Source organism: Bacteroides parvus (genome assembly GCF_017309675.2).
Lineage (GTDB): Bacteria > Bacteroidota > Bacteroidia > Bacteroidales > Bacteroidaceae > Bacteroides > Bacteroides uniformis.
This window is the reverse complement of record NZ_CP084680.1, coordinates 4,094,679-4,152,349: the sequence shown is the minus strand read 5'-3', so window position 1 is coordinate 4,152,349 and position 57,671 is coordinate 4,094,679. Positions and strand designations below refer to the sequence as shown.

At 46.2% G+C, this 57,671-nt stretch carries 34 protein-coding genes (1 of these 34 only partly in view); 22 read left to right on the top strand and 12 right to left on the bottom strand.

What is annotated here, in order from left to right; translation table 11 throughout:
* From JXR92_RS17020 to JXR92_RS17000, 5 genes are all read right to left on the bottom strand, one after another.
* Positions 1–1,215, bottom strand: the start of a protein-coding gene (locus JXR92_RS17020) for an efflux RND transporter permease subunit (protein ID WP_138345789.1). It extends 1,908 nt beyond the left edge of the window; the window shows 1,215 of its 3,123 coding nt (coding positions 1–1,215); it begins with the start codon at positions 1,213–1,215; its stop codon lies off the left edge, out of view.
* A 168-nt stretch (positions 1,216–1,383) separates the two neighbouring features.
* Entirely contained in the window at positions 1,384–2,604 is a 1,221-nt protein-coding gene (locus tag JXR92_RS17015; RefSeq protein WP_138345791.1) for an efflux RND transporter periplasmic adaptor subunit, read from the bottom strand.
* 119 nt (positions 2,605–2,723) lie between these two features.
* Entirely contained in the window at positions 2,724–3,134 is a 411-nt protein-coding gene (locus JXR92_RS17010) for a DUF6769 family protein (protein WP_005827068.1), read from the bottom strand.
* Positions 3,135–3,196: 62 nt separating this feature from the next.
* Positions 3,197–4,573, bottom strand: a complete 1,377-nt coding sequence (locus JXR92_RS17005) for an FAD-dependent oxidoreductase (protein WP_138345793.1) — start codon at positions 4,571–4,573, stop codon at positions 3,197–3,199.
* A gap of 83 nt (positions 4,574–4,656) precedes the next feature.
* A complete protein-coding gene (locus JXR92_RS17000) occupies positions 4,657–6,291 on the bottom strand; it encodes an ABC-F family ATP-binding cassette domain-containing protein (protein WP_005827062.1) in 1,635 nt (544 codons plus the stop codon).
* Positions 6,292–6,377: 86 nt separating this feature from the next.
* Between JXR92_RS17000 and JXR92_RS16995 the strand changes: the two genes are divergently transcribed.
* The gene (locus JXR92_RS16995) at positions 6,378–6,779 is read left to right on the top strand and encodes a response regulator (RefSeq protein WP_005827060.1); all 402 of its coding nucleotides are present in this window, start codon (positions 6,378–6,380) and stop codon (positions 6,777–6,779) included.
* A gap of 68 nt (positions 6,780–6,847) precedes the next feature.
* Here JXR92_RS16995 and JXR92_RS16990 read toward each other — a convergent pair whose 3' ends face one another.
* Positions 6,848–7,678 carry an outer membrane protein assembly factor BamD gene (locus tag JXR92_RS16990; protein ID WP_138345795.1) on the bottom strand — a complete coding sequence of 277 codons (831 nt, stop codon included), beginning with the start codon at positions 7,676–7,678 and terminating at the stop codon, positions 6,848–6,850.
* Positions 7,679–7,807: 129 nt separating this feature from the next.
* Between JXR92_RS16990 and JXR92_RS16985 the strand changes: the two genes are divergently transcribed.
* A complete protein-coding gene (locus tag JXR92_RS16985) occupies positions 7,808–9,238 on the top strand; it encodes a CCA tRNA nucleotidyltransferase (RefSeq protein WP_008664002.1) in 1,431 nt (476 codons plus the stop codon).
* 8 nt (positions 9,239–9,246) lie between these two features.
* Here JXR92_RS16985 and JXR92_RS16980 read toward each other — a convergent pair whose 3' ends face one another.
* The gene (locus tag JXR92_RS16980) at positions 9,247–11,499 is read right to left on the bottom strand and encodes an inorganic phosphate transporter (RefSeq protein ID WP_138345797.1); all 2,253 of its coding nucleotides are present in this window, start codon (positions 11,497–11,499) and stop codon (positions 9,247–9,249) included.
* A 376-nt stretch (positions 11,500–11,875) separates the two neighbouring features.
* Between JXR92_RS16980 and JXR92_RS16970 the strand changes: the two genes are divergently transcribed.
* The 7 genes from JXR92_RS16970 (at position 11,876) to JXR92_RS16940 (ending at position 26,494) form a co-directional block, all read left to right on the top strand.
* On the top strand, positions 11,876–13,561 hold the full coding sequence (locus JXR92_RS16970) for a DUF6377 domain-containing protein (RefSeq protein ID WP_022401141.1): 1,686 nt from the start codon (positions 11,876–11,878) through the stop codon (positions 13,559–13,561).
* Positions 13,562–13,857: 296 nt separating this feature from the next.
* Entirely contained in the window at positions 13,858–16,893 is a 3,036-nt protein-coding gene (locus tag JXR92_RS16965) for a SusC/RagA family TonB-linked outer membrane protein (protein WP_117600054.1), read from the top strand.
* 42 nt (positions 16,894–16,935) lie between these two features.
* The gene (locus JXR92_RS16960) at positions 16,936–18,735 is read left to right on the top strand and encodes a RagB/SusD family nutrient uptake outer membrane protein (RefSeq protein WP_138345799.1); all 1,800 of its coding nucleotides are present in this window, start codon (positions 16,936–16,938) and stop codon (positions 18,733–18,735) included.
* Positions 18,736–18,852: 117 nt separating this feature from the next.
* Entirely contained in the window at positions 18,853–20,247 is a 1,395-nt protein-coding gene (gene dcuC, locus JXR92_RS16955; protein ID WP_022401143.1) for a C4-dicarboxylate transporter DcuC, read from the top strand.
* 15 nt (positions 20,248–20,262) lie between these two features.
* The gene (iadA, locus tag JXR92_RS16950; protein ID WP_009037984.1) at positions 20,263–21,408 is read left to right on the top strand and encodes a beta-aspartyl-peptidase; all 1,146 of its coding nucleotides are present in this window, start codon (positions 20,263–20,265) and stop codon (positions 21,406–21,408) included.
* Positions 21,405–24,437 (top strand): M14 family zinc carboxypeptidase, encoded by a 3,033-nt coding sequence (locus JXR92_RS16945; RefSeq protein WP_138345801.1) that lies wholly within the window; start codon positions 21,405–21,407, stop codon positions 24,435–24,437. The genes iadA and JXR92_RS16945 overlap by 4 nt, the downstream gene beginning before the upstream one ends.
* Before the next feature lie 29 nt (positions 24,438–24,466).
* Positions 24,467–26,494: a glycoside hydrolase family 97 protein gene (locus tag JXR92_RS16940; RefSeq protein WP_117600056.1), complete on the top strand. Its 2,028-nt coding sequence runs from the start codon at positions 24,467–24,469 to the stop codon at positions 26,492–26,494.
* A gap of 27 nt (positions 26,495–26,521) precedes the next feature.
* On the opposite strand, the gene JXR92_RS16935 is transcribed toward JXR92_RS16940, so the two are convergent.
* Positions 26,522–28,582 carry an RNA degradosome polyphosphate kinase gene (locus JXR92_RS16935; RefSeq protein WP_057281636.1) on the bottom strand — a complete coding sequence of 687 codons (2,061 nt, stop codon included), beginning with the start codon at positions 28,580–28,582 and terminating at the stop codon, positions 26,522–26,524.
* Between the two features lie 91 nt (positions 28,583–28,673).
* On the opposite strand from JXR92_RS16935, the gene JXR92_RS16930 reads away from it, so the two are divergent.
* The 3 genes from JXR92_RS16930 to rfbB all read left to right on the top strand — a co-directional run bounded on the left by JXR92_RS16930 (position 28,674) and on the right by rfbB (position 31,635).
* On the top strand, positions 28,674–29,168 hold the full coding sequence (locus tag JXR92_RS16930; RefSeq protein WP_005827049.1) for a metallophosphoesterase family protein: 495 nt from the start codon (positions 28,674–28,676) through the stop codon (positions 29,166–29,168).
* 364 nt (positions 29,169–29,532) lie between these two features.
* Positions 29,533–30,405, top strand: a complete 873-nt coding sequence (rfbA, locus tag JXR92_RS16925) for a glucose-1-phosphate thymidylyltransferase RfbA (RefSeq protein WP_044467335.1) — start codon at positions 29,533–29,535, stop codon at positions 30,403–30,405.
* A gap of 87 nt (positions 30,406–30,492) precedes the next feature.
* Positions 30,493–31,635 carry a dTDP-glucose 4,6-dehydratase gene (gene rfbB, locus JXR92_RS16920; RefSeq protein WP_138345803.1) on the top strand — a complete coding sequence of 381 codons (1,143 nt, stop codon included), beginning with the start codon at positions 30,493–30,495 and terminating at the stop codon, positions 31,633–31,635.
* A gap of 46 nt (positions 31,636–31,681) precedes the next feature.
* Here rfbB and menA read toward each other — a convergent pair whose 3' ends face one another.
* Entirely contained in the window at positions 31,682–32,593 is a 912-nt protein-coding gene (gene menA, locus JXR92_RS16915; protein WP_005827044.1) for a 1,4-dihydroxy-2-naphthoate octaprenyltransferase, read from the bottom strand.
* Between the two features lie 70 nt (positions 32,594–32,663).
* On the opposite strand from menA, the gene JXR92_RS16910 reads away from it, so the two are divergent.
* Positions 32,664–33,731 (top strand): metallophosphoesterase, encoded by a 1,068-nt coding sequence (locus JXR92_RS16910; protein ID WP_171030446.1) that lies wholly within the window; start codon positions 32,664–32,666, stop codon positions 33,729–33,731.
* Between the two features lies 1 nt (position 33,732).
* Here JXR92_RS16910 and JXR92_RS16905 read toward each other — a convergent pair whose 3' ends face one another.
* Entirely contained in the window at positions 33,733–36,702 is a 2,970-nt protein-coding gene (locus JXR92_RS16905) for a PEP/pyruvate-binding domain-containing protein (protein ID WP_138345807.1), read from the bottom strand.
* 125 nt (positions 36,703–36,827) lie between these two features.
* On the opposite strand from JXR92_RS16905, the gene JXR92_RS16900 reads away from it, so the two are divergent.
* The 7 genes from JXR92_RS16900 (at position 36,828) to JXR92_RS16870 (ending at position 50,593) form a co-directional block, all read left to right on the top strand.
* Positions 36,828–40,760, top strand: coding sequence for a hybrid sensor histidine kinase/response regulator transcription factor (locus JXR92_RS16900; protein WP_138345810.1), 3,933 nt, complete (start codon positions 36,828–36,830; stop codon positions 40,758–40,760).
* A 130-nt stretch (positions 40,761–40,890) separates the two neighbouring features.
* Entirely contained in the window at positions 40,891–41,832 is a 942-nt protein-coding gene (locus JXR92_RS16895) for an ROK family protein (RefSeq protein ID WP_138345812.1), read from the top strand.
* A gap of 22 nt (positions 41,833–41,854) precedes the next feature.
* On the top strand, positions 41,855–42,586 hold the full coding sequence (locus JXR92_RS16890) for a 6-phosphogluconolactonase (RefSeq protein ID WP_057097540.1): 732 nt from the start codon (positions 41,855–41,857) through the stop codon (positions 42,584–42,586).
* A gap of 53 nt (positions 42,587–42,639) precedes the next feature.
* A complete protein-coding gene (locus JXR92_RS16885) occupies positions 42,640–43,905 on the top strand; it encodes an MFS transporter (RefSeq protein WP_016272970.1) in 1,266 nt (421 codons plus the stop codon).
* A gap of 15 nt (positions 43,906–43,920) precedes the next feature.
* The gene (locus JXR92_RS16880) at positions 43,921–45,645 is read left to right on the top strand and encodes a glycosyl hydrolase family 18 protein (RefSeq protein WP_138345814.1); all 1,725 of its coding nucleotides are present in this window, start codon (positions 43,921–43,923) and stop codon (positions 45,643–45,645) included.
* A gap of 253 nt (positions 45,646–45,898) precedes the next feature.
* The gene (locus tag JXR92_RS16875; RefSeq protein WP_138345816.1) at positions 45,899–49,009 is read left to right on the top strand and encodes a SusC/RagA family TonB-linked outer membrane protein; all 3,111 of its coding nucleotides are present in this window, start codon (positions 45,899–45,901) and stop codon (positions 49,007–49,009) included.
* Positions 49,010–49,030: 21 nt separating this feature from the next.
* On the top strand, positions 49,031–50,593 hold the full coding sequence (locus JXR92_RS16870) for a RagB/SusD family nutrient uptake outer membrane protein (RefSeq protein ID WP_098031944.1): 1,563 nt from the start codon (positions 49,031–49,033) through the stop codon (positions 50,591–50,593).
* A gap of 584 nt (positions 50,594–51,177) precedes the next feature.
* On the opposite strand, the gene JXR92_RS16865 is transcribed toward JXR92_RS16870, so the two are convergent.
* On the bottom strand, positions 51,178–51,981 hold the full coding sequence (locus JXR92_RS16865; RefSeq protein WP_005827023.1) for a ThuA domain-containing protein: 804 nt from the start codon (positions 51,979–51,981) through the stop codon (positions 51,178–51,180).
* A 35-nt stretch (positions 51,982–52,016) separates the two neighbouring features.
* Positions 52,017–54,482: a glycoside hydrolase family 9 protein gene (locus JXR92_RS16860; RefSeq protein ID WP_138345818.1), complete on the bottom strand. Its 2,466-nt coding sequence runs from the start codon at positions 54,480–54,482 to the stop codon at positions 52,017–52,019.
* Between the two features lie 421 nt (positions 54,483–54,903).
* On the opposite strand from JXR92_RS16860, the gene gdhA reads away from it, so the two are divergent.
* Entirely contained in the window at positions 54,904–56,241 is a 1,338-nt protein-coding gene (gene gdhA / locus JXR92_RS16855; protein ID WP_057097530.1) for an NADP-specific glutamate dehydrogenase, read from the top strand.
* A 138-nt stretch (positions 56,242–56,379) separates the two neighbouring features.
* Positions 56,380–57,543, top strand: a complete 1,164-nt coding sequence (locus JXR92_RS16850; RefSeq protein ID WP_138345820.1) for a M24 family metallopeptidase — start codon at positions 56,380–56,382, stop codon at positions 57,541–57,543.
* Positions 57,544–57,671 lie beyond the last annotated feature (128 nt).

Below are 57,671 nucleotides of genomic sequence, written 5' to 3'. Positions count from 1 at the left end.
CACCAGCGAACCGATGGCGATAGCCATACCTCCCAGACTCATGGTGTTTATCGTAAAGCCCATATAGTGCAGGGCAAGGATGGAGGCAATCAGTGACAACGGCAGTGTCACCAGCGAGATGACTGTGGTACGTACGTTGGCAAGGAACAGGAAAAGCACGATGACAACGAAAATACCTCCCTCCAACAACGACTTCTGAACGTTTCCGATGGAACTTTCGATGAAACGGCTTTGACGGAAGATGTCTGTGGAAACCTTTACGTCCGCCGGTAGATTCTTCTGCAGGTCTTGCAGGGAAGCTTCCAGTTTGTCTGTAAGCTCCAGCGTGCTTGTGGCGGGTTGCTTGGTGACTGTCAGCAGTACGGCATGCTTACCGCGTTCCGAGGCGGTACCCAGTTTAGGAAGTTTGGCTCCGATTTGAACGTCGGCAATATCTTCCAGCAGGATAGGGGCGCCGGAGACTCCGTTGCTCCGCACCACGGCCTTGGCTATCTGGTCTACCTTGTCGGTAGAAAGTACGCCGCGTACGATATATTCATTGCCATATTCATAGAGCACTCCACCATTGGCATTCAGGTTCATTTCGCGGGTGATGTTCATCACTTCGCTCAATGTCACGCCGTAATGGCGCATCCGTTCCGGGTCCAGCTGCACTTGATATTCCTTGATGTCGCCGCCCAGTACGGCAACTTGTGCCACACCGCCCGTAGAGAGCAGGCGGGGACGTATGGTCCAGTCGGCAATGGTACGCAAATCCAGCATAGAGGTCGAATCTGCTGTCAGACCTACAATCAGCATCTCGCCCAAAATGGACGATTGTGGGCCCAGTGTCGGCTTGCCTACGTTGGCCGGTAAGGATTCGCTGACGACTGCCAGTTTCTCACTGACAATTTGCCGGGCAAGATAGATATCTGTATCCCAGTCGAATTCTACCCAGACTACAGAAAAACCGTTCGTTGAGGAAGAGCGTACACGGCGCACACCCGTTGCACCGTTTACAGCCGTTTCTACGGGAAAAGTGACCAGCTGTTCCACTTCCTCTGCTGCCATACCGTTTGCTTCGGTCATGATGACCACGGTCGGCGCATTGAGGTCAGGGAACACATCCACTTCCGTATGCATGGCGGTATAAGTACCGCCAATTAGCAACAGCACCGATGCTACCAGCACCAAGATGCGGTTCTGAAGAGAAAAACCAATTATTTTGTTTAACATCTTTCTATTTACTATTTACAATGTACAATTGGGCTGCGCAATGTCAGCCGCACTTGCTGTTTTATCTAATATTTCTTGTTTATCTGACTTTACACTCCCCATTCGTCACGTAACCCTTATACAGCATAGCGAAATGGTACTTTGTAAATTGTCAAATTGTACATGAGATTAGTGTTCATGGCTATGTGCCGGAATAGCATTCGTTGCCGATGCCAGCTTCACTTGATAGGCTCCTTGGGTTACGACGCGATCGCCTGCTTTTATGCCGGAAAGGATTTGTACACTTTCGCCATTGTCGGCACCCAGGGTGACAAGCTGTTTTTTGTAGCCCTCTTCATCCAGTTGCAGGTAGACAAAGAAGCTACCTTGTTCCTCGGTCAGCGCACTGTGAGGAAGGGACAACACGTTCTCCATTGGTGAGGATAATAGGAATACTTCTACAAACGAGCCGGGAATAACGTCTCCCTTATTGTCGAATTCAAAAGTTACGGGTACATAATATCCGTTTTCACCCGAAGCCTTTCCATAAGAAAGCATGCGCCCGCCCAGTTCTTTCAATGTATATACCTTATTATTATAAGGAGTACGGAAGTTGGCGGAACCGATGCTGTTCAGGTAAGGATAGTACTTTTCGGATACGTCCGCACGCAGGAAAAGCTTGCGGTTCTGGGTGACACTTACCAACGGCTGGCCGACACTGACGTAGTCCCCTTCTTTCACCAACAGATTCTTCACATAACCGCTGATGGGAGAAACAACCGCCTGGCCGCTTGCCGAATGGTTCTTTGCGACTGCCTCGTAACTGATACGGGCATTTTCATAAATCTGTTCGGCTTGCGCGAATTCCTTTTCAGATACGATTTTGTTGCCTACGAGTGCTTTCATACGCTCATATTCCTTTTTGGAAACTTCGTAGGCTATCCGGGCTTTCTGCACCGGGTCTCCGTCGGCCATGTTTTTGGATGACAATACCACCAAAGGAGTACCTTTGCTGACACTCATTCCTTCGATAACTTTTCCCTTGAAGGAAACCACGCCTGCTACTGTAGCTACGGCTACGCTCTCGTCTCCCTGGGCTGCCATCACCTGGCCGCTGGTCTTGATGACTTGATGGAAACTACCCGGTTCAACAGTGCTGACCGCTACGCCGGCAGCTTGTGCCTTTGCCGGTGGCAGGATGATTTCATCACTTCCTCCGGCGTGGTTTTCCTGCTCTTCGTGCTCATGGTTGTGTCCCTCATGTTCGTGGTCATGTCCCTCGTGGTCATGTCCGTCATGATTGTGCTCTTCTGTTTCGTGATTATGTCCTTCGTGGCTGTCTCCGGACTTGCTGTTGCAGGAGCCTAAAAGGAATAATCCCAAGACTCCCATGAAAATAACTTTTTTCATGATGATATTTGTTCTTACTTTTTGATTTTGAATACAAAGTTAGGGCATAGGGTGTGCAACCAAATTGCATTGTTCCTTATGCCGGATAGAAATCTGTCCCGGTGATGTTCCGGTAACAGTTAAGCAAGAAGAGACGGAGGGGCACGAAGTCCCGTAGCACATATGATAAATGTGCTATGAAGAGATTCCAGATAGATACACTCCTGCCTGCTTATGTCAAACTCGGGTAGGATGAGTAACTTGGAAAAAGGTTCAATGAGTAGGGTAACTGCCCACAAGGCATCCGGATGTGAACACACATCATTGGAAGAGCTGGGCGTCTGTTGTACAAAGTGGGTTGTCATGCATCCCGTGTCGCAACAGCAGTGCTCGTTGCCCGGGCTATGACGGTGTCCGCAGCAATCGGCGGTGATATCATTCTTCATGCATATCATTCCGTCGGCATGATGATGGTGGGGAATGACGGGTATCACCAGCATTATCAAGCTGATGAAAAAAAGAATATAGGTTATGTACTGTTTCTTTTTCATTCCTCTATCTTTGGACGGATGCAAAGATAGAGGTTAAGGACTTAATTACCAAATAGAAAATGCTAAAAAGGTTTGAATAACATATTCAATCCCTCATTCATGCTGGGGTGGGTGAAAATGAAGTCCCGCAGGAAATGGTAACGCTGTCCCGTTTTCATGATTGATGCTACGGTATTGATTACTTCCGGTGCATCGGCACAAAGTAGGGTACAACCCAGAATCCGTCCGGTATGGATGTCTACAATGGCTTTGAGCATACCGTCTATGCTGTGTAGCGTACGGGCACGTGGAATCATGGCAGCAGGGATACGTGCCACATGTATGGAATAACCGTTCTTCATCGCTTCCTCTTCCGTCAGTCCTATATGTGCCAGCGGTGGGTCGGTGAAAATGGCAAAGGGGATTGGATACCGGTCTTTTGTACTCCTTTTTTTGTTTTCAAAGAGTTGATTACGGATGATACGGAAATCATCGATGGACAAGTAGTCGAACTGTTCGTCTCCTTTTACGTCCCCCAGGGCCCATACGTGTGGGGCTGTAGTCCGTAATTGGTTGTCGACAACGATGGCTCCCCGCTTGTCTGTTTGTATACCCGCTTTTTCCAGATTCAGCTCTGCAGTCATAGGCTTGCGGCCGATGGCTACCAGCAAGGCATCTCCTTTCAGGTAGTAGGGAGTGCCGTTTGCACTGTCCGTATAGGTCAGAGTTATTCCTTCGGCTGTGTCGTACACGGATTGGACACGGGCGTTCAACCGGACATTGATACGCTTTCGGTTCAATGCTTCCAGCATGGAGGCGGCAATGTCGCGGTCCACTTTAGGCAGAAAGCGGTTTCCCGCTTCCAGCAGTGTGACATGGCTTCCAAAGCCTGCATACATAGTGGCAAACTCCAATCCGACAGCACCGCCGCCGATGACGAGCAGGTGTGCGGGCAGTTTGTTCGATTGCAGCAAGGTCTCACTGGTATATACGTACTTGCTCTCCTTGAGTCCGTCGATGGCAGGCAGGATAGGGGTGGACCCGGTGTTGATGAATATCTCTTTTCCCTCAAGAATCGTTTCGTCCTTGCCGGAGACTATACGGATTGTATTTTCGGACAAGAAAGAAGCAGTTCCGTCATAGAGGGTTATATTAGGCTTGTTTTTTACATTTTCATAATTTTTCTCACGCAGGAAGGATACAAGCTTGTCTTTCCGCGCCACGGCAAGTGCATACAGTTTGGACTGGTTCTTATAATCGTCATAGTATCTCCTTTCCGCATATTCCGATTCGTGAATCAGAGTTTTGGTAGGGATACATCCTACGTTTACACATGTTCCTCCGTACATCTGAGGGGAACGTTCCACGATGGCTACTTTCCAATTCCGTTCGACCAGTTCGGCGGCCAATAACTTGCCGCCCTTGCCGAATCCTATTATGATGGCATCATATTGTTTCATTTTAATATCTCTTAGTTAAGTGTTTAGTAAAATGAAAACAATATGTATCGGCCATTTGTTCGGACGCCGGGTTTAGCAGATGCTTATCGTTCCAGTTCGCGGAGGGAGTCCATTTTCTTCTTTTCAAGGAATTCGTAGATGCCGCTCAAGTGCTCTTTCACTTGTTTGTTGCCGAATTCATATACCTTGCTTACCAGTCCGTCCAGGAAGTCACGGTCGTGGCTGACGAGGATAAGGGTACCGTCAAAATCCAGTAACGCTTGCTTCAGGATATCTTTGGTTTTCATGTCCAGATGGTTGGTCGGTTCGTCCAGTATCAGCAGATTCACCGGTTCGAGCAAAAGCTTTATCATGGCGAGGCGTGTGCGCTCTCCACCGGAAAGCACCTTGACCTTCTTCATGGACTCTTCGGGGCCACCGAACATGAAGGCACCCAGCAGGTCGCGTATCTTGTTGCGGATTTCCCCTTTTGCCACATCGTCGATGGTCTGGAATACGGTCAGGTTCTCATCCAACAATGAGGCCTGGTTTTGTGCGAAATATCCAATCTGCACGTTGTGTCCTATCGTGAGGGTGCCTTCATGTTCTATTTCCTTCATGATGCACTTCACTAACGTTGACTTTCCTTCACCGTTCTTACCAACGAAAGCAACCTTGTCTCCCCGTTCTATGGTGAGGTTGGCATTCTTGAAGACCACATGGTCACCGTAACTTTTCCCTACTCCCTCCATGATGACGGGATAATTGCCTGAGCGGGGAGAAGGAGGGAATTTGAGGCGTAACGCTGAAGTGTCTTCTTCATCCACTTCCAGCAGTTCCAGCTTCTCCAGCATTTTTACGCGGCTTTGCACTTGCAGGGTTTTGGAGTAGGTGCCTTTGAACCGTTCGATGAATTCCTTGGTTTCGGCAATGAACTTCTGCTGGTCGTCGTAGGCTTTCTGTTGCTGTTCGCGGCGTTCCTTGCGGAGTTCCAGGTATTTGGAGTAGTTTACTTTGTAATCGTATATCCGTCCCATGGTCACTTCAATGGTACGGGTGGTGATGTTGTCTACGAATTTACGGTCGTGGCTGATGACGATGACAGCCTTTCCATTGCTGATAAGGAAATCTTCCAGCCATTGTATGGATTCTATGTCCAGATGGTTGGTAGGCTCGTCTAGCAACAGCACGTCAGGCTTTTGCAGCAACAGCTTGGCAAGCTCGATGCGCATGCGCCATCCGCCGCTGAAGTCACTGGTCTGGCGGTTGAAGTCTTCGCGTACAAACCCCAGTCCGAGCAGTGCTTTTTCCACATCCTCCTCGTAATTGGTGGAGTCGATGGCATAGAACTTTTCGCTTAAGGCGGAGACATTCTCGATAAGTTCCATGTAGCTGTCGCTTTCGTAATCGGTACGCGTTTCCAGTTCCTTGTTGAGGCGCTCTATTTCAGCTTCCATTTCATGCAGGTGGGCAAAGGCTTGCGCCGCTTCCTGGAATACGGTACGTCCGTCTTCCGTCATAAGGTGCTGTGGAAGGTAAGCTATGACACTGTCTTTGGGGGCTGAGATTTTTCCACGGGTAGGTTGTCTTACACCTGCCAGGATTTTCAATAATGTACTTTTCCCCGCTCCATTTTTACCCATCAGGGCGATACGGTCTTTTTCGTTGATAACGAAAGATATGTCACTGAATAAAGTAGTTCCGCCGAATTCTACGGCCAGTCCGTCTATAGAAATCATTATATATTTTTTTAATGAGTTGCAAAGATAGTGCAAATCTATTATTTTTTATATCTTTGCCCCTATATAAACAAAACGCATAGGTCATGGAAATAGAAAAAGTGTCAGGAGATTACCGTCCGCTTATTCTGGTTGCGGAAGATGATGATAGTAACTTTAAACTGATAAAGGCTATTATCGGCAAGAAATGCGAGATACTATGGGCAAAGAATGGTGAGGATATTGTAAATTTGTTCGAAGAGAATCGCGACAAAGCGGAAGCTATTCTGATGGATATAAAAATGCCTATTATGAACGGGCTGGATGCTACGGTGATTATTCGCAAGAAGGATAAGGAACTTCCCATCATCATGCAGACCGCTTACGCCTTTACTGCCGACCGTGAAAAAGCCTTGGAATGCGGAGCCTCAGAAGTGCTGGTAAAACCCATCACTCTGTCTGCTTTGCGTACATGTCTGAGCCGTTATTTACCTAAATTAGTTTGGTAAGGCTTTACTGATAATAAAAAGGGAACCGGATGACTAAGTAATGAATATATCATCCGGTTTCCTTCTTTTTATTCTTGTGCATTGTCTTTTCTCTCTTCCATCTTCTTTTTTACAAATTCGATTTTGAGATTGGCTTCCTCCATATTCTTCTTTATTTCCGTCATGGATGACAGCAGTTGTGCCAGCTCGTAGACGCTGACAAGGGCCTGGCGGTCGGCGGCAGTCATGGTGATGGAATAGGGACGTTCCCCTCGATAGTTGACTTTGATATTCTTGTCCTTGTTCAGATAAAGGAACCCCATGACGTTTCCGTCTTCTCCCAGTTTGAAGTCTGCCTTTTCAATCTTTTCACCGAGGTCAGTGGTTTCGTAGCTGTCTTTGGCGGCGGGTGTTTCGGTAAAACTGCCGTCGGGAGCAGTGACTTTGACGGCCACATGGTGGATATTATGGGCTCCGCAATAAATGGAAGTCATACTCATGACTCCGTTTTCGTCTACTTGGAAGCGGAGGAAAGAACGGTGCAGATTTTTTTCTATCACTTGGGAGGGATGCAGGTAATTGCCAATATTCTGGTATTCGGCATCTTTTTCAAAGGTGTATTTCCCTTTGATTGCGTCGAATTCCTTTTGCTTGGCTTGAAGCATACTGTCCAAGTAGACCAGGCTCTTTTCCTGCTCTTTCAGTTCCACTTCCTGCATCAGGCCGATGCCTGCACGGCGAGTTTCAAACGCTTTGGGATAGAGCACTTTGATACTGTCAATTAGAATCTTCGCTTCATTGTAGTTGCCGAGTTCAAACGCTTCGCGGGCAGCTTGTAGTTTTTCACCGGCTTTCTTCTCCACATCTTCGCAAGAGAAGAGTGTACAGCATAGGCATGCAAGGAGTATTACTTTTTTCATATTTGTTGTTCTTGGAGTTAGAGTCCACAAAAATAGAAATAATATCTTTATCTTTGCAGCATTTTAATGTGCAAATGTGCTAATAGACCATTAACACATTTGCGTATTCATTACATTAGCGCATTATTTATGATAGATTTGACGGCAGAAGAACTGAAGCAATATTTTAGTGATGATATATTCAAGCGGATATCCGAAACGGCTGATGAATTGGGATTGGAATGTTACGTAGTCGGTGGATATGTACGTGATATTTTCCTGCAACGTCCTTCCAAGGATATTGATGTGGTGGTGGTAGGCAGTGGCATTGCCATGGCCGAGGCGCTGGGTAAGCGTCTGGGGCGTGGGGCGCATGTTTCCGTCTTCAAGAATTTCGGTACGGCACAATTGAAGTACTATGGTACGGAAGTTGAGTTTGTGGGTGCAAGAAAAGAATCGTATACACACGATTCCCGCAAGCCTATTGTAGAGGACGGTACATTGGAGGATGACCAGAACCGCCGTGATTTTACCATCAATGCACTGGCTGTTTGCCTGAACCGGGTGCGTTATGGCGAGTTGGTCGACCCCTTTGGCGGTATTGGAGACTTGAAGGAAAAGACCATCCGGACTCCCCTCGACCCTGATATAACTTTCAGTGATGACCCTTTGCGCATGATGCGCTGTGTCCGTTTTGCCACCCAGCTGGGATTCTATATTGACGATGAGACATTCGATTCTCTGGAGCGTAATCGCGAACGCATCTCCATCATCTCCAAAGAACGCATTGCAGACGAACTGAACAAAATCATCTTGTCACCTATTCCGTCTAAGGGATTCATTGAGCTGGACCGCTGTGGTCTGCTGGAACTGATATTCCCGGAACTTGTCAGGCTGCAAGGCGTGGAGACGCGTAATGGACGCGCCCATAAGGACAATTTCTACCATACGCTCGAAGTACTCGACAACATCAGCAAGAAGACCGACAACCTTTGGCTACGCTGGGCAGCTCTTCTGCATGATATAGCCAAGCCTGCCACCAAGCGTTGGGAACCCCGTGCGGGCTGGACGTTCCATAACCATAATTTCATTGGCGAGAAGATGATACCCGATATTTTCCGCAAGATGAAGCTCCCTATGAATGAGAAGATGAAATATGTGCAGAAAATGGTGAGCCTGCACATGCGTCCCATTGTGATAGCGGATGATGTAGTGACCGACTCGGCAGTGCGTCGCCTCTTGTTTGAGGCAGGTGATGATATAGACGACCTGATGACACTGTGCGAAGCCGACATTACTTCCAAGAATATGGAGCGTAAGAAACGTTTCCTTAATAATTTTCAGTTGGTACGCCAGAAGCTGAAGGATTTGGAGGAACGCGACCGTATCCGTAATTTCCAGCCTCCGGTCAGTGGTGAAGAAATCATGAAGACTTTCGGCCTTTCTCCTTGCCAGCAGGTAGGTGCCTTGAAGAGTGCCATTAAGGATGCCATTTTGGACGGCATCATTCCCAATGAATACGAAGCCGCCCGTGCATTTATGTTGCAACGGGCGGAGAAGATGGGGCTTAAGGAGTTATAACTTATAACTCATAACTCTTCTTTTTCTGCCTGGAACTTGCGGCTTACTTTCATCAGGTTGATGGTGTAGGTCACTATGTTTTGGGCTTCTTGTATCATAGTCAGGTATACCATGCTGACTTTGATGCTGCCGCTCTGACTTTGGATGCGTTGCAGCTCTTCTCGTTTCAGGTGAGACAACTGGCCGTTGAGGTCGTTGGCTTTGCGAATCTCTGTTTCCAGTTCATCATAATTGTTCGTTTCCAGCTTGTGGCGGCATACTTGCAACAGATAGCAGATGTCTTCGGCTACGTCTGTAAATTCTCCTTTCTGAATGGCATCCAGCGGATTGAAGTTATTGTCTATGTGCTCCAAGCAAGGTTCGCAAAGACGGCCTACGCTGTACACCAGTTCGCTGGCAAAGTCGTTGCCTTGATAGTAATAGAGTCCTTTTTCCAGTACGGTATTGTTGTCGAGGCGGCACATGGCAAGTGTTCCGGTACGCTTCATCTGCTTGATGAGTTGTTTTTCGAATTTTACTGAGCCCATGGCACGACGCAGTCCGCGTAGATTCTCGTGTAGGAAGGAAGTGACGGTACGTTCAAAATTCTCTTCTGTGAATTCCATAATCTTCAGCAGTTCTTCACGGGTATGCTTGCGGAGTAATTCGATGACTTCGCTGTTGTCCGTGCTCTTCATCAACTGTTTTAGGGTCTCGTTGCCTTTTTCTTTCTCTTTGCGCTTCTTGTACATCACTTGGCTACGAATCAGCATGAAGACTGCCAGACCAATCAGTGCCAGGATGGCAACCGTACCGCCGAAATGGATAATTAATGCCACGAAAAAACAGATGGTGAACGCTGCTCCGGCAGTGATGAACCAACCGCCGATAACGCTGAGCACACCCGTAATGCGGAATACCGCCGAATCACGTCCCCAGGCACGGTCGGCAAGCGATGTACCCATGGCTACCATAAAGGTGACATAAGTGGTGGAAAGGGGGAGTTTCAAGGAAGTTCCCAAGGCGATGAGCAGACCAGCCAATACGAGATTGACGGAAGCGCGAACCAAGTCAAAAGCGGCGCCGTCGGCTATGATGGCTTCATCCTTCTGGAAGCGTGTATTCATCCACCGCTTGCTGCTTTCGGGCATTGTTTTGGATATTCCGTTAGCCAGGGTCATGCTGAAGCGTACCAGCGTGCGGGCTATCGGGGTACTTCCGAAGTTCTCTTCACCGTCATCCTGACGGGCAAGGTCCACGGAAGTTTTGATGACGTTGTGGGCTTTCTTGGATGTGCAGAGTGCATAGACCATGATAGCGCCTGCACCGATAAGGAAATACCACGGGGTTTTGGCTGCACCGAGGAGTGAGGACATCAGGAATCCGTCGGGGCCGGCGGCCGTACCATTGGCTGTATAGTCAATAAATGAGGAATATCCTGCGAGGGGAACACCGATAAAGTTCACCAAGTCATTGCCGGCAAAGGCGAGGGCGAGGGCGAAAGTACCCATCAGAACCACTACTTTGAAGACGTTTATCTTGCACCAATGCAGTATCTGCATCAGTATGGTGAAGAATACAAAGAAACCGGTTATCAGCAATGCGGTATTGTCGTGTATCCATTGCTTATTTTCAGGAGTCATGAATGAACTGTCTTTCAGCCCCTTTATCAGCATGAAGTAGATGATGCTGGTGGCAGCTATACCACCGAACAGCGCGATGCTGTATTTCATGTTCTTCTTGTAGTTGAAGGTGAACACGATACGTGCCAGCCACTGTACCAGCATACCGAAGAAGAAGGCAATGGCTACGGATACAAAAATGGCCATGATGACAGACAGCGCCTTGTCTGTATTGATGAGGTCGCCCAGTCCCAATGTATCGCTGTTATAGACCTTGATGAGCGCCAGTGCGAACGTACCTCCCAGCAGCTCGAACACCATGGATACAGTGGTGGAGGTAGGCATTCCCATAGTGTTGAAGACATCTAATAGCACGACGTCCGTCAACATGACGGCAAGCAGAATGCACATGATTTCGGCAAAGTAGAAGTGCTCCGGTTGATAGATGCCGTGTCGTGCAATGTCCATCATGCCATTGCTGAGTGCCGCACCGATGAAGACGCCAATGCCTGCAATGAACAGTATGGTTTTGAAAGATGCTGCCTTTGCTCCGACAGCCGACTGAAGAAAATTGACCGCATCATTACTGACACCTACCACGAGGTCGAAAATCGCGAGTACGAACAGAAAGATGACGATACCCAGATAAATTGTTTCCATAGACATGTATTTTATTTCCGGCTGCAAAGGAAAGAGTTTGGTGTTGCAGGGAAATGTCATACATGTTACAGAAATGTTACAAATGTTTTGGAATAGAATGGTATTGTGTTAAGAGCGATTGCTCTTATTCTCCTAATAATCATTAATGTTAAGCATTTAAGAGTAACAATATAAGTATAATAGAAGAGTGGATGCTTTTGTGTTTCGTATTTGGTTATTTCTATGTTAAGCAGCCAAATTACTAGTTAATTGTTTGCAGATGTCGAGAATTCTTGCGAATATTGCATACAAGTTGTGTGTAGAATTGATTGTAATTAGAACTTTGATATTAAAAATCAAAGATGTATGTAACTTTTTTAATTCATTTATTAAATAAATGAATTCTACCAACGAATATAGAAATATGAAAAACCATTTTTGTTTAAACCTATTCTTCTTACTATATTTGTTTTTTTGTGCTGGATGCAAGCAGCATATCTCAGATAGTGCTGCTAAGGCAAATGAGGCATTGTTTACTCAATTAGATAGTCTGATAGATAATTCTGATAAACTTATTTTGCAGAAAGAGGAGCGAATAGAGGCGTTGAAGCATTCACTAAGACAATCTAAGGCATTTGAGAAACAGTATGAACTTAATCAGGCTATTTATCAAGAATATCGTGTGTATGATGCAGATTCGGCTATGAAGTATACTACACAAAGCCTTGATTTAGCACGACAATATCATGATAAGAATCGTGAGATTGAATCTTTATTAGGTATTGGTTTTGTTTATACGGCTAATGGCTTGCTTAGTCAAGCCTCTGAAGTAATGCATTCACTCTGTTCTTCCAGTATGCCTCGCTACTTACGTTCGCGTTATTATGGTCAGATGCGTACTCTCTGCTCGCGGTTGCAACTCTATTCATTAGGTGATGATGCATTACATGAGCATTATGGTCAACTTTATGCGTTATATTCAGATTCAGTATTGCAGACGGCCACTCCTGACGAACCACGCTACCTTTATAGCCGTGTGTGGAAATATCAAGATGTTCCCGGTGCACAACGTATTGCCATTAGGGATGAGTTGGAAAAGGAAAAACAACGTCTTCTACCTAATAGTCGTAATTATTCTATTTTAGCTTATAACTTGGCTCTACTTTATGAAAAAGAGCACAACCATACCAAGTGGCTGGAAAATATGATTCTCTCAGGTATTGCTGATGTATATGCTGTGAATCGTGATATTGGTTCGTTATATGCATTGGCTTCCTATTTATATGAACAAGGTCAGTTGGACCGAGCCTATCGTTATAGTACTTATTGTTCTGATATCGGTATAACTTTTAAGAGCCGTGTACGACTGCTTCATCAGCAGAAGTTGCAGAGAAGGATACATCAAAGCTACATTGAACGTGATCATATGCAACAGAAGCAGCTAAAGCTATTCCTTTTATTTATTAGTTTTCTCACTATTGTATTGCTGATAGCTCTTTTCTTTTTGAGAAGGCAAACAAGAAGACGTAGGAAAGCTTTGGTTGAGCTACATGTGGCCAATGGTAGATTGAAGAGTCTTAATAGTGAACTGCAAAAGCTCAATTTGGTTCTACGTGACACAAATTATATTAAGGAGGAGTATATTGGTCAGGTATTCAAACTTTGTTCATCCTATATTTGCCGTATGGAGGAGTATCGTAAAAAGTTAAACCGTAAATTAAAGGCTGGGCAACTTGAAGATTTAAAGAAGATGATTAGTTCTACTTCTACCATGAGCGATGAAATGAAGGATTTTTATGAGAAATTTGATTCCATTATTCTACATTTATACCCTGATTTTGTAGAGCACTTCAATAGTTTGCTACGTCCCGAAGAACATATTGAAGTGAAGTCTGGGCGGCTTAATACAGAACTTCGTATTCATGCTTTGATACGAATGGGGGTAACGGATAGTGAGAAGATTGCAGAATTTTTGCACTGTTCACTGCAAACCGTATATAATAATCGTTCTATAACTTTAAATAAATCTTCGCTCAGTAAGGAGGAATTTCTTCGAGCTGTGAAAGAGGTTTGTAAAAAGTAATTTGAAGACTGAGCGTTTCTCTCATTTTTTACCCACATGTATATAGATAATTGCCATTCAATAGCTTAATACTATCGAATGGCAATTATCTATATACATGTTTTTGATTACCGATTTAATTTAAATCACTACTGAAAATCTATTGAGTCTGTCTGTAATTGAAAGATAATCAGCAATATATAACTTTGTGAATTTACCAAATCCTCTACCAGTGAATATAATCGGTTGTTACATTGTCTAATTTTGCTCTCGAGATTTTTTACACACAAGTTCCTATTAACTTAAAAATGTAATTTATGAAAACCAGACAAAAATCGAGAGACGCAAGTGGTATTTTGCTTGTCTGTCTTATGTGGATGCTGTCACTTTCAAGCTCACTTCATGCACAGACATGGAATATTAACGGAAATGTGACAGATGAACAAGGAGAACCGATAATCGGTGCCAATGTAGTGATACAAGGTACGGGTACGGGCACCATTACCGATGTAGAAGGAAACTTTAAACTCGCTTCAGTGACTAAGGGGGCGGTAATGGAGATAAGTTTCATTGGGTATATATCCAAGACATTGCAGGTGAAAGACGCATCATCGTTAAAGATTGTACTGAAAGAAGATAACCAGGCACTGGATGAGGTGGTAGTAGTAGGTTATGGTGTACAGCGCAAAAGTGATCTTACAGGTTCGGTTGCTTCAGTTAACTCGGATGTACTTGAAAGTCGCCCACAAGCTAATTTGATTCAATCTTTGCAAGGAGCAGTTCCAGGATTGAATATTAGTGTGACGGGTAGTAATGCTGAAGGTTCGTCCACTACTACACGTATTCGTGGTAACAACTCCATTACGGCCGATAATAAACCTCTTGTTATTCTTGATGGAATACCTTTTGATGGTCCATGGTCGGAAATCAATCCCAATGATGTAGAGAGTATAGAAGTATTGAAGGATGCCTCTTCAGCAGCCATTTATGGTGCTCGCGGTTCTAACGGTGTAATCCTTATTACTTCTAAGCGCGGTAAGAAAGACAGATTGACGGTATCATACGATACTTATGTTACTATTGACCAGCCTATCAATTTACCTCGTATGATGAATGGCAAAGAATTCTATAAGTATAAATCTGAAGCTTTCAAGGCTACCAATACTACTCCTCCTACAGAAGAGAATCCTGAACCTTGGTTAGATAACTTTACTCCTACTGAATTAGCTATGTATGCTGCCGGTCAGAGTACTGATTGGATGAAGTTGGCAACACAGACCGGTATAAAACAACAGCATAACCTTTCTTTCCGTGGTGGAGCTAACAAAACCAGCTATTTCATTTCATTGAACTATACGGATGTGAAAGGAACTGCGGTAGGCAATGAGTTCAAGCGTTATAATATACGTTTCAATCTTGATCAGGAGTTTAATAGTTGGTTGAAATTTTCTACTACTACACAGTTAGGTCGCTACGATCGTAGTGGTAGCAGTGCTTCTTTTTGGCGGGCTATAAAACAAGTTCCGTTGGGACGTGCTTATAACGAGGATGGTTCACTTACACTTTCTGCTACTGAGGACTCCTCTTCAGCTTTCAGCATTAATCCGTTGGGATCTCTTAATAATAAGACAAAAGATATCCGTGCAAAGGTTATCACTAATAATGTGCTTGAGGTAAAGTTTCCCTTTATTAAAGGGCTGAGCTATAAATTGAATACAGGCTTCACTTACCAAAACAGCTCCTATAAGAATTATCAAGGTTTGGATACCTACGAAGGAGCTAGTGCTAATGGCGTATTGAATACTGATGACTGGCATTCAGAAGAATGGATTTTGGAGAATATTATTTCTTATCAACGTGAATTTGGCAAACATCGTATATTTTTCACAGGATTATATTCTGCTCAAAGCAAGGAATATGAACAGAATACAATGGAAGGTAAGAATTTTCCCAATGATGTGATGTATTATTACCAGATTTCTAAAGCTGCCACAATGTCTGGTAATTCCAATTATTATAAAGAAAATCATATTTCACAAATGGGGCGTTTGAATTATACTTATGATGATCGTTACTTGTTAACTCTTACTGCTCGTCGTGATGGTTACTCCGCTTTTGGTGAAAGTTCTAAATTCGGCGTTTTTCCTTCAGCCGCTATTGGATGGAATATTTCCAATGAATCTTTTTTTAAAGACAAGCCTATAAGTGAAACCATTAGCAATCTGAAATATCGCTTGTCATGGGGTAAAAATGGCAATGAGGCTATCAGTGCTTATAGTACACTACCTAATCTTTCAACTTACAATTATCTGAATGATGATCATACTGCACAGTTTGGTTTCTATCCGTCGAAGTTAGCTTCGCCCGGTTTAGGTTGGGAAACTACTACATCTATTAATACTGGCTTTGATATTGCACTTTGGAATGGACGTATTCAGAGTTCATTTGATATTTATTGGTCTAAAACCAAAGATTTGCTGCTTTCCCGTTCTATTCCTACCATTAATGGTACTGGCTCTATTACTGAGAATCGTGGACAGACCCGTAATCGTGGTTTTGAATTCCAGATAACTTCTAATAACATTACACATAAGAGTTTTCGCTGGAGCACCTCTTTCAACCTCTCACACTATCGTTCGGAGATTGTAGATGTTGGTTTGTATGATGCTAATGGAAAGCCGGTTGATGATGTGGCTTCCAAGTGGTTTATTGGTGAACCTATCAATGTGAACTATGATTATAAAATTATCGGTGTATGGCAGATTGCTGATCCGTCTAACCCGACAGGGCAGCAAGATCCTAACTATCGTAATTCGTATCCTGGATATGTGAAATACCTTGATGTAGATGGTAACGATATTACAACGGCTGATAAGACTATTATAGGGTCGGCTATTCCTAAAGTAAATATGAGTTTGATGAACACTTTTGAGTACAAAAACTTCACTCTGAGTGTGTTCTTAACGGCTCAGTTAGGACAAACCCATCTGAATGCCTTGTATGATACAAGCCATAATTCATATCGCCAGAACCGTTTTTTGGTGGATTTTTGGACTCCAGAGAATCCTACGAATAGCTATCCGAAAAATAGTTTGAATAGTGATGTGAATCCAGAGGGAGCCAGTTTCTATGAAAAGACAGATTTCTTACGTATTTCCGACGTTACATTGGGTTATAATTTCCCACAACAATGGTTGCGTCGTACTTTCATCAAACGGCTCAATCTTTACATGAACATTAAGAATTTGGCTACAATAACTGGCTGGACAGGTATGGATCCGGAATTTCTCAATGATCAATTGGCTGCTCCTCCAGTACGTTCGTTCACTTTTGGACTAAAGTTAGATATTTGATGAGAGTAATATATCATAAAAAGCTAAAATGAAATTGCACATATGAAAAAAATAACATATTTCAATGTCTTAGTGTTTACAGTATTATTGCTCACTATGGGCGGCTGTAATGAGGATAAGTTTCTTAAGGAAGATCCTCGTGATGCACTTTATCCTGAAAATTTACTTGTAGATTACAATGGATTTAAATCGATGATAACGCCTCTTTATGGTCTTATGCGTGCAGAGTATCGCCGTGCTGATGCAATGGGAGGAAGTATTGCGCTCTGTCTGCATTCTGCCTGGGGTGGAGGGGTAGATAATTCATGGGCCAATAATAGTCATGCGGAAATGAAGTTCCTCTACAATCCCAAAGAGATAACTTACACTGATCTTGCTATTTGGAATAATATTTTCCAGTGGGGATATCGTATCATCAACACTGCCAATATGGTTATCTCAAGAGCTGACAATGATGGCATTAACTGGGGAAGTGGTGCTGATGCTGAAAATCGTAAAAATGAGGTGTTGGCCGAAGCTCGCTTCTTCCGTGCTTGGGCTTACCGTCACCTTACCTATTCATTTGGTTCAGTGCCCCTTTCAACACAAGAAATTACAGGATTGAATTATCGTGATGATTGGGACCGTGCTTCCTTGAGTAGTATTCGCGAAGTGATGGCAGAAGATTTCCAGTTTGCAGTCGATAACCTTCCTTTGCGTACTTCTAATAATAGTAAAGTCTCTGGTGCTGTAGCACGTCACTATTTGGGTGAACTTTATTTGGCAGAAGGTAATGCTGAAAAAGCAGTTTCAGTACTGAAACCATTAGTGGAAAGTGGAGAATATTCCCTTATAAATCAACGCTTTGGTAGTAATGCTTCCAATGATGGATGTCCTTTTATTGACGTATTTTATACTCCTATGTATGCTGATGGAAATACGGAGGTGCTACTGGCTTTCATTAACACAGAAGAGGAGAATAGTGCCTATGGTACTGCAAATGTCTATATGACTACAACTTATAAGAACTATTATGCTAATGATGGCGATTGTAAAAAGACAAACCAGCATAATCCGGACTATATCAATAACGGTGGTGAAGGTTCATTTGCACAAGTCTTTTGGCAAGCTAATGGTGGTAAGGGAGCCGGACGTGTAGTTCCTTCCAGAGGAGCACTTCGTTTGTACAATTATAAAGGAATGGGAGAACAAGATGACCGTGTATCTGCCAATGCTATCGTATGGAGTATTAATGATGTAGATGCTGCCGGCAATGTAACCAAGGTATTTGATTTAGGTGGTACTGCACTTATTGATACTACGGTTAATGCAGCCATGCTAACTTCTACTTCCATTAAAAAATATGATTGGCCTACTACTCGTAAATGGGATTATACTCCACCTATTTTGGCTAATGCAGCTAATGATGGACACTATGCGGACATTGTTTATTTACGTTTGGCAGATACATATTTACTTTATGCAGAGGCTCTTTACAAGAGTAATCAAGTAGGTGAGGCCATTAAATGGATAAATAAAGTACGTAATCGTTCCAATGCTGTAAGTATTACTGAAGATGATCTTAGAATCGGTGGTATGGATTTCATTCTTGATGAACGCAGCCGTGAACTGCTTACGGAGGAAGAACGTCGTCATACATTGGTACGTGTTTGCCAAGAAAATGGTGGTGACGAACGTGATACCAATAACTATTTCAAACGTCGCATGCGTGAACTCAATGAGATAGCTGGTATTGCAGGACGTGGTATGGATGAATATGAAACTCCTGTCCTTTTCCCGCTGCCGCAATCATTCATTGATGCCAATACTGGTAATCCTTTGGAAAATAATCCGGGGTATTGATAGATAATAGTCAGATATAAATACCGCATATAAAACGGCTTTGTATATATCGGTGTTTATATCTGATTTAGATTCATATATTCAAAAGAAAACAAAAACTTAATATCTTGATACATCATGTCCGAATTGGCTTTCATTTTTAGTCTTCTTATGGTAGGGATTACAGCGGTAGGTCTTTATCGTAAGCTCAATCCTCAAGGTCTTTTGATGCTTTCCGGTTTATTAATGCTTACAGCTGCTTTTTTCATGCAAGTGCATTCGGTAGTACCTAGTGAAGCTACGGGAATGGTGGTGTTTGATTTGGTAAGGATGATAGAGGAAGTTTTTCTTTCTAATTTGGCGCGTGCAGGGTTTATGATAATGACAATTGGCGGTTATGTAGCTTTCATGAATAACATAAAGGCTACTAATGCATTGGTCTATATTTCCATGAAGCCATTAGGTCTTTTTCGACGTTATCCTTATTTGGCGGCTACTATAGTTATTCCTATTGGACAATTACTTTTTATTACTACTCCTTCAGCTGCCGGATTAGGATTGTTGCTTGTGGCTTCGGTTTATCCTGTTTTAATTAGTTTGGGAGTAAGCCAACTTACAGCATTGTCAGTCATTGCCGCTGCTACTCTATTTGATCAGGGACCGGGGTCGGCAAATACTGCTATGGCTGCCGAATTGATAGGACAATCCAATGTGGAATATTTCATCACTCATCAACTTCCTTTAGTAATTCCTACTTCCTTGGTTGTAATGGTACTCTTCTATTTCAATAACCGTTATTTTGATAAAAAAGATGCAAAGAAACAGCAGGATGGCATATTGCAGGTGTCAAATGTGACTGCAACCTCATTAGTAGAAAAACCGGATGTTCCATTGGCTTTTGCGCTACTCCCGGTATTACCTTTGGCTCTTCTCATTTTCTTTTCACCTTTTGTGGGACTGTTTCAGCCTACTGTAACATTGGGTACCACTACTGCTATGCTTTTTTCTCTGTTCTTATCATTGGTATTTGTGTTGTTTCATACTCGTAGTGTGCGTACTACTTTTAACGTTTTTGCAAGTTTTTGGAAAGGCATGGGAAATGTGTTTACTTCAGTTGTAACATTGATTGTAGCTTCAGAAGTTTTCTCTAAAGGACTGATTGGTTTGGGATTTATTGATTCATTGGTGGGTTATTCCTCTCATATCGGACTTTCGGGATTAGCTATTGCCGCAATCTTTACTCTCATTATTTTTGGAGCTGCCATGCTGATGGGAAGTGGCAATGCAGCCTTTTTTTCATTTGGTCCTTTATTGCCGGGTATAGCCACTCAGCTTGGTTTGCCGGTTTTTTCATTGATACTTCCTTTGCAGTTGGCGGCAAGCATGGGACGTGCCGCATCTCCTATTGCCGGAGTCATTGTTGCCATTGCCGGGGTAGCCGGTGTGTCATCAGTGGAGTTGGCAAGGCGTAATACATTTCCTTTAATAGGAGGAATTGTTTTCTTGATACTTTATCATCTTATCACTTTCTAAAATTAATCGACAGCTATGTTTACATTGATAAAGAATGCAAATTTATATGCTCCTGCCTATCTTGGTAAAACAGACATTTTGCTATGCGGAGAAAAGATTGCGCATATTTCAAAGACAATTGAACTGAATGAATCATTTTGCCATACTATTGACGTGCAAGGTAAAATTGTTACTCCGGGATTTATAGATCAGCATGTACATATTACTGGTGGAGGAGGGCAACAAGGTTATGCCTCATTAGTCCCCGAGGTGACTATGAGCGAACTGGTGGCATGTGGTACTACTACTGTATTGGGTATGCTTGGTACTGATGGATTTGCCAAAGAACTTACTACGCTTTATGCCAAGGCCAAAGCTATTGACGATGACGGATTGTCGGCTTATATGCTGACAAGTTATTACGGATTGCCTACCAAAACATTGATGAATAGTGTGGCTGACGATCTTATCTTCATAGATAAAGTTATTGGCTGTAAGCTGGCGATGAGTGATGACCGTAGTCCGTTTCCGACAGAGCAAGAGATATTACGTATTATACATCAGGTACGTTTAGGGGGATTTACATCTGGTAAAGGAGGAATTCTCCACATTCATTTGGGAGCACTTCCGGAAGGTATTGAGCCCTTACTCAATATTGCTCGTCACTATCCTACACTGATATCTTATCTGTCTCCTACTCATCTGATACGTACTGAAGCTCTTTTTATGCAGGCTGTAGAATTTGGTAAATTAGGTGGAATGATTGATTTTTCGACTGGTGGCTCAAAGTTTGATACTCCCCATCGTTGTGTGATACGTGCATTGCGAGCTGGTGTCCCCCTTGATCGCATTACTTTTTCTAGTGATGGCCATGGTGGCGTACGCAGAGTGAATCCTGAAACTGGAGAAATAACTTATCGTCCTGCTCCTTTGAATTTAAATTTCAAGGAGGTAGTTGCATTAGTCAATGAGGAGGGGGTACCATTGGAACAGGCGATTACATTGATAACATCCAATCCGGCTCGTAATCTGAAATTACGAGCTAAAGGTATTGTGGCACAAGGAGCAGATGCAGACTTGTGTTTTTTGGCGGAAGATTTGCAGCTTACAGATGTCATTGCCCGTGGTAAATTTGTAATGCAAGATGGTACAATAGTAAAGAAGGGAAGGTACGAATTATGAAGAAGCTGATTATATTTTGTATTGGATTCCTCTGTATTTGTTTATCTGCAATAGCGAAACAGACTTTGGAAAGGCCAAGAGGTGAACATTTCTTCACTTATAGTCAATACCCTCCTTTTGCCGATCGCCCGGTAGATGTACATTATTATATACCTTCCCAGGGGGATATTAAACAAATGCCTATTGTATTTGTCTTTGAAGGAGGAGACCGCGGCTATCGTTATCTTTTGGACGGTTGGAAAGAAGAAGCGGAGAGAAAGGGTTTTATGCTTTTTATACCTCACTTTGATTTGAAATCTTATCCTTTGGCAGACTATCAGGAGGTGGGGGTGATGAATGCTGCCCATACAGTAGCTAATGCTCCCGAAAAAATTACACCAGTGTTGGTTGATAAACTATTTGAATATGTGCGTCAATTTACGGGAAGCATGCGCAAAGGATATATGATTTATGGTCATTCTGCTGGTGGGCAATTCGTACAGCGTTTCATGCTTTTTCACGATAGTCCTTATGTGGAAAAAGCTATTATAAGTTCTCCCGGTTGGTATACTTTTCCTGATTTGGCCCAGACATATCCTTATGGTACGGCTGGTATCCCCTATATTTCATCTGAACAGATAAAAAAATACTTGTCAAAACCTATCATACTACAGCTGGCTTTGGGAGATACGATACGTGAGTCTTTTCTACGCAAGACTCCTGAAGCTGAACGACAAGGACGAAACCGTATGGAGCGTGGGCGTAGTTTCTGGCTTTATATTCACCAGTTGGCTGCATCCCGTGGTTGGGAATGCCATTGGCGCAAGATAGAAGAGTGCGGCATCGGGCATGAGGCTGTCCCTATGGGGAAACAAGCTGTGCCATTATTGACGACAGATTCTTTACGGGTACTTTTTATAGGTAACAGCTATACTTTTTTTAATCGTTTGCCATGGCAAGTCCAATCGTTAGCATCCTCATGTGGAAAAAAAATATCAGTGCGCCAGGTTGCTAACCCTGGTTGGTACTTGAGACAGCATGCAGCCAATACGCAAACATTAGAGGCGATTCGTGAAGGAGGATGGGATTATATGGTGATGCAGGAACAGAGCAAGGCACCTACTCGTGAAAAGGAATGGGTAAAGAAGAATGTATTCCATCCTGCGGCGCAGTTAGATAGTTTACTCCGTCTTTATGCCCCAAAAGGAAAAAGTGTCTGTTATATGACATGGGGGCGTAATAATGATACTTATGAAGGAATGCAGCAGCAACTTACGGAAAACTATTTGGAAATGGCTGATGTCCTTGATGCTTATTGTGCTCCTGTGGGTGAGGCATGGAGACGTGTACGTAGAGAGTGTCCAAGTTTGCAGTTGTATAATTCTGATGGCAGCCACCCTAGTCCTGCAGGCAGTTATCTGGCGGCTTGTGTCTTTTATGCAATTTTTTTTGGTGAGCCTTTTAGCAGCGATTATTATGCAGGTCTACCGTCTGAAACGGCTCTTTATTTACAGAGGATAGCACAAGAAGTGGTATTAGCTAATCTTGTGTTATGGAATAGAAATCAGTCGAAGCAACCTGCCGGAGTAACTGCAAGTTTCTATCCTGACCCCAAATTTGACCGTGAGACACCTACTCTAAGTAAACCTTACGGTAGCGGATTGGCATCGGTTGATGAGATAAAGGACTATTTACAACAATTGGTTGTACGTTCTCCGGGTTTGGCATATATGGAGAATATTGGTGTTACCAAACAAGGACGTACCATTCCGGTACTTTATTTGGGTACTCCCGACAAGAAGAAGGTAAGGGTATGGATTCAAGCGGCACTGCATGGTAACGAGCCGGCAGGTGCTGAGGCTGTATGCATGCTTGTCCGTTACTTACTTTGTGAAAAAGAAGGACGTGAATTGCTGAATCATATAGCTGTGGCTTTGGTTCCTATAGCCAATGTTGATGGTTATGCCATTCAGCAACGTCGTTCAGCCGATGGTTACGATTTGAATCGCGATCAGAGCAAATTAGAGGATACTGTCACTTTGCTGTTGAAGCAGTCCTATCAGCAATGGAATCCGGACGTAGCTCTTGATATTCATGAATATACACCTTTACGTCGTGAGTTTAACTTATTACGTGGAGTGCCGACAGCAAATGCTGCTGATGTACTTTTTTTACCTACAGGACATCTTAATGCGCCTTTAGCTTTACGTACGCTGTCTGAAGAACTTTTTCGTCGTGAGGCAGAGGTCGTTTTAAATAGTGCCGGTTATGCTTCCGGTTTCTACTTTACTCCTCGTGTGGCAGATGGTTCCCTTGTTCTTGTAAAAGGTGCCAAAAGTCCGCAGTCCAGTTCTACTTTTCAAGCATTGACGGGGGCTGTATCGCTTTTTGTCGAAATAAGAGGTATTGGATTGGGACCGGAGTGTTTTGCACGTCGTAGTGAGTGCGGTTTCTTGGTGGCACGGCAAACGTTGGTTACTGCTGCGCAACATCGTGCTTCAATTAAACGTAAGATAGAACAAGCCAGGAAGCGCACCTTGAAAGCTACTGAACCGATATATGTTACTTTCACTTCGGATACTGTACGTCATGTAGTCTCTTTTATCGATTATAAGGCCAATGAACTGTTTAAGACTGAACTGCCAACCCTTGATGCCATGCAGGCAACACCTCAATTGATGCGTACTCGCCCTAAGGCTTATCTGCTCGATGCTCCCTGTACAGAAGCAGTATGTAAGCTTCGAGCGTTGGGTGTACACATTGAGCAAGTTACCCGTGTACAAAAAGCAAAAGTTGAGCGTTACAAAGTAACCCGTCTGTATCGTGCAGAGAAGGAATGGGAGGGGATTCATCCGGTAAATGTAGAAACGGATGTCTATGAAGATAATGTAGAACTTCCAATAGGTAGTTGGTTGGTACCTTTGGCACAACCTTTAGGAAATTTGGTTGCCACGTTGCTTGAACCGGAGTCTGTCTGTGGTTTCGTAAACTTCTGTGTTATTCCGGCTGAGGAAGGAAAGGGACTGTTTATCAGTAGACTTATAAAATAAGAATTGGATATATAAAATTAAATTCGGTAATGACTATGAAACTAAAAAAAACGCTACAGATTATACTTGCTTTATGTTTAGGCCTATGGATGATTTCATGCCAGCAGGAACATATCAAGTTGACCTCTCCAAATGGAAAACTTTCTTTAGAGTTTACACTTGATGAAGAAGGTGCTCCCCGATATTGTTTAAGACATGCGGGGAAGAATATTTTACTTCCTTCACGTCTGGGATTGGTTTTGAAGGATGCGCCAGATCTTTTGACTGGTTTCGTTCTAAAAGAGGTTAAGCATGATTCGCATAATGATGTGTGGCAACCAGTATGGGGGGAAGAGGCTGAAATTGTAAATCATTATAATGAATTGAGGGTATGCCTCAAGGAAGAAACATCGTTGGAGCGGGAACTGAATATTATTTTTCGTCTTTTTGATGATGGGATGGGATTCCGGTATGAGTTCCCGCGCCAGCAACAGCTACAAGAGTTTCTTATTGATGACGAAGTGACTGAATTCGTTTTTCCTGCAGATTATGATGCTTGGAGTATTCCAGTGAAAGGAGTTCGTTTTTACGAGGCCTTATTTGAGAAAAAAACTCTTAGTAAGATGGGATGGGTAAGCACTCCGGTGACGATTGAGACAACAGATAGCCTTTATTTGGCTATTCATGAAGCAAATCTTACAGATTATGCTGCCATGAACTTGAAGCCGGTTGAACAAGTTGAAGATAATAAAACGGTTACATTACGTGCGGCTCTTACACCTTGGAGTACAGGTGAGAAAGTACGTGTTACCGATACCCGTGTATCTCCTTGGCGTACAATGATAGTGGCTGAATCTGCCGGTGATTTGCTTCTTTCCCGTCTCATGTTAAATCTTAATGAACCTTGTCGTATAACCGATACTTCCTGGATACAACCTATGCGCTATATTGGAATTTGGTGGACTTATCACATGAAGCATAACACCTGGCATGCCGGTCCCCATCATGGGGCCACAACAGAGAATACAATGCGTCACATCGATTTTGCTGCTGCCAATAACCTGGGAGGTGTACTGGTGGAAGGGTGGAATGAAGACTGGGCTACTTGGAAGTTTAGTTTCACAAAACCTTATACCGATTTTGATATACAACGTATTACTGATTATGGGCGTAGCAAAGGAGTAGCTTTGATAGGACATCATGAAACTGGCGGTAATGTTTCCAATTATGAAAATCAGATGGAAGATGGTTTCAAGTTCTATGAGAAATATGGTGTGCATCAAGTAAAAACGGGTTATGTGGGCGATTTGCTTGATGGGAAAGAATATCATAGCAGTCAGTTTGGTGTACTTCATTATCGCAAGGTAATAGAGGCTGCTGCCCGTCACCGTATCTGTATTGATAATCATGAACCGGTGATTCCTACAGGTTTGCAGCGTACTTTTCCTAATCTGATGACACAAGAGGGAGTACGTGGACAAGAATGGGACGCTTGGGATGTAGATGGTGGAAATCCTCCCTCTCATACCGTAATATTGCCTTTCACTCGTGGGTTGGCAGGCCCGATGGACTTTACACCGGTGACGTTTCGGTTTGTTAACGATGTAATGCCACAGACACGTGTACATACCACACTGGCCAAACAATTGGCGCTGTTTGTGGTGCTCTATTCACCGTTACAAATGGCTTCGGATGAAATAGAGAATTACGAGGCTAATCCGGAACCTTTTAATTTTATAGTATCTTGTCCTACAGATTGGAGCAGAACAGTGGTGCCGGAAGCATGCATTGGCAGTTATGTTACTATTGCCCGTTGTGATAAAGGAGAGGGATACTGGTATATAGGTAGTATCACGGGAGATGAGGAACGAACGGCTAATATCAGTCTGTCTTTTCTCGATACAGATAAAAGATATCTGGCTACTATTTATCGTGATGCTCCTGAGGCCGATTATGAGACATGTCCTGCTGCTATACTTATAGAAGAGCGCGAAGTGACTTATAGTGATACCCTCACCATTCGGCAAGCACGTAGTGGAGGAACTGCCGTACGTCTGTGTCCTATAAAAGACAGTTGAGCCGGAGGTATATTGGGGCAGAGTTGTTTATATTTTCTCTCTCAAGTATTCGTAAAAGCTATATTGCGACCGTACCTTCTCCTTTTGCGGTCGCGACGACTTCCAGCGGTTTCGCAACCGGTCGTCCACAAAGCAGGCTTTCCGTTTGTCCGACAGTTGTATGGATAGCATATCGATGAGCTCTTGCTTCAAGTCCGGGTCCAGAATGGGGGTGACGGCTTCGATACGGCGGTACAAGTTACGCCGCATCCAGTCCGGCGAGCCGAGGAAGAGCTTGGGTGCGCCGCCGTTGCCGAAGTACCACACACGGGCATGTTCCAGAAAGGTATCCACGATGCGTGTCACGCGGATGTTGTGGCTGTACTCCTGCCCGGGGATGAGGCAGCAGATGCCGCGGACAATGAGGTCTATCTCTACACCGGCTTGCGAGGCTTCGTAGAGGCGGTCTATCATGGCGGGGTCTTGCAGGGCATTCATTTTTAGGATAATCCGTCCTTGCTTGCCTTGCCGGGTCAGTTCTATTTCGTGATTGATGAGGCGGTTCAGTTCAGGAATCAGGTTGAAGCGGGCCACAAGCAGGCGGTGGAACACTGGATTTTCCTTTCCCTGCAGAGTACGGAACAAGTTGTGCAGGTCGTTTACAATCACCGGGTTGCAGGTGAATAGTCCGCTGTCCGCATAGAGGGTGGCGGTCTTTTCGTTGAAGTTGCCGGTGCTGATGTAGGCGTAGCTTGTCAGTTTGCGCCCTTCCTTGTCGCGGCGTAGCACGAGGGCTACTTTGGCATGTACCTTTAGTCCTGGTATGCTGAAAATGATGTTGATGCCGGCGGCTTTCATCATCTCGGCGGTGGCGAGGTTGTTTTCTTCGTCGAAGCGGGCTTTCAGTTCCACAAAGACGGTGACTTTCTTTCCGTTCTGTGCGGCGGCTATTAGGGTGTTGATGACGGTGGAGTTCTCTGCCACGCGATACTGGGTCACCATGATTTCACGCACGGTGGGTTCGTGGACGGCTTCATATAGAAAATGGATGAAGTGGTCGAAGGAGTGGTAGGGATAATGCAGCAGCAGGTCCTTCTTCTCCACATAGCGGAAGATGGATTCGCGTTCGTCCAGGCAGGTCAGCTTCATGGGCTGGGGTTTCTTGATGGGACGTACGCTTTGGTTGGGATTAGGCAGATGCCGCAAATCCTCCATGTTGAGGTGCTTGTCTCCCGGCACCAGCTCCCGGCGGTCTATGCGGTAGGCATCTACCAGAAAGTCGAGGAAGTCCTGGGGCATGGCGCGGTCGTATACAAAACGGCACACGGCGCCTATCTTGCGTTTCTTTACCTTCTTCTTCACCTGCTCGATGATTTCGGAGGTATTGGCGGCATCGTCTATCAGAATATCCGCATCGCGTGAAATCTTGATGCAATAACTGCTGTCCACTTCATAACCGGGGAAGATGGTATCCAGATTGGCCTTGATGATGTCTTCAATGAACATCAGATAATAGTCTTTCCCCACCTTGGGCAGCTGGATGAAGCGCGGCACTTTGCTGTACGGCAGTTTCATCACGAAATACTGGATGCGGTTTGGAGAACTGGCGGGAGCTCCTTTCAGATGAAGCCGTACGGCTAGATAGAGACGGTTGTCGCGCAGGAATGAAATCACCTTGTCCTTGCTTACGGGCACCGGGGCCAGATAGGGGAATATCTCTTCGCGGAAGAAGCTGCGCACAAAGTCGCGGTGAAACGGTTCTACGTTGCGGCTTTGATAAAATATGATGTGATGTTTCCGCAGGGCGGGCAGTATCTTCTGTTCGTAGATGCGGATACGTTCCTCCAGTTGGCGATTGACTTCTTGGTTGATTTCATCTACCAGTTCGGCGGCAGACTGCATAGTCTCTTCATCGCTTTGCGAGGCTCCGGTGGCTATGGCCTTATGGTCGGCTACGCGTATCTTGTAGAATTCTTCCAGATTGGAAGAGTATATAGAAATAAAGTTGATGCGTTCGTATAGCGGCAATGTCTCGTCTTCCGCTTCCAGCAGTACGCGGTAGTTGAAGGAAAGCCAGCTGATGTCACGTTTGAAATATCTGTTGTCCATGGTGTTAAGGTGTTAATGTGGCATATTAGCACATTACCACATTGTATTCTTCCCAAATATAATTACCTTTGTCTTAATAAACAAAGGAAAGATGACAAAAGTTGGTTTATTATCGGATACGCATGGCTACTGGGATGAAAAGTACCTGCAATATTTTGAGGGCTGTGACGAAATATGGCATGCCGGTGACATCGGTTCGCTGGAAGTGGCACAGAAGCTGGCGGCTTTCCGTCCCTTCCGTGCCGTGTATGGCAATATTGACGGGCAGGAGATACGGCAGCTCTATCCGCAGATTCTCCGTTTCACGGTGGATGGGGCGGAGGTGCTGATGAAGCATATCGGCGGTTATCCCGGCAACTACGACCCTTCCATCAAGGGCAGCATTCTGGTGCGTCCCCCAAAGCTGTTCATCAGCGGGCACTCGCATATACTGAAGGTGAAGTATGACAAGACGTTGGATGTACTCCACATCAATCCGGGCGCTGCGGGCATTCAAGGTTTCCATAAGGTGCGTACGATGGTACGCTTTGCGGTTGATGGGGGAACGTTTAAAGATTTGGAGGTGATAGAACTTGCTGACCGATGATGTAGTTTGTTTATTTTCAATGGATTGTATTTACCGATTGTTTACGCTATAGTGTAAAAGCCGTTACATGCTAATGTAAAGGTCGTTACGCTATTGGGTAAAGGCCGTTACACTATTTGGTAAAGGTCGTTACACGCTGAGGTAAAGACCGTTTCATCAAGGGGTGACGGCCGTTGCGCACTGAAGTAAGCAAAACAATGTACCGGAGTAAGCAAAGCAATGAAGTAAAAAGATGAAACCAAGCCTTCACTTAATCGAATTTTTCCATTATCTTTGTGCCCGAATAGCAAGTAGAGCCGTGGGGCATCGTCCTCCTTCTTATTTTATTCTCCATTTTGAAGTATCACCGAAAAAGAACTGAAATATGAAAGGAATTATTCTTGCAGGTGGCAGTGCCACTCGTCTCTATCCGTTGTCCAAGGCTATCTCCAAGCAGATAATGCCCGTCTACGACAAGCCGATGATATACTACCCGCTCTCTACACTGATGTTGGCGGGAATTCGCGAAGTGCTTATTATCTCTACTCCACGTGACTTACCCATGTTCCGCGAACTGCTGGGAACCGGCGAAGAACTCGGCATGTCCTTTTCCTATAAGATACAAGAGAATCCCAACGGATTGGCACAAGCCTTTGTGCTGGGTGCAGAGTTCTTGGACGGCGGACCGGGCTGCCTCATCCTGGGCGACAACATGTTCTACGGTCAAGGCTTCTCCGCCATGCTGAAGCGTGCCGCTTCCATAGACAAGGGTGCCTGCATCTTCGGTTATTACGTCAAGGACCCCCGTGCCTACGGTGTAGTGGAGTTTGATGCCAACGGCAAAGCCGTCTCGCTGGAAGAAAAGCCTGCCAACCCTAAAAGCAACTATGCCGTCCCCGGACTGTACTTCTACGACTCCACCGTGACAGAGAAAGCTGCCTCCTTGAAGCCCTCTGCCCGCGGCGAATACGAAATTACCGACCTCAACCGTCTCTATCTGGACGAGGGCACGCTGAAAGTGGAGCTTTTCGGTCGCGGTTTTGCCTGGCTCGACACCGGCAACTGCGACAGCCTGCTGGAAGCCAGCAATTTTGTCGCCACCATCCAGAACCGTCAAGGCTTCCGCGTGAGCTGTATCGAAGAGATTGCCTGGCGCAAGGGCTGGATAGATGTAGACCGCCTGTATCGCTTGGGTGAACAGCTTGGCAAGACCGAATATGGCAAATACCTGATGGAACTGGCTGAATCGAAGCGATGAACTCTTTGTTCCCCAAAAAGAGAAGGAGAATAGTTCTCCTATAAAGGCCCGCTGACTTTAATTTTTAATTTATAATTTTTAATTCTCATGAAGACTTATCTCGTAACCGGTGCCGCCGGTTTTATCGGCGCCAACTATATTAAATACATCCTGGCAAAACATAATGATATTAAAGTGGTGATACTGGATGCCTTGACCTACGCAGGCAATCTGGGCACCATTGCCAATGACATTGACGATGAACGTTGCTTTTTTGTAAAAGGTGACATCTGCGACCGCGTGCTTGCCGACGAACTGTTTGCCAAGTATAAATTCGATTACGTAGTGAATTTTGCTGCCGAGAGCCACGTAGACCGTAGCATAGAGAATCCCCAGCTTTTCCTGATGACCAACATCCTGGGTACACAAAACCTGCTCGATGCCGCCCGCCGTACCTGGGTCACGGGTAAGGACGAGTCCGGTTATCCCACTTGGCGCAAAGGCGTTCGTTACCATCAAGTGTCTACCGACGAAGTTTACGGCTCACTTGGTGCCGAAGGCTACTTCACGGAGCAAACCCCGCTCTGCCCGCACAGCCCTTACAGCGCCAGCAAGACGAGTGCCGATATGGTAGTGATGGCCTATCACGATACCTATAAGATGCCCGTCACTATCACCCGCTGTTCCAACAACTACGGTCCTTATCACTTCCCCGAAAAGCTGATTCCGCTTATCATCAAGAATATTCTCGAAGGCAAGAACCTCCCCGTCTATGGCGACGGCAGCAACGTGCGTGACTGGCTCTACGTGGAAGACCACTGCAAAGCTATCGACCTGGTTGTCCGCGAGGGTGTGGAAGGCGAAGTCTACAACGTAGGCGGTCACAACGAAAAGACCAATCTTGAAATCGTGAAGCTGACTATTGCCACCGTCCGCCGCTTGATGGAGGAAGAACCCCGTTACCGTGCAGTGCTGAAGAAACAAGTAAAAGCCGCCGACGGCACGATTGACATCAGCTGGATAAACGAAGACCTTATCACCTTCGTCAAAGACCGCCTAGGTCACGACCAGCGTTATGCCATCGACCCCACAAAGATTACCAATGCCCTGGGCTGGTATCCGGAGACGAAGTTCGAGGTCGGCATCGTCAAGACCATTGAATGGTACCTGAACAACCAGCCGTGGGTGGAAGAAGTGACCAGCGGTGATTATCAGAAGTATTACGAACAGATGTATGGAGGTAGAGGTTAAGGTTTAGGGATTAGGGTCTAACCGCTAATCCTTAACCTCTAACCTCTCAATTCAGCGCTACCGCTAACAGTAATCCTAAGAACAGCATATTGCGCGACGTCTCGCCCAGTATGCTGTTCAGCTTTTTACCGCTACCTATCTGTATCATTTTACGCCACGTCAGTGCGTGCATATAGAGATAGACGCAGGGAGCCCAGATAAATTCCAGTGGAGTCAGCTTGCCCGTGTAGACAAACCAGAAGCAGAGCAGCACGGCGGCGATGCCCAGTGCCAGATACATATTCTCACCGAACTTCTTGCCGTAGCGTACCACCAGCGTACACTTGCCGCTCACGGCATCCTGCTCGCGGTCGCGATAGTTGTTCACCATCAGCAAGGTGTCTATGGCGAGGCCACTGACGAGCGACAGCACCACCACATCCATATTCAGCGTATAGGCCTGCACGTAGTAGGTGCCGCATACGGGCACGAAGCCGAAGAACACCAGCACCAGTACGTCGCCCCAGCCCCGATAGGAGAGCAGCGTGGTATAGAGGAAAGCAAACAGTATGCACACCACGCCCAGCACCACCAGTTCCCAGCCTCCGTGGGGCAGCTGCCCCCAGACGGTGAACAGCACTGCCAGCCCTGCCAGGCACGACAGTGTCAGTGCGATGCCGATGCCGGTTTTCATGGCTGCCGGCGTAATCCAACCTTCGGCGCAGGCGCGCTGCGGCCCCAGCCGGTCTTCCCGACGGTCGGTCCCTTTCTGGAAGTCGAAGAGGTCGTTGATAAAGTTGGCGGCAATCTGCATGCCGCAGGCAAAGAGGGCGCACAGCAGGGCGGGTGCGGTCTTGAACTGTCCGTCGCTGAAGGCAAGGGCACTGCCCAGCAATACCGGGATGATGGCTCCCGTCAACGTCTTGGGGCGGGCGGCGAGAAACCATGCGTAGGGTGAATTCTGTTTAATCTCGTTCATCGTAGTTCCAATTTAGTTCGGCATCTGCCAGCAAAAATACTGAAAATCCCTATATTTGCACCCACTTATGATGAAGAAGTTAGTCTACATATCCATTCTTTCTCTGCTGCTCTTGTCTTCCTGCCGTTCCAAGCGGGTGATTACCGTGTCGTTGCCGCAGCCAATCATGCAGGCAGACAGCGCGCAGCTTGGCGATACTATCGGGTTGCCTGCCCGCCTTTCGCCGATGTTCACCTTTGACCAGTCTGATTTGCGTAATGTCCGCCGCCAGCCGGCGAAGGGCAGGGTAAAGAAACAGCAGATAAAGAAAACGGCACCGGTACAAAAGGTAATTGTGCAGCGAGGTACAAGAATCACATCGAAAACCACCCACGTAGGCTCGGCCTATAAGGGCGTCAGCCGCATTAAGACGTACGACTTCACGCATCGCGACGTGCCTGCCGCCTTCGAGGGCTTCCGCATCGCCTTTGTCTCCGACCTGCACTACAAAAGCCTGCTGAAGGAGGAGGGATTGAAGGACCTGGTCCGCTTGCTCATAGACCAGAAAGCCGACGTGCTACTGATTGGCGGCGACTTTCACGAAGGCTGCCAGTACGTGCCGCCCGTCATGGCTGCCCTGGCGCAAGTGAAGACGCCGTTGGGTACCTATGCCGTGCTTGGCAACAATGACTACGAGGCTTGCTATGACGACATCGTGCGTGAAATGAGGCATTATGGCATGCATCTGCTGGAGCATAAGGTGGACACCCTGCGGCGTGGCGGCGGGCGGATTCTTGTGGCGGGCGTGCGCAATCCTTTCGACTTGGGCAAGAACGGCATATCGCCCACACTCGGCCTTTCGCCCGACGATTTCGTAATCCTGCTGACGCATACGCCGGACTATGCCGAGGACGTCCCGGTGACAAACTCCGACCTCATCCTGGCCGGACACACGCATGGCGGGCAGGTGACGCTGTTCGGGCTTTATGCACCGATAGTCCCCTCGCACTACGGGCAGCGGTTCCTCTCCGGGCTGAAGTACAACTCAAAAAATATCCCGATGATTGTCACCAACGGCATCGGCACTTCGCAGAAGGCCATCCGCATGTTTGCCCCCGCAGAGGTGGTGATGATTGTGCTGCACCGGCTGACAGACTGATTTATTCTTCGGGCATCAGCACCACTCCCAGTTTCTTCTTGCCATCCATCTTTACCACCATTGGCTGGCGGAAATGTACATGCCGCAGGTACTTCGTCTCGTGTACGGCAGGCTGTGCATTCAGGAATTCCTGGTTGTATACGCCGTCATTCATAAAGGCGTTGATGGTAAAGTATCCCACTCCAAAGGAGGTCAGGTTCTGGAAGAAGTGGGTTCCCTGGCTGGGGTCTACCCGGTAGTTGGTCAGTCCGGCTTCCACTATCACGCGGGCAGCGCTGATGTGCGGCCACTTCACGGGGATGCCGAGCCAGGTGTCACTGCTACCCCAGCGTCCGGGACCTACAAGGACATAGTTGCGGCCTTCGTCCAGGAACTGCTGGTTCAGCTTCTCTATCTCCCAGGCAATCTCCTGGTTGTGGGAGGCACTATAGTCGTCTGTCTTCACATAGATAATGTCATGTATCTCGTTCATGATGCCATGTCCCAATGAGTTGTTGGAACGGAGCAGTACCTGGTCGTCCGGAATGGCGGTAAGGTCTTCATCCAGCATCTCCTTGGTGTCGACTATCGGGCGGATTTGCAGCAGGTAGAAGGTGCCGGTTTTGTCCTTCTCACGGCTCATGGTGGCGGCAAACTCTATCTCTACGGGACGGCGCATCTCCTGCTCTCCGTATTTCAAAGCCAGTTGCAGGATGCGTGGCAGGGGGAATACGTCGTGTTGCAGGATGTTGGCAAAGGTGATGACTTTGCGTCCACCGGGATAAAGCCCGTCGCGGATAATCTGGTCGTAAGGGTCGTAGGTGGAGGCTATGTAGTTCAGTGCTCCGTCCTTTTCCGCTTCTTTGACGTGCAGTTTCAGCAGGTTGAAGCCGTCGTCGATGGAGAAGTCGTGACCGGCATTGCGCAGGTCGAGGGCATAGAAGCGGGTCTGAGTCTCTTTGAGGGCAATCTCCATTTCGCTGGTTTGCAGCACCTGGTTGGGGTGATAGGGCGAGAAGCGGAGCGTCATGCCGCCGTCCACAATATATTTGCCCAAGCCGAGTGCCAGATTGACGATACCTTCTTCCGCCTTCTCGTCGCCGATGGGGTAGTAGTTGAGCGAACGTGCCACGCCGGACATGCTGGGGTAATAGCGGTCGCCATACTGGTTGCCTACCACCTCTTGCAGGATGACAGCCATCTTTTCCTGGTCGATAACGTTGCTCGTTGCCTGCATGTATGCCTTCGAGTCGCGGAAGTAGACCGAAGCATATACTCCCTTGATGGCATCGCTCAGCATGCGCAGCATCTCGTACTTGTCGTCCAGATAGGGAATCATATAGGTGTTGTAGATACCGGCGAAGGGCTGGTAGTGCGAGTCTTCCAGCAATGAAGACGAACGGATGGCAAGCGGCGACTTCACCACGTCGAAGAAGGTGAAGAAGTCTTCCACCAGACGGTCGGGCAGCTTGGCTTTGAGGAAGTAGCGCAGGATGACGTCATCATCGGCATCGGACAAGGCTATCTGATACAGATTGTTGGTATCCATAAACTCGTCGAACACATCGGTACAGAGCACGATGGTCTTGGGGATGGCAACACGGGCATTCTCAAACTCTTCGAACTCGGGGTGATGCTTCACCAGGTTGTCGATGAAAGCAAGTCCGCGCCCCTTGCCTCCCAGCGAACCGTCGCCGATGCGGGCAAAGTTGGAATAGCGGTCGAAGCGGTCGCGCTTGAAGACTGCCACCACTCCTTGGTTTTTCATCTTGCGGTATTTCACGATAGCCTCGAAGATAATTTTACGGTGGGCATCCACGTCTTGCAAGCTATTCCAGGTGATGGGCCGCAGAAACTCTGCCACGGGAAACATGGCACGCGAGTAGAGCCAGCGGCTGACGTGGTTGCGGCTGATGTGGTAAAGGAATGATTCTGCCGGAACAGCAAAAAGAATGTTCTGCAGCTCTTTGAGATTCTTTACGCGGGCAATCTCTTCCAGCGTGTCCGGGTTGCGGAAGATAAAGTCGCCGAAGCCGAAATTGTCTGATACAATACGGCGCAGGTCCACATCCATCTTTTTGGAATTCTTGTCGATGAAGGCGGCATCGTATTTGGCTGCATACGCTACGTTGTCCGATTCGCTGGACTGTATGATAAGGGGTACAAACGGGTCTTCCTTGCGGATGGCGGCACAGAGCTTGATACCGGCCAGTCCGTCCTTCTCGCCCCGTTCTACGCGGGGGAAGCGTACGTCGGTGATGACACCTAATATATTATTCTTATATTTTTGGTAGATGCCAAAGGCTTCTTCATAGGTACGTGCCAGTACAATTTTGGGACGTCCCCTCATGCGCAGTGTGCGCTGATGGGCATTCAGTGCTTCGGTAGAGAATTCCTGGCTCTGCTTCAATACGAATTTATACAGATTGGGCAGGATGGAGGAGTAAAAGCGGATGCCGTCTTCCACCAGCAGGATGAGCTGCACACCCACTTCGTTGACGTCGTGCTCCAGGTTCATCTTGTCCTCTATCAGCTTGATGATGGAAACCAGCAAGTCGGTGTTTCCCAGCCAGCAGAACACATACTCAAAGGGACTGAGGTCTTCATTGGCAATACGCTTGGTGATGCCGTGGCTGAAAGGGGTAAGTATCACCATCGGAATCTGTTCATACAGGTTTTTGATGTATCGTGCCACGTCGAAGCTGTCGTTGTCTCCCGTGCCCGGCATGCAGATGATGAGGTCGAAAGAGATGGAGGACAGCTGTGTCAGCGCCTCCTCGCAAGTGGAAACCTGCGTGAAACGGGGAGGGTAGCGCAAGGAGAGCGAAGTGTATTCATTGAATATCTTTTCGTCGATGCGGCCGTCATCTTCCAGCATGAAAGCATCGTAAGGATTGGCTATCAGAAGGACGTTGAAAATGCGCCGTGTCATGAGGTTGGCAAACTGTGTGTCCTTGAAATAGAGCTGGTTTAATTTGAACTTACTGAGCATGGCTTCTCATGATTTGTTGGTTTCGGAAGGCAAAAGTAATAGAAATCGAACCTATTCGGATAGTTTTTCGACCGTTTTTTTTATATTTATGCGTAATATTGCATCCGAAAAACAATATATGACCTATGTCTGCTCCATATCCGTTTCCATATAAATCCGTTGCATGTACATTTTTGCTGTTATGGGTGTTCGTTTTTTTGTCCGCTGACTTGTTTGCCGGTTCATTCCGCACCTTGGGTATCAAGGAGGGATTGGGCAGTCGGCAAGTATTCCAGATAAACAAGGATTCAGCCGGATTTGTCTGGGTGTATACTCATGTCGGGATAGATCGTTATGACGGGAATGAAATCAAGCATTACAAGTTGGACGGAATGGTTGATTCCAGGGACAATATCCAGTCTTCCACTACCATGATGTGTGATAAGGAGGGTATTGTCTGGGTTGCATTGAAGAATGGAAAAATCTATGCATACAACAAACTGACGGACTCTTTCCAATTGCGTGTGGACTTGGCCGATTACCTGCCTTCTCCGGTATTGTATAATATGCTGTTTGATGACGAAAACCGTTTGTGGTTGTGTATGTCGAAGGGGCTTTATTCTTGGGAAGAAAGTGCAGGGCTGTCTTTTGCCGGATTGAAGGGGCAATCTGTCCGTTGCATAGTCCAAATGGAAGATGAAGTGTTTTTTGCAGGCACCGACAAGGGTGTCTTCCGGCTGACGAAGGCAGGAGCGGCAGGTTCTTCGTCTTTTGAGACGAGGCCGGTTGACCTGCATACAGAGATGCATGTGGAATCGCTCTATGTCTTCGGAGCGAAGCTGTTCATCGGTACCTTTTCAAACGGCGTATTTGTGCTTGACGGTCCCGAAGGGCAAATACATTCCTTGAATGACCGGATTCCTCATGTACCTATCCGTTCGTTTGCAAGGACAAAGGATAATTTGCTGCTGGTGGGAGCCGACGGTGCAGGTGTTTTTTGCATGGATGTCGCTACCGGAGAACTTTTGAACCATTATATGAATAACGGGGATGATGACAAAAGCTTGAGTGGTAATACGGTATCCGATATTTGTGTGGATGAATCCGGAGTTGTATGGATTGGCACTTCTACGAATGGCATCAGCTATCTGGATCCGGAGATGCCGGATGTCTATAGAATCAGGCACGAACGCAATAATGATAATTCCCTGAAGTCGGACCATGTAAATGTGATGTTTCAGGACTCGGAGGGAGATTATTGGTATGGTACAAACAACGGCGTCAGCCTCTATCAACCTCGGTCACGCAAATGGACTCACTATCTGGACGGTACGGAATATAGTGGCAAAGTGGTATTGGCGCTTGCCGAAGACTCCGGGGGAAACATCTGGGTAGGTGGCTATGGTATCGGTGTCTATTGTATTCATAAACAGACCGGACGGGTACAGAAGAAAGAGAAAAGAAATGCACATCCGGAGAAGGGAATGGCCACCGACTATGTTTATGCCATTTATGCGGAAGGGGATTATGTCTGGTTCGGTGGTATTGAAGGAGAGTTTACCCGTTACGATATACGGACGGATACTTATACATATTACCCGATTGATTGCATAGGTGACATAAAGCCGGGTAAGGGGGGCTCATTACTGATTGCCGGTTGCAGCGGGTTGGCCGTCTTTGATAAGAAGTCGGGAGACACGCAGTGGCATCAGACGTTTGGAGACATCTCTCTGCATTATCCTGTCCGTTGCCTGATGCAGTCCTCATCCGGCGATACCTGGCTGGCTACAGACGGGGAAGGCCTTATACGTGTTGGTCCGGATGGGAAAGAGGTGCATGCCTATACCGTAGATGACAATCTGGTTTCCAATTCCATCAATAGTCTGCTGGAGGATAACGAAGGGCGTATCTGGTTCAGTACGGAGAAGGAATTGTATTGCTTGGATTGTTCCCGGGATATTATCATCAGTGCCAATGATTTTTTGGATGTCAGCTGGGGATATTACAACCCGAATGCTGCCCTTAAGTTGAAGAATGGATGTCTTGCTTTCGGTACCGCAGAAGGGGTTCTTTCCTTCCTTCCGTCTTTGAACTTGGGGACTCATGCACCCGTTGAGCTGATTCTGACAGACTTTAAACTGCTTTATGAATCAGTCAAAGCGGGAATGAAAGGCTCTCTTTTGCAAACGAATATCAATGATACCCGGAAAATAGATTTGAAGTATAATCAAAACTCCTTCTCAATTTCCTTCTCTGCCATCAACTTTGCAGTCCCGCATCGTATTAGGTATGAGTATAGGCTCGAAAATTACAATGAAGAGTGGGAACACTCCAATTCAGTGCGGAACGTGAGCTATATGAATCTCTCGTCCGGTAAGTATGTATTCCGCTTGCGGGCATTTGATAAATACACCGGGCAGCAGGTGGGAGAAAGAAGTCTGGACATTGTCATTCATAACCCTTACTGGGTTTCGTGGTGGGCGCTGTTCATCTATTTCATCTTGTTGTCTGTCTTTGTCTACATATTTGTGCAGTATAGGAGGCATAAGGTGAACGAAGGGCGTATAAGGGACAAGATACGTTCCTTTATCAGTATAGCCCATGATATCCGTACACCGGTTACTTTAATAAAGGCTCCGCTGAGCGAGCTCGAAGCGCAGGAGGGACTTCCGGAGCAGGGTAAGAAAACCGTTGCGGTGGCAATGAAGAATGTGGAAAAACTGATGGGAATGATTACTCAACTGCTTGAGTTGCAGAAAACGGAACTGCATGCCGAGGAGTGTCTGAAGGTTTCTCCATACGACATTAAGGCTTATCTGGAGGAAAAAATGGCGGAGTTTCACTTAGCCGCCATGCAGAAGAGCGTCGGGATAGAGTTGGAGGTGGAGCCGGATATGCCCAAGGTTTGGATTGACCGGGAAAAGATGGATCATATCATAGACAATCTGCTCTCCAATGCCTTGAAGTATACAGAGAAGGGAGTCATTCACATACTGGTGAAGACTGCAAGAAAGAAGTGGACTATTGAAGTGAAGGATACGGGTATCGGCATTCCAAAAGAGGAGCAGGGCAATATTTTTCACGAATATTATAGAGCCCAGAATGCCATGAACTTTGAGGAAACCGGTTCGGGTATCGGTCTGATGATTACGCGCCGCATTGTGAAACAGCATCACGGCACCATCTCTTTCAGTAGCGTGGAGGGACAGGGAACTACGTTTACGGTAACTTTCCCGCAGAGGATAAAGGCGAGCGTGGCGGTGGAAGCGAAGGCTGACGGCCAGGAAGAAGCTCAGGCCGCTACCGGGGCTGTGCATGAAGAAACGGAACGTGCCGGGAAGAATGTCCTTCTTCTGGCGGAGGACGATGCGGATATGAGGGAGTATCTGGTGGACAGCTTGTCTTCCGAATATAAGGTAGTTGCCGTGCCCGACGGCGGAAAGGCATTGGAGACGGCAAGGGAAATCAATCCTGATATTATTATCTCGGACATTGTGATGCCGGTACTGGAAGGTGATGAATTGTGCCGGATTCTGAAGTCATCGGTAGATACAAGCCATATACCTATTATATTACTGACCGCACTGAGTGAGAGGGAAAATATCATCTTCGGACTGGAAGCCGGTGCCAATGACTACATCATCAAGCCTTTCGACTTGTCTGTGCTGAAAGTGCGTATTAGGAATATTCTTCAGAATAGGCAGCATTTGCGCGAAACCGTGTTGGCGATGGATGCGCAGCCCGAAGAGACAGACTATACCAGCCAGTTGGACAAGGAGTTTCTGGACAAGGTTATGAAGGTGATTGAGGAGGAGTTGTCCGATTCGGAATTCTCCATCAATGACTTCTGCCGGATGCTGGGCATGAGCCGCACTTCTGTCTACAATAAGATAAAGACGCTGACCGGGCAGGGACCGAATGACTTCATCCGCATTGTCCGTTTGAACAAGGCAAAAGAGCTGCTGGTTTCCCGGAAATATTCGATAGGGGAAGTGGCGAATATGGTCGGATTTTCTGACCCGAAATATTTCAGTACATGCTTCAAAAAGCAGTTTGGTACCAGTCCCAGCAAAATTTAGAGCCATGAAGACTGCTTTTGAACCACTGCTGACAAGTATTAAACCTTTTTTGTCAGAGAATAAACCCTTGTCTCCCTGATAGTGCGTAATATTGTGGACAGTAAACAATATTAAAAAACGCATATAAAAAATGGAAACGTATTTAGGTCTTGATTTAGGAGGCACGAAGTTGCTGATTGGCGAAATGGATAGCCGTGGCAACATTTTGAGGTATAAGAAATATGACTCCGGTTACTTTAATCAGCAGGCTGCGCTGGAAATCATCAAGTCGTCGCTCGATGATTATATCCGTACCGTGGGCTGGTATGACCAGAAACCGGTAGCGATGGGTGTTGGGCTGATAGGGCGTGTAGATCCCAACGAAGGTGTCTGGCTGCAGATTGACCCGAGCAGGACACAGCGGATTGAGTTGGCAAAGGAACTGTCGGATATATATGGCATGCCTTGCCATATAGACAATGATGTGAAGAGCGCTACAAGAGCCGAACGCGTCTGGGGATTCGGACAAATTTCCAAAAACTTCATATACGTAAATGTAGGTACAGGCATTGCCGTGGGTACGGTGATAAATGGGAGACAAATCCGTGGCAGCCATTTCAATGCCGGCGAAGTGGGACACGTGCGTGTAGGTGTGAACATAGGCATTAAATGCGGTTGTGGACGGATGGACTGTGTGGAGGCGATTGCTGCCGGCATAGGTTTTGACAATTGTGCCCATCTGCTCCGCAACCAGTATGAGACCAGCCTGCATATTCCGGCTGAAAAAGGGGAACGGGTGATTGTGAGTGAGGTGTTTGCACTTAGTCAGAAAGGTGACCCTCTCTGTACGGTGCTGGTGGAGAATGCAGCTGAGGCGCTTGCCAATCTTATCATGAATCTGGTACGTGTGATTGACCCGGACACGGTGGTGTTGGGTGGAGGCATTGTGGCCGACGGGTATATGCACGAGAAGATTCTGGAGAAACTTCATCCTACGACCATGCGTTTTGTCAGCAACGGGGTTGTCATTACGAAACTGAATCCCGGATTTATCGGGCTTCTGGGGGCCGGCGCGGTGGCGATGAATATGTGATTAGGAATTAATGATTAAGAATATGAAAATAACAATAACAAAGAATGAAAAGGAGTTTGACTGCACGGCTGCATGGCGCATCATCGGGCAGATGTTGAATGAACCGGAGAGTGTGATAGGACTTTCGACGGGACGTACTACCGGCAATCTTCATCGGTTGGTGGGAGAAATCTATACTAAATATCCGTTTAAGGTGGATACCGTTACTTTCTTCGGATTGGATGAGGTAACGAATGTGCCGCGCGAATATGCCGGAGCATGCTACACGATGCTGAAAACGGAGTTGATGGATACATTGGGCATCAAGGAAGAGAATTTTTTGATGCTGCCTACCATTTCTGGTGATTTTGAACAGTCATGCAGGGATTTCCAGCAGAAAATTGCGAACCGTGGCGGTATTGATTTGCTGATTTTAGGGTTGGGTGAGAATGGACACCTGGGGTTCAACCAGCCGGAATCTCCCTTTGGCGGTGAAGCATGGGTGACCCGGATGAATGTGGAACTGGAAGAACGCATCCGTAGAGAAACGGGTACTCCTCCCGATAAAGAGTTGGGAGGGGCTACTTTGGGAATAAAGAACATTATGCAGGCACGCCGGATTGTACTGGTTGCCAAAGGGACTAATAAAGCGGATATTGTCAAGCGGATGCTTGAAGGGCCTGTGACAACAGATGTTCCTGCTTCCATCCTTCAGCTTCATCCCAACTGTGAATTTCTGCTGGATGAGGCGGCGGCAAGCATGCTTAACTGCTAAGTCGCCTTGCAGGCGACTGATAACTAATTATTTGAATTAATAATCAAAATACTATGACACAACAAGAAAAACAAATAAACTATATGGGGCCCTTCATCACGATGGTGTTCTTGTTCTTTATTGTAGGTTTCCTTACGACTGCCAATACTCAGTTTCAGGGTCCTCTGAAAGAAACTTTTCTTTCGGAAGTGGGCGGGTTGAAAAATACTTTTGCTACTTTGATTACTTTCTCCTGGTTCCTTGCTTATCCGGTTTGTGGAGGGGTAGGCTCGTCGTGGATTAGCAAATACGGATATAAAGGAACATTGATGCGTGGATTGCTGGTGATGATTGTGGGACTTGGTTTGTTCTTTGCCTCTTCCTATTTCACAGTACACTTTCCTGAAGCGAATTGGCATGCAGGAAATAATGTTATCCCTGGAGGGTTCTTGATTTTCTTACTGGGTTCTTTCGTGGTAGGGGCTTCGGCTACCATTCTGCAAGTGGTTATAAATCCTTATCTGACGGCTTGCCATGTCAAGGGTACCCAGTCCATTCAGCGTTTGGCTATAGGCGGTTCTGCCAATTCTGTGGGAACTACGCTTGCTCCTTATTTCGTGACTGGTGTCGTGTTTGGCGGTCTGTCTATGGAGGACATTCAGATTGACCAGCTGATGGTTCCGTTCCTTGCCTTGATGGCTGTTATTTCTTTGATTGTATTGTTGTTGATGAAATTGTCTTTGCCCGATATCCAAGGAACCAGGGTAGAGAAGGGAGAGAAGCTGGAAAAAAGTGTATGGTCCTTCCGTCATCTGACATTGGGGGTAGTGGCTATCTTCTTTTATGTGGGAGTGGAAGTCTGTATCGGAGCCAATATCAATCTGTACGCCATTGAGATGGATTATGCTTCTCCGGCACTGATGGCTACGCTCTATTGGGGTGGTATGCTTGTGGGCCGCCTGGTGGGGAGCAGCCTGAGCAGAATTTCTCCCCGCGTGCAGTTGACGGTTACTACGGTATCGGCAGGACTACTCGCCCTACTGGCCATTCTTCTGAATAATCCGTGGCTGCTCACGGCAGTAGGTCTGTTCCATTCCATCATGTGGGGAGCTATCTTTACTTTGTCCGTTGCCCATTTGGGAAAATACACTTCGGTGGCTTCGGGTGTGTTCATGATTGGAGTGGTAGGCGGTGCCATATTGCCCTTGTTGCAAGGAGTGCTTGCCGATGTTCTTGGAGGCTGGAGATGGTCATGGTTCATCGTTCTTTTTGGAGAAGCGTTTATGCTGTATTATGCATTGATAGGTTCACGGGTCCGTCAGACCTGCGATAATTTGTAATTAAAGATAGTACTTATGAAAAAAATTAGAATGATGATGGCTGCCGCTTTGGGCGTATTGGTTTCATGCGGTAGCGTTAAGCCGGGAGAAGAGGTCGTTGCGGCTTCCCGCAATTCGAAGGTTGTGGTTGCTTATGTTACTTCGTGGAGTGAGGTGATGCCCGACCCGCAGTACATGACGCATATCAACTATGCGTTCGGTCATGTAAACGAGAGCTTTAACGGTGTCAAGATTGATAATGAGGAACGTTTGAGACAGATTGTTGATTTGAGGAAACAGAAGCCGGAACTGAAAGTGCTGCTTTCCATCGGTGGCTGGGGAAGCGGACGTTTCAGTGAGATGGCTGCCAATGATGAATATCGCCGTGCTTTTGCCGCGGACTGTGCCCGTGTGGTGAAGGAGTTCGCTTTGGATGGCATTGACATCGATTGGGAATATCCCACCAGCTCTATGGCAAATATATCTTCGTCACCGGACGATACGGAGAATTTTACACTTCTGATGCAGGATATCAGAGCTGCCATCGGCAATGAAAAGGAACTGACACTTGCCACCGTAGCTTCTGCCCGTTACATTGACTTCAAGGCTATCTTGCCTTCCGTCGATTTTGTGAATATCATGGCTTATGACATGGCTTCTGCTCCCAAGCACCATTCGGCGCTTTATCCGTCGGGACATAGCGGTGACATTACTTCGGACGGTGCCGTTACTGCACACTTGAAAGCGGGCGTACCGCCTTCCAAGCTGGTGATGGGTATGCCCTTCTATGGTCGTGGAGGTGACGGTTATCCCAGCTTCCAAGACTATAATAAGGTAGGGAATACGGATACCCAATATACTGAAAAGTGGGATGAGGTGGCTCAAGTGCCTTATCTGGCCGATAAGAATGATACGTTGGTATTTGGTTTTGAGAATCCCCGTTCACTTGCCATCAAGTGTCAGTATATTCTGGATAAAGATTTGCTGGGAGGCATGTATTGGGATTATAGCGGAGACAATGAGCAGGGTGATTTGCGCCGTACAGTAGCAGAAAACCTGTTGGGCAAGCCGCACAAGGCGAAGGTACTGGTGTTGACGGAACGTGGCGGACAGCACGGAGGATTTACGGATGCCGGTTTGAGGTGGTTGGCGGCCGAAGGTGCAAAGGGGAATTTCAGTATTACCGAGATAAACAATGCCAGGAACATAACGGAGGCTTACTTGTCGCAGTTCAGCCTGGTTATTCAATTGGATTTCCCGCCTTATACTTGGCCGAAGGAAGCGGAAGATGCGTTCGTCAAGTATATAGAAGAAGGGCATGGCGGCTGGATTGGTTTCCATCATGCCACTTTGCTGGGCGAGTTTGACGGTTATCCCATGTGGCAATGGTTCTCTGATTTCATGGGTGGTGTACGTTTCAAGAACTACATAGCTCCGCTGGCCAACGGTACGCTGATTGTGGAAGATAAACAGCATCCGGTAATGAAGGATGTTCCGGCCTCTTTCGTTGTGCCCGATGACGAGTGGTATACTTATGACAAGAGCCCGCGCCCCAATGTACATGTACTGGCCAATGTAGACGAATCGAGCTACACGCCTGCGTCGGACATCAAGATGGGCGATCATCCGGTGGTTTGGGTCAATGAAAACAAAAAGGCACGCAATGTTTATTTCCAGATAGGGCATAGTAGTAAGTTGTACGAAACGGAAGGGTTTACGACCATGTTCAGAAATGCCATTAACTGGACTTTAGAAAGGTAATACTTTTTATAATCAATGGATTTGGAAGAAAACGGGTACGTACAGAAACGTATCCGTTTTTTTATGGGTTTAAACTTTATCACTTTAAGTTTAAAATAAAACGTTTTTTATGGATGTGTTAGTAAATGAACTCCTTATGAGAAATATTCAACTTCCATTTCTTGTTTAGTACGTAATTTCGCTTATCGAAGTATTGGAATTTGTATCAATACAATATGAATAACTTCCTATTTTATAAACTAATACTATTATCATGAAAAGAAAAAGAGTCCTTTTGCTGCTTTGCATTCTCAGTTGCACTTTGCAGCTCTTCGCACAACAAATTAATGTGCAGGGTGTCGTTTATGACCCTTCCGGAGAAACGGTTCCGGGTGCTAATGTCAGTATGAAAAGTAATCCGGCTGTGGGTACTGTGACGGATATTGATGGGAATTTCAGTCTGAAAGCTTTTGTGGGTGATGTGTTGGTCTTCACCTTTATCGGTTATGAGCCTATTGAGTATAAACTGACTGCTGCAGATACAAATCTGAAAGTCCGTTTTACTGATTCTTCTGAGTTGCTGGACGAGGTAGTTGTAGTAGGCTATGGTGTACAAAAGAAGAGTGTACTTTCGTCTGCTGTGAGCCGTGTTACCAGTGAAGAGTTGGATAAAGGTAATCCTACAAATATTCAGAATGCTTTGAAAGGTAAAGTTTCCGGTGTACAGATTATCTCTAATTCAGGTCAGCCCGGTGCGGAATCAAAGATTCGTATTCGGGGTACCGGTACGGTCAACAACTCCGATCCGCTTTATATAGTAGACGGCATGCCGTCTGAAAGTGGTATCAGTCATTTGAATCCTTCTGATATTGAGTCTATTGAAGTGCTGAAAGACGCAGCTTCCGCCGCTATTTACGGAGCCCGTGGTGCTAACGGTGTTGTGCTGATAACTACGAAGAAGGGTACTAAAGGGAAGGCTACTTTGAACTATGAATTTACGTATGGTATTCAGAATCCTTCCAAGAAGGTGGATTTGCTGGGTAGTGCGGATTATCAGATGTTGATGAATGAAATGGCTGCCAATGCAGGTAAAGACCCTTATTTCCCGACTGTTTCCAGCGTCAATACCGACTGGCAAAAGGAACTGCAGAACAAGAATGCTCCTATTATGAACCACAAGGTTTCGTTGAGTGGCGGTACGGACAACTCTACCTATTATGCTTCTTTCGGTTATGTAAAGCAAGAAGGTATTTATGCCAAAGGACATGCTGATTATGAACGCTACAATGTACGCTTGAATTACAATAATGTATTACTGGACACGAAATCACGAAATTGGTTGAATAAGATTAGTTTTGGTGCAATTGCAAGCTATTCCAAGTCAATCCAGACTGGTAATACTATTGGCAATAGTGAAGCAGCGGGCTTGATTACTTCCATGAATATGTTGCCTCCTACCGAGCCGGTTTATCAGACCGACCCTGCTATACTGGAGCAATATGCCGTAACTTATCCAAATCATGTCATTGCTCCCAACGGCCTGGCATACAATATCATCGAGATGCGTGAAATAACCAATCCGCTGGCAGCCATGCAGGTCAGTCATAACCAGAGGACTATGCCTCAGAATTTCGGTGCGAACTTTAACCTTGATGTCGACTTGTTGCCAGGCTTGAAGTTCAAGACTACCTATGGTGCGGAATGGGTGTTCAATTCCATCAAGAATGTAACTCCGGTCTACGAGCTAAATGCTACCAGTAAGAATGCCACTTCCAAGGTAGAGGATAAGAAAAGGGAGTCTTCCTATTGGCAGTGGGAAAATGTACTGTCGTATACAAAGTCTTTCGGCCGTCATAATATAGGTGCACTGTTCGGTACAAGTATGTCTTCCTACCATTACTCCAATTTGGAAGCGGAAGATTATAATCTGCTGGTGGTGGATATAGACAAGGGATATATAGACACGGCCACAGCGCCCGAAGAACAGTCCAAAGTATGGGGTGGGGCGGAAGATCACCGTATTGCATCCATATTCGGACGTATCAATTATAATTATGATGAAAAGTATTTGTTCGAAGCGGTAGTGAGACGGGACGGTTCGTCAAACTTCAGTCGCGAGCACCAATATGCTACATTCCCTTCGGTTTCTTTGGGTTGGGTGTTGACTCGTGAGAAGTTCATGGAGAACAGACCTTCCTGGTTGGATTTTGCCAAGATACGTCTAAGCTGGGGACAGAATGGTAACGAACGTATTGGCTCCTTTGCCTATACAAGTATGATGAGTCAGGGTAAGAATGCAGTCATAAATGGAAAGGTATATACGGGCATGCTGCCCAGTGGCTATGCCAATGCCGATTTGAAATGGGAGACCTCCGAACAGACCGACTTGGGTATTGACTTGCGTTTCTTCAACAGTGCATTGACATTCTCTGCCGACTATTTCGTGAAGAAGACGAAGGACATGCTGCTTTCCATGCCGATTCCTCTTTATACCAGTTATGGCAGTATGACGGTCAATTCGGGTACAGTGAAGAACGAAGGTATCGAGTTCGAAGCGTCCTATCGCTTTAAGGTGGGTGAAGTGAATCTGGGTATCAATGGAAATGCTTCTTATGTGAAGAATACCGTAACAGACCAGGGCCCCGACCGTGTCGGTCTCAATAATATCGGCGGTGGTATGGGCGGCCAGGTCAGTTGGAGAGAGAACGGGCGTCCGTACGGCTTCTTCTACGGTTACTTGCATGATGGTATTTTCCAGAATCAGCAGGAGATAGATAGCTATACCTACGTAGATTCTAACGGAAAGACTCAGCTGATACAGCCGAATGCCAAGCCTGGAGATATTCGTTTTAAAGATTTGGATGGTGAAAATGGGTTGAATGGTGATGACCGTACCATGATAGGCAAGCCGAACCCTGACTGGACATATGGATTCACTCTTTCTGCCGATTGGAAAGGATTTGATTTCAGTGCATTCTTCCAGGGAAGTATCGGAAACGACATTTATAAACTGTACAGACGTTCCAATGTGACTTTTGGTAACTACGACAAATCCTGGTTGAACCGTTGGCATGGTGAAGGAACTTCCAATTGGGTACCACGTATCATAGATGGTGACAACAATAACTATCAGGTTTCAAACTTCTTTGTAGAAGATGGATCGTATATGCGTTTGAAAGTGTTGCAGATAGGTTACAGTCTGCCCGGCCAGATGTTGCAGCGTGTCGGCATCAAGGGACTGCGTTTCTTTGTGCAGGGCGAGAATCTGTTTACAATCACCAATTATAGCGGTTATGATCCGGAAGTGGGTACACGCGACGGATTCGACGGTGGAACATATCCGCAAGCACGTACTTATACTATCGGTGCGAATATTACATTTTGATTAACCTAAAAATTAGATACAATGAATAAGATATTAAAGGTATTGGCTTTGGGTGCGATGGCTTTGTCGACCACAGCTTGTTCAGATTTTCTGGAAGTGAATCCGAGAACTCAGGTGTCAGAAACCGAATTCTATAAGACGGAAGACGATATGATGAAGGGCTTGTATGCCGTGATGAATGAAATGCAGACCCGTATGCCGGAGGTTTGGTCTTACTCTTCTTTGCTGGGTGATGAGTCCGAAACCGGTGGTGGTATCGGTGAGGGGTCTTACAAGACGAAATGGGATACTTTTACCTATGACGCGACTTCTTGTTTCGGTGCATGGGGATATGGTTCTTGGTGGAATGAGTGGGATTTTGGCTTGTTCAATGGAGTCATTGCTGCCAATCTGTTGATTGACAAATTGGCCGGATGCAACCTCAGTGCAGACTTTGTCAATTCCATTTCTGCCGAAGCGCGCTTTTACCGTGCCATTTTCTATTACCATCTGTTTATGGGGTATGAGCAATTCCCGCTTATCAAACATTATCTGGCAGCCAGTGAAATGTATAGCGTTGCCAAAGGAACCCGTGAAGAAATTTATGAGTTTATGATGGGTGACTTGGATGACGAAGTGACTAAGTATCTGCCCCAGCGCAGTGCTACACAGCAGGGACGCGTTTGCCGGGATGCTGCCAAGCTGCTTCGTGCCAAAATTATTTTGTTCCATCGTGATGAGACTAAATATCAGGTGGCATTGAATGACATGAAAGAAATAATCACCAGTGGAAGATACCAGTTGAACCCTGATTATCAAAGCTTATGGGTGAAAGACGGAGAATGGTGTGCGGAATCTATCTTTGAGGTATGTTATGCCGGCAATAACTCCGGTGAAGGGTTTGGGCTTGCACGTTCTTTGGGCGGTCGTAACATTGTTGACCCGAGAAGTGCCGAGCAGGGCGGCTTGGGCGAAGGTTATGGGCAGAATACCATGCCGAGTACTGTTTACAACATGTTTAAGGAAGGTGATACGCGCCGTGAGGGAACAGTCATTGTCTATGCGGACGAGGCTAAAAAAGTGGCAGAAATGGTGGCCAAAGGTGAACTACCGGCAGGAAGTGCTTTCCAAGTCAGTGACCAGCAGGAAAATTACGAGGGTCTGGGGCACTATAAGATTCATCCGAGAAAGGAGACGACGTCTACGGTGAATCCTACGGATAACTATTATAACTCTTGGCGTATTTACCGTTATGCCGATGTTTTGCTGCTGGCTGTGGAGCTTGATGTACGTATCAACGGAACTGCCAGTGCTGATGCGCAAGGTTGGTTCGACCAGGTCAGAGACCGCGCTTTCAAAGACAAAGAGCATCGTATCAACTTGGCGGGAAAGAGCAAGCAGGAGTTGTTGGATATTCTTTTTGAAGAGCGTGGGTATGAGTTTATGGATGAAATGCAGCGTTGGTTTGATATTCTGCGTTTCGATAAAGGAACAGAGATTTTAGGTAACAAAGGTTGGACGGAGAAGTTCAGATACTTCCCAATTGACCAGTCGGAAATGGATAGGGCTAAAGGTGGCTTGACACAGAACCCTGGCTGGTTATAAGTTTTGATTGTTTTTTTCTGAAGAGTCCCCGGTATTTCCTTGTGAATAATACCGGGGATTTTTTGTTCCTTCACAAAGTTTGTTTTGGCAAAACATCTGTCATGCTATCACGCAAATGGGTGTATTGTTTTGATTATAAATCAATTAAATCGTGATAGATACCCGTGACAGATAAAAAACGTTACAACCATCTATCATGCTTTCCAATCTTTCTAAAAGATGATGCCTCCTATTTATTGGGTGAATCGTAAAAGTGGCTATTATCTTAGTTCTCAGCATGAAACTTTTAGTTTTGAGGCTAAATACGAGAAGTTTTGATTGGGAAAATAATTGGTTTCATTGAGGGAAACCTTTAGTTTCATGCCTTAAAACTAAAAGTTTCAGCAAGTGAAACTTTTGGTTTCAACGATATGAAACTGTCATTCCGGCCCGTTGGGAACCGGCAAGGGTATCTATATAAAACGACCGAAACAGATACTTTTCCTTCGAAAAGTATCTGTTTCGGCATAAAAACGTAGTGTTAACATAGGAAATAGGGGAATTATCCCCTATTTATTCTCTTGATTGCTGTTATGGAAACCGTTTTATTTGAGGAACGGGTTGCCGCTTTTGTCTTTGCTCACTACCCAGCGGAAAGCATTAACCAATAGCAGGTTCTGTGTACCGTCGATAAACTCTTCGTCACCATGCCCCATATTCAGGTAAATCATTCTGTAATTCTTGTTGGACCATACGATGGGGAAGTCGCCAAAATTCACTACATCCTTGATACCCAGTGGATAGTTCTTGGGAGATAGGGACAAGAGTACCTCTACGTCCTTGTTCTGGCGAGGGCTGGGAGTCCATTGGTACCATTCGCTGGCGGGAGCCACGAATGATGCAGGCAGATTCTTGGTAACGGGATGTTCTTCGTTGTCGACTTCGACCAATACCGGCTGGGGAGGCCAGTTGTTGCAATAGAACACCCCACCACCAAGAAATTTAACAAACCAGGGCCAATGCGTGTTTTTGTCGTTGTAGGCAGCTGCGTGGAAACCTACCCAGCCGCCTCCGTTTTCCATGTATTGCTCAAAGGCATCGCGTTCGGCCTTGGTGTTGGGAGATGTGTTAAGCATGATAATGACATTGTATTCTTTCAGTTTCTCGTATGGGTATTTTGAAAAATCGGTAGTAATATCCAGAACAAAGCCGTCACCGTAATTGAGCTTCTTGAAGAAAGTGGTTGCTTGTTCTGCAAATTGTACGTGTGCTTCTTCCGCATGTTGCGTGTAATAAATCAAGGCCTTGAAGCGAGGAGCTTTGGCATAGTTTGCCGGATAACCTTCGGGGACTTGTGCGTACGTCAGCAAGGTGCAAGCCGTAAACAATAAAATAAGCAGATGTTTCATAATTTGTAATTTATAAGTTATTAATTCTCCATTATCTAATATTCCGCAATCAGAGACAGCCATTTGCCTGCCGAGGTAATCCATACCTCTTTATAACAGGCATTGTTGGTTTGCGGCCAATAGGGGACATCGTCGTTACCCAGGGTACGGATACCAACGGGCATCTCTCCTGTCATTTCTCCCGAAGAGAAGGTATTCAGTTGCGGATAGTTGTGTCCTTCTCCATAAATCAAGGATTGTCCGAAAGGATTCTTGCCTACGGTCCAGTACAACTGTTCCAGACCGATGTTGAGCAGTTCCTTGTCCTTCAGGAAGTTTCCGCAGATGGCGGCGGACTTTCCGTTGGAAAGATGGATGGCGGTATTGCCGTTGAAAATGTTGAACCACACGGGGAAGCGTTTCATGTAGTGCTCTTTGTCCAGTTGTACTCCTCGTTTAATCTGTTCCGTGTACAGTTCCTTGGCATTGGCAGGTGGAAACAGATGGAGGGCGTAGAAGTTGGTGGTATCCTTATATTCCTCTGCATGGTAAACACCGCTTGGAATCATACCGTAGGGATGGGTATACTTCATCATTCCTTTCAGATAGTCTCCATATAGTTGTATGGAATTCACCCATTTAGGGTAATCGGGGTGCTCCTTCTGGGTTTCGCAAAGCATCACCATAGCCTGCATATAGACCTGCTCGCGCGACTGGTGTATGTAATGTACGATGGATTTGCGGGATTTGTCCCGGTAGAAGAATCCGCGTGTCCCGTCTTTGTCTTTCAGCGGTTCCGTGCGCTGGCAGTCGAGGGTGTAGCGGATGTATTCGGCGGCGATGTCCGCATAAGAAGGTTTTCCGGTCAGCTTGTATAATTGGCTTGCCGACCAGGAGATGGTAGCCATATACTGACTTTTCGAAGTGTTGTAACTGTGTTCGTAAGGCTGGACGAACTGGTCGAAACCGTCTTTTTTGAATTTCTCCATGGCGAAAGCGAAATCTTCTTCGGCCACGCGCAGAAGATATTCCTGCTGCATCGGGTCGTTGTCCAGCGTCATGGAGGCATACGCCTCATATCCGGCATAGAGGAAATTGTCGAATGCCATGTTCTGCACGCGTACAGAAGATATGTCGTCCAGTGTGTTGAATACACCATCCTGCCAGATTAGCAATCCCATGCTGCTGGCGCGGTAGCCGTCTCCATAGCGGTTCTTTAGCATAAACTCCACTCCCCATTCCGCTTCTTCGCGCAGGCGGGCGGCGAGGGTGGGGTTGGTGTTTCTTTGTTTATTATAGGCTTCGAGCAGGGCAAAAGCCACATCTCCCGTCTGCAGGGTCTGCTGGGACAAGTCGCCCGCATCGTGCCATCCACCGGAGTAGGAGATACTGCGTCCGTCATGCCGGGACATCAGGTCTGCGTGGCAGGAGGCATGCTTGCCGGGAACTGGATGCCCGCAGCGTTGGCAAAAGATGAAATTCAGCACTTTCCATTGTGAATCTTCCCAAAGCCGTTCTCCAATCCGAAAGGCAGGGGTCAATGAATTGCCGGCTTTCAGCCGATACTCTCCGGGAAGGTCGAAGGAGGTGAAGTCGATGAGACCGAATCGTCCGAGGGTGGTTGTCTCTTCCCGGATGTCTCCTTCGTAAGCCACTTTTCCGTCCGTGGTAAGCAGTTGGAAGCGTTTACCGGCATCTATGGTGACGTTTGTGTTGATAAGGGCGGTTTTAGGGTGATTGATGGCATAGCCGGTTGTCGAATAGGAGATTTTTCCATCGGCGGGTATCCATCCGCTGACTTTCTCGGGGGCTTTCACTGTTTGCAACTGGAGGTTGTCTAAGTAGTAGGTTGCTGAATCTCCCGTTGTCCGGTCCTTGCCTTTGAGGGCTGTGCTGAAGCTTATGGACATTACTTTGTCGCGCTGATACTCGTCTATTTCGAGGAAGCATTGGTTCCACTTCTTGTTGACAAGGTTGATAAGATGCGAACCCGAAGGTGGATTGTACCCTTTCTTGGCAGGAGTATCTGCATTATGGAATGTGAGGTTCATGTTGACGATACGTGCCCCGTCGCAGTCGGGGTAGATGGAGAATGCAATGCGGTTGTACTTTTCCAGGTTGGCACCGTCCAGATGATAAGTGACACCGCTGTTTCCATAGGTGGCATAGTCGGGGTCGGAAGGAGAGCCGGTCGCTCTTTTTCCGGTGAATGTAGGAAATTGCAGTTTGATGCTGCCTTTTCCGGAAACGGTCTTTTCCGTACTGAAGGACATGCTTCCTGCGCCGGAATGACTCCATCCTTCTGTACCTGCCGAGCGGGTGAGGGGAGCGCTTTGCAGGACTTCCTTTTTCCATCCGTTGGCTTCGAAAGAGTGCTCGATGTTTAGGGGTAGGGGTTGGTGTACCAGCCCGCTTTCATGGAGCTGCCGTTCCAGTTCGGGGTCTTGGGTCAGGCGAGTTTGCCCGTATGCGGCAATGCTACCGGCAGATAGAAGATATAAGAATAATAGTGTCTTTCTCATGTGGATGTCAACCTTTGGTTTAGGTTGCAATGTTAGCCATTATTAGGCAGAATAAGGTTTGAAAACTGCCATAAAAGCTCTAAAAACTATCCGAAGTAGCGAAGTTTGATGGAAGGTGAACCTCGGAAGGTGTTTTTTAAACCCGGAATTATGACATTATTGTCATTTTGCTTGTTCTCTTTTTATATTTTTTCTATTTTTATACCGTTATAGCGAATTGTTGGCTGAAAAACGGAAGAATGGAACACTTTTGGCTGAGGAAAAAATGCCGGGGATTTGACATTTTATCATTCTTTAATCAAAATATAACCGTAAAATTTAGCTGTTTTGAAAAGTTTTCCTATATTTGCGGTGTTATTCATTGACATTTTGTTTGAATAGCGTGAAGTCAACAAGGTAATAACCTTTAAAACGTAATATTATGAATATCGAACGTATCATGGCCTCTTTAGAGGCAAAGCACCCCGGCGAGTCTGAGTATCTTCAAGCCGTAAAGGAAGTTCTTCTTTCCATCGAAGATATCTATAACCAACATCCTGAGTTCGAGAAAGCGAAAATTATAGAACGTCTGGTTGAACCTGACCGTATCTTTACTTTCCGTGTAACGTGGGTGGATGATAAGGGTGAAGTTCAGACGAACCTCGGCTATCGTGTGCAGTTCAACAATGCCATTGGCCCGTACAAAGGCGGTATTCGTTTCCATGCTTCCGTAAATCTTTCTATCCTCAAATTCCTGGGATTTGAGCAGACTTTCAAGAATGCTTTGACTACATTGCCTATGGGCGGTGGTAAGGGTGGTTCCGACTTCTCTCCGCGCGGAAAGAGCGATGCTGAAATCATGCGTTTCTGTCAGGCCTTCATGCTGGAATTGTGGCGTCACCTCGGTCCGGATATGGATGTTCCTGCCGGTGATATCGGTGTAGGCGGTCGCGAAGTGGGCTATATGTTCGGTATGTATAAGAAGTTGACTCGCGAATTTACGGGCACATTTACCGGTAAAGGATTGGAATTTGGCGGTTCGCTGATTCGTCCTGAAGCAACAGGATTTGGTGGCTTGTATTTCGTAAACCAAATGTTACAGACAAAAGGCATTGACATCAAGGGCAAGACCGTGGCTATCTCCGGTTTTGGAAATGTGGCTTGGGGTGCTGCTACCAAGGCTACCGAATTGGGTGCCAAGGTTGTTACCATCTCCGGTCCAGACGGTTACATCTACGATCCGAATGGTATCAGTGGCGAAAAGATAGATTATATGCTGGAACTTCGGTCGTCGGGCAACGATATCGTGGCACCGTATGCCGACGAATTCCCCGGCTCTACTTTCGTGGCAGGCAAACGCCCGTGGGAAGTGAAAGTGGACATCGCTCTGCCTTGCGCTACTCAGAACGAGCTGAACGGCGAAGATGCACAACATCTCATTGACAACAAGGTGACATGTGTAGGAGAAATCTCCAATATGGGATGTACGCCCGAAGCTATCGATCTTTTCATTGAAAATAAGATTATGTATGCACCGGGCAAGGCTGTCAATGCAGGTGGTGTGGCTACCAGCGGACTGGAAATGTCGCAGAACGCCATGCACCTCAGCTGGAGTGCAGCCGAAGTGGATGAAAAACTCCACGCCATCATGCACGGAATTCATGCTCAATGCGTAAAATATGGGACAGAACCCGATGGCTACATCAACTACGTGAAGGGAGCGAATATCGCCGGTTTCATGAAGGTGGCTCATGCCATGATGGGTCAGGGAATTATCTAAGAGAGAAACTTTGTTTAGTTGTATTTGTATTTGTGGTTTGTGCTGCTCTACGCCTGTGAAGGTATCGGGCAGTACTTTTTTTATTCTCAATTAAAAAAGTTGTATCTTTGTATCCGAGAAACCATAAATGACAAAGAGATGTTACTACCTGAATTGAAACTGAGACGTGATAAAATACGCTCTCTCATGGCTCAACAAGAGATTGATGCCGCTCTTATCGCTTGCAATGTAAACTTAATCTATACGTACGGACGTGTCGTCAGCGGTTACTTGTATCTGCCGTTGAATGCTCCCGCCCGTTTATTCATCAAACGTCCTAACAATATTGAAGGGGAACATATTCATCCTATCCGTAAACCGGAACAACTGCCTGACTTACTAAAGGAATGTGGTTTGCCCATACCTGCGAGGTTGATGCTGGAGGGGGATGAGTTGTCTTTTACGGAATATAACCGTTTGGCTGCGTGTTTCCCTGAAACGGAGGTGCTTCCTTGTGGTACGGCACTTATCCGGAAGGCCCGAAGTGTCAAGACTGAAATAGAGATTGAGATGTTCCGTCGTTCCGGCATTGCACATGCTAAAGCTTACGAACAAATACCCTCGGTTTATAGACCAGGAATGACAGACCGCCAGTTATCCATCGAAATAGAGCGCCTGATGCGTCTGGAAGGTTGTCTGGGTATTTTTCGTACCTTCGGACAAAGTATGGAGATTTTTATGGGAAGTCTGCTGGCAGGAGACAATGCCACTGCGCCTGCCCCCTATGATTTTGCTCTGGGAGGCGAGGGACTTGACCCGTCACTGCCTATCAGTGTGAACGGTGCACTGTTGCAGCCCGGTCAGAGCTTTATGGTTGATATGGGGGGTAACTTCTATGGCTATATGGGAGACATGAGCCGTGTATTCTCTATCGGAAAGCTGCCGGAAAAGGCATATGTTGCCCATCAAGTTTGCCTGGACATACAAGAGGCTGTTGTAGAAAAAGCGAAACCGGGTGCTGTTTGTGAGGACCTTTACAATCTCGCTATCGATATTGTCACCAAAGCAGGCTTTGCCGACAACTTTATGGGAGCCACTCAAAAGGCCAAGTTTATCGGTCATGGCATCGGTTTGGAAATCAATGAAATGCCGGTATTGACTCCGCGTATGAAGCAGGAGTTGGAGCCGGGTATGGTCTTTGCATTGGAGCCGAAAATTGTTTTGCCGGGCATTGGTCCCGTTGGTATCGAAAACTCTTGGGTTATAACAGCGGAAGGAGTGGAGAAACTGACGTTGTGTAAGGAAGAGATTGTGGAACTTTGAAAATTGATAATGGATAATGGAAAATTGCCATGCGGTTTCAATAAATACGCTGCACTGTTTATTTTTCCATTATCCATTTTCAATTATTTTACCCTTCTGTTAAGCTGATTATTCGCTTTCGAAGGTTT

What these genes read in the sequence shown, in the direction of transcription:
- JXR92_RS17015 (WP_138345791.1), bottom strand. Translation starts at nt 2,604, where the DNA reads ATGAAAAAAGTTATTTTCATGGGAGTCTTGGGATTATTCCTTTTAGGC.
- JXR92_RS17010 (WP_005827068.1), bottom strand. Translation starts at nt 3,134, where the DNA reads ATGAAAAAGAAACAGTACATAACCTATATTCTTTTTTTCATCAGCTTG.
- JXR92_RS17005 (WP_138345793.1), bottom strand. Translation starts at nt 4,573, where the DNA reads ATGAAACAATATGATGCCATCATAATAGGATTCGGCAAGGGCGGCAAG.
- JXR92_RS17000 (WP_005827062.1), bottom strand. Translation starts at nt 6,291, where the DNA reads ATGATTTCTATAGACGGACTGGCCGTAGAATTCGGCGGAACTACTTTA.
- JXR92_RS16995 (WP_005827060.1), top strand. Translation starts at nt 6,378, where the DNA reads ATGGAAATAGAAAAAGTGTCAGGAGATTACCGTCCGCTTATTCTGGTT.
- JXR92_RS16990 (WP_138345795.1), bottom strand. Translation starts at nt 7,678, where the DNA reads ATGAAAAAAGTAATACTCCTTGCATGCCTATGCTGTACACTCTTCTCT.
- JXR92_RS16985 (WP_008664002.1), top strand. Translation starts at nt 7,808, where the DNA reads ATGATAGATTTGACGGCAGAAGAACTGAAGCAATATTTTAGTGATGAT.
- JXR92_RS16980 (WP_138345797.1), bottom strand. Translation starts at nt 11,499, where the DNA reads ATGGAAACAATTTATCTGGGTATCGTCATCTTTCTGTTCGTACTCGCG.
- JXR92_RS16970 (WP_022401141.1), top strand. Translation starts at nt 11,876, where the DNA reads ATGAATTCTACCAACGAATATAGAAATATGAAAAACCATTTTTGTTTA.
- JXR92_RS16965 (WP_117600054.1), top strand. Translation starts at nt 13,858, where the DNA reads ATGAAAACCAGACAAAAATCGAGAGACGCAAGTGGTATTTTGCTTGTC.
- JXR92_RS16960 (WP_138345799.1), top strand. Translation starts at nt 16,936, where the DNA reads ATGAAAAAAATAACATATTTCAATGTCTTAGTGTTTACAGTATTATTG.
- dcuC (WP_022401143.1), top strand. Translation starts at nt 18,853, where the DNA reads ATGTCCGAATTGGCTTTCATTTTTAGTCTTCTTATGGTAGGGATTACA.
- iadA (WP_009037984.1), top strand. Translation starts at nt 20,263, where the DNA reads ATGTTTACATTGATAAAGAATGCAAATTTATATGCTCCTGCCTATCTT.
- JXR92_RS16945 (WP_138345801.1), top strand. Translation starts at nt 21,405, where the DNA reads ATGAAGAAGCTGATTATATTTTGTATTGGATTCCTCTGTATTTGTTTA.
- JXR92_RS16940 (WP_117600056.1), top strand. Translation starts at nt 24,467, where the DNA reads ATGACTATGAAACTAAAAAAAACGCTACAGATTATACTTGCTTTATGT.
- JXR92_RS16935 (WP_057281636.1), bottom strand. Translation starts at nt 28,582, where the DNA reads ATGGACAACAGATATTTCAAACGTGACATCAGCTGGCTTTCCTTCAAC.
- JXR92_RS16930 (WP_005827049.1), top strand. Translation starts at nt 28,674, where the DNA reads ATGACAAAAGTTGGTTTATTATCGGATACGCATGGCTACTGGGATGAA.
- rfbA (WP_044467335.1), top strand. Translation starts at nt 29,533, where the DNA reads ATGAAAGGAATTATTCTTGCAGGTGGCAGTGCCACTCGTCTCTATCCG.
- rfbB (WP_138345803.1), top strand. Translation starts at nt 30,493, where the DNA reads ATGAAGACTTATCTCGTAACCGGTGCCGCCGGTTTTATCGGCGCCAAC.
- menA (WP_005827044.1), bottom strand. Translation starts at nt 32,593, where the DNA reads ATGAACGAGATTAAACAGAATTCACCCTACGCATGGTTTCTCGCCGCC.
- JXR92_RS16910 (WP_171030446.1), top strand. Translation starts at nt 32,664, where the DNA reads ATGAAGAAGTTAGTCTACATATCCATTCTTTCTCTGCTGCTCTTGTCT.
- JXR92_RS16905 (WP_138345807.1), bottom strand. Translation starts at nt 36,702, where the DNA reads ATGCTCAGTAAGTTCAAATTAAACCAGCTCTATTTCAAGGACACACAG.
- JXR92_RS16900 (WP_138345810.1), top strand. Translation starts at nt 36,828, where the DNA reads ATGTCTGCTCCATATCCGTTTCCATATAAATCCGTTGCATGTACATTT.
- JXR92_RS16895 (WP_138345812.1), top strand. Translation starts at nt 40,891, where the DNA reads ATGGAAACGTATTTAGGTCTTGATTTAGGAGGCACGAAGTTGCTGATT.
- JXR92_RS16890 (WP_057097540.1), top strand. Translation starts at nt 41,855, where the DNA reads ATGAAAATAACAATAACAAAGAATGAAAAGGAGTTTGACTGCACGGCT.
- JXR92_RS16885 (WP_016272970.1), top strand. Translation starts at nt 42,640, where the DNA reads ATGACACAACAAGAAAAACAAATAAACTATATGGGGCCCTTCATCACG.
- JXR92_RS16880 (WP_138345814.1), top strand. Translation starts at nt 43,921, where the DNA reads ATGAAAAAAATTAGAATGATGATGGCTGCCGCTTTGGGCGTATTGGTT.
- JXR92_RS16875 (WP_138345816.1), top strand. Translation starts at nt 45,899, where the DNA reads ATGAAAAGAAAAAGAGTCCTTTTGCTGCTTTGCATTCTCAGTTGCACT.
- JXR92_RS16870 (WP_098031944.1), top strand. Translation starts at nt 49,031, where the DNA reads ATGAATAAGATATTAAAGGTATTGGCTTTGGGTGCGATGGCTTTGTCG.
- JXR92_RS16865 (WP_005827023.1), bottom strand. Translation starts at nt 51,981, where the DNA reads ATGAAACATCTGCTTATTTTATTGTTTACGGCTTGCACCTTGCTGACG.
- JXR92_RS16860 (WP_138345818.1), bottom strand. Translation starts at nt 54,482, where the DNA reads ATGAGAAAGACACTATTATTCTTATATCTTCTATCTGCCGGTAGCATT.
- gdhA (WP_057097530.1), top strand. Translation starts at nt 54,904, where the DNA reads ATGAATATCGAACGTATCATGGCCTCTTTAGAGGCAAAGCACCCCGGC.
- JXR92_RS16850 (WP_138345820.1), top strand. Translation starts at nt 56,380, where the DNA reads ATGTTACTACCTGAATTGAAACTGAGACGTGATAAAATACGCTCTCTC.